The organism is Kutzneria sp. NPDC051319 (assembly GCF_040682195.1).
Lineage (GTDB): Bacteria > Actinomycetota > Actinomycetes > Mycobacteriales > Pseudonocardiaceae > Kutzneria.
On sequence record NZ_JBFBAM010000056.1, the window covers coordinates 1 to 54,534 of the forward strand.

The 54,534-nt window shown below is 70.4% G+C and carries 56 protein-coding genes and 1 riboswitch (1 of these 57 only partly in view); of the genes, 28 read left to right on the plus strand and 28 right to left on the minus strand.

Going from position 1 to position 54,534, the window contains the following annotated elements:
- Positions 1-96: 96 nt before the first annotated feature.
- Entirely contained in the window at positions 97-642 is a 546-nt protein-coding gene (locus tag AB0M73_RS36285; RefSeq protein WP_363900788.1) for a helix-turn-helix domain-containing protein, read from the minus strand.
- A 69-nt stretch (positions 643-711) separates the two neighbouring features.
- Here AB0M73_RS36285 and AB0M73_RS36290 point away from each other — a divergent pair, with 69 nt between their 5' ends.
- Entirely contained in the window at positions 712-1,461 is a 750-nt protein-coding gene (locus AB0M73_RS36290) for an SDR family oxidoreductase (RefSeq protein WP_363900791.1), read from the plus strand.
- Between the two features lies 1 nt (position 1,462).
- Here AB0M73_RS36290 and AB0M73_RS36295 read toward each other — a convergent pair whose 3' ends face one another.
- Positions 1,463-3,340: a Na+/H+ antiporter gene (locus AB0M73_RS36295; RefSeq protein ID WP_363900965.1), complete on the minus strand. Its 1,878-nt coding sequence runs from the start codon at positions 3,338-3,340 to the stop codon at positions 1,463-1,465.
- Positions 3,341-3,480: 140 nt separating this feature from the next.
- Here AB0M73_RS36295 and AB0M73_RS36300 point away from each other — a divergent pair, with 140 nt between their 5' ends.
- Complete coding sequence (locus AB0M73_RS36300; protein WP_363900794.1) at positions 3,481-4,254, plus strand: alpha/beta hydrolase; 774 nt, start codon at positions 3,481-3,483, stop codon at positions 4,252-4,254.
- On the opposite strand, the gene AB0M73_RS36305 is transcribed toward AB0M73_RS36300, so the two are convergent.
- Entirely contained in the window at positions 4,251-4,700 is a 450-nt protein-coding gene (locus tag AB0M73_RS36305) for a cupin domain-containing protein (RefSeq protein WP_363900797.1), read from the minus strand. The genes AB0M73_RS36300 and AB0M73_RS36305 overlap by 4 nt on opposite strands.
- Positions 4,701-4,794: 94 nt before the next feature.
- On the opposite strand from AB0M73_RS36305, the gene AB0M73_RS36310 reads away from it, so the two are divergent.
- Positions 4,795-5,388 carry a TetR/AcrR family transcriptional regulator gene (locus AB0M73_RS36310; protein WP_363900800.1) on the plus strand — a complete coding sequence of 198 codons (594 nt, stop codon included), beginning with the start codon at positions 4,795-4,797 and terminating at the stop codon, positions 5,386-5,388.
- Between the two features lie 317 nt (positions 5,389-5,705).
- The gene (locus AB0M73_RS36315; RefSeq protein WP_363900803.1) at positions 5,706-7,259 is read left to right on the plus strand and encodes a GMC oxidoreductase; all 1,554 of its coding nucleotides are present in this window, start codon (positions 5,706-5,708) and stop codon (positions 7,257-7,259) included.
- A gap of 21 nt (positions 7,260-7,280) precedes the next feature.
- Here AB0M73_RS36315 and AB0M73_RS36320 read toward each other — a convergent pair whose 3' ends face one another.
- Both AB0M73_RS36320 and AB0M73_RS36325 read right to left on the minus strand, forming a co-directional pair.
- Positions 7,281-7,760: a carboxymuconolactone decarboxylase family protein gene (locus AB0M73_RS36320; RefSeq protein ID WP_363900805.1), complete on the minus strand. Its 480-nt coding sequence runs from the start codon at positions 7,758-7,760 to the stop codon at positions 7,281-7,283.
- A 22-nt stretch (positions 7,761-7,782) separates the two neighbouring features.
- The gene (locus tag AB0M73_RS36325) at positions 7,783-8,856 is read right to left on the minus strand and encodes a dihydrodipicolinate reductase (protein WP_363900808.1); all 1,074 of its coding nucleotides are present in this window, start codon (positions 8,854-8,856) and stop codon (positions 7,783-7,785) included.
- 94 nt (positions 8,857-8,950) lie between these two features.
- Between AB0M73_RS36325 and AB0M73_RS36330 the strand changes: the two genes are divergently transcribed.
- A complete protein-coding gene (locus AB0M73_RS36330) occupies positions 8,951-9,838 on the plus strand; it encodes a hypothetical protein (RefSeq protein ID WP_363900811.1) in 888 nt (295 codons plus the stop codon).
- Positions 9,839-9,841: 3 nt separating this feature from the next.
- Here the strand turns inward: AB0M73_RS36330 and AB0M73_RS36335 are convergent, their stop codons facing one another.
- On the minus strand, positions 9,842-11,428 hold the full coding sequence (locus AB0M73_RS36335; RefSeq protein WP_363900814.1) for a cation acetate symporter: 1,587 nt from the start codon (positions 11,426-11,428) through the stop codon (positions 9,842-9,844).
- Complete coding sequence (locus tag AB0M73_RS36340; RefSeq protein WP_052394175.1) at positions 11,425-11,766, minus strand: DUF485 domain-containing protein; 342 nt, start codon at positions 11,764-11,766, stop codon at positions 11,425-11,427. Before AB0M73_RS36340 ends, AB0M73_RS36335 begins: the two co-directional genes overlap by 4 nt.
- Before the next feature lie 360 nt (positions 11,767-12,126).
- Here AB0M73_RS36340 and AB0M73_RS36345 point away from each other — a divergent pair, with 360 nt between their 5' ends.
- The 3 genes from AB0M73_RS36345 to AB0M73_RS36355 are packed head-to-tail and all read left to right on the plus strand — an operon-like array spanning position 12,127 to position 16,060.
- Entirely contained in the window at positions 12,127-15,081 is a 2,955-nt protein-coding gene (locus AB0M73_RS36345; RefSeq protein ID WP_363900817.1) for a nitrate- and nitrite sensing domain-containing protein, read from the plus strand.
- Entirely contained in the window at positions 15,078-15,521 is a 444-nt protein-coding gene (locus AB0M73_RS36350) for a roadblock/LC7 domain-containing protein (RefSeq protein ID WP_363900820.1), read from the plus strand. The genes AB0M73_RS36345 and AB0M73_RS36350 overlap by 4 nt, the downstream gene beginning before the upstream one ends.
- An 8-nt stretch (positions 15,522-15,529) precedes the next feature.
- Positions 15,530-16,060 carry a DUF742 domain-containing protein gene (locus AB0M73_RS36355; RefSeq protein ID WP_363900823.1) on the plus strand — a complete coding sequence of 177 codons (531 nt, stop codon included), beginning with the start codon at positions 15,530-15,532 and terminating at the stop codon, positions 16,058-16,060.
- Here AB0M73_RS36355 and AB0M73_RS36360 read toward each other — a convergent pair.
- Positions 16,038-16,760, minus strand: coding sequence for a siderophore-interacting protein (locus AB0M73_RS36360; RefSeq protein WP_363900826.1), 723 nt, complete (start codon positions 16,758-16,760; stop codon positions 16,038-16,040). The genes AB0M73_RS36355 and AB0M73_RS36360 overlap by 23 nt on opposite strands.
- A 71-nt stretch (positions 16,761-16,831) precedes the next feature.
- On the opposite strand from AB0M73_RS36360, the gene AB0M73_RS36365 reads away from it, so the two are divergent.
- Both AB0M73_RS36365 and AB0M73_RS36370 read left to right on the plus strand, forming a co-directional pair.
- On the plus strand, positions 16,832-17,329 hold the full coding sequence (locus tag AB0M73_RS36365) for a phosphoribosyltransferase (protein WP_363900829.1): 498 nt from the start codon (positions 16,832-16,834) through the stop codon (positions 17,327-17,329).
- A gap of 4 nt (positions 17,330-17,333) precedes the next feature.
- Positions 17,334-17,849, plus strand: coding sequence for an O-acetyl-ADP-ribose deacetylase (locus AB0M73_RS36370; protein WP_363900832.1), 516 nt, complete (start codon positions 17,334-17,336; stop codon positions 17,847-17,849).
- Between the two features lie 70 nt (positions 17,850-17,919).
- Here the strand turns inward: AB0M73_RS36370 and AB0M73_RS36375 are convergent, their stop codons facing one another.
- The gene (locus tag AB0M73_RS36375) at positions 17,920-19,488 is read right to left on the minus strand and encodes a helix-turn-helix domain-containing protein (RefSeq protein ID WP_363900835.1); all 1,569 of its coding nucleotides are present in this window, start codon (positions 19,486-19,488) and stop codon (positions 17,920-17,922) included.
- A gap of 124 nt (positions 19,489-19,612) precedes the next feature.
- Here AB0M73_RS36375 and pruA point away from each other — a divergent pair, with 124 nt between their 5' ends.
- From pruA to AB0M73_RS36395, 4 genes are all read left to right on the plus strand, one after another.
- Positions 19,613-21,238, plus strand: a complete 1,626-nt coding sequence (pruA, locus tag AB0M73_RS36380) for an L-glutamate gamma-semialdehyde dehydrogenase (protein WP_363900838.1) — start codon at positions 19,613-19,615, stop codon at positions 21,236-21,238.
- 25 nt (positions 21,239-21,263) lie between these two features.
- Positions 21,264-22,193 carry a proline dehydrogenase family protein gene (locus AB0M73_RS36385; RefSeq protein WP_363900841.1) on the plus strand — a complete coding sequence of 310 codons (930 nt, stop codon included), beginning with the start codon at positions 21,264-21,266 and terminating at the stop codon, positions 22,191-22,193.
- Positions 22,194-22,436: 243 nt separating this feature from the next.
- A complete protein-coding gene (locus tag AB0M73_RS36390) occupies positions 22,437-22,679 on the plus strand; it encodes a hypothetical protein (protein ID WP_363900844.1) in 243 nt (80 codons plus the stop codon).
- Between the two features lie 6 nt (positions 22,680-22,685).
- The gene (locus AB0M73_RS36395; RefSeq protein WP_363900847.1) at positions 22,686-23,837 is read left to right on the plus strand and encodes a glycosyltransferase family 39 protein; all 1,152 of its coding nucleotides are present in this window, start codon (positions 22,686-22,688) and stop codon (positions 23,835-23,837) included.
- Here the strand turns inward: AB0M73_RS36395 and AB0M73_RS36400 are convergent.
- Positions 23,834-24,289, minus strand: coding sequence for an Lrp/AsnC family transcriptional regulator (locus tag AB0M73_RS36400; RefSeq protein WP_198047055.1), 456 nt, complete (start codon positions 24,287-24,289; stop codon positions 23,834-23,836). The two genes, AB0M73_RS36395 and AB0M73_RS36400, sit on opposite strands and share 4 nt — an antisense overlap.
- A 111-nt stretch (positions 24,290-24,400) precedes the next feature.
- Here AB0M73_RS36400 and AB0M73_RS36405 point away from each other — a divergent pair, with 111 nt between their 5' ends.
- Genes AB0M73_RS36405 through AB0M73_RS36415 form a run of 3 tightly spaced genes read left to right on the plus strand, consistent with a single transcriptional unit; the run spans position 24,401 to position 27,031 of the window.
- Positions 24,401-25,213: a tryptophan 2,3-dioxygenase family protein gene (locus AB0M73_RS36405; protein ID WP_363900851.1), complete on the plus strand. Its 813-nt coding sequence runs from the start codon at positions 24,401-24,403 to the stop codon at positions 25,211-25,213.
- Positions 25,206-26,375 carry a kynureninase gene (gene kynU / locus AB0M73_RS36410; RefSeq protein WP_363900854.1) on the plus strand — a complete coding sequence of 390 codons (1,170 nt, stop codon included), beginning with the start codon at positions 25,206-25,208 and terminating at the stop codon, positions 26,373-26,375. The genes AB0M73_RS36405 and kynU overlap by 8 nt, the downstream gene beginning before the upstream one ends.
- Positions 26,372-27,031: an alpha/beta hydrolase gene (locus AB0M73_RS36415; RefSeq protein ID WP_363900857.1), complete on the plus strand. Its 660-nt coding sequence runs from the start codon at positions 26,372-26,374 to the stop codon at positions 27,029-27,031. The genes kynU and AB0M73_RS36415 overlap by 4 nt, the downstream gene beginning before the upstream one ends.
- On the opposite strand, the gene AB0M73_RS36420 is transcribed toward AB0M73_RS36415, so the two are convergent.
- Positions 27,019-27,873 carry a hypothetical protein gene (locus AB0M73_RS36420; RefSeq protein ID WP_363900860.1) on the minus strand — a complete coding sequence of 285 codons (855 nt, stop codon included), beginning with the start codon at positions 27,871-27,873 and terminating at the stop codon, positions 27,019-27,021. The genes AB0M73_RS36415 and AB0M73_RS36420 overlap by 13 nt on opposite strands.
- Positions 27,874-28,211: 338 nt before the next feature.
- On the opposite strand from AB0M73_RS36420, the gene AB0M73_RS36425 reads away from it, so the two are divergent.
- Positions 28,212-31,055, plus strand: coding sequence for a BTAD domain-containing putative transcriptional regulator (locus AB0M73_RS36425; RefSeq protein ID WP_363900863.1), 2,844 nt, complete (start codon positions 28,212-28,214; stop codon positions 31,053-31,055).
- A gap of 218 nt (positions 31,056-31,273) precedes the next feature.
- Here AB0M73_RS36425 and metH read toward each other — a convergent pair whose 3' ends face one another.
- A complete protein-coding gene (metH, locus tag AB0M73_RS36430) occupies positions 31,274-34,876 on the minus strand; it encodes a methionine synthase (RefSeq protein ID WP_363900866.1) in 3,603 nt (1,200 codons plus the stop codon).
- A 14-nt stretch (positions 34,877-34,890) separates the two neighbouring features.
- Positions 34,891-34,967: riboswitch (S-adenosyl-L-homocysteine riboswitch) on the minus strand.
- A gap of 157 nt (positions 34,968-35,124) precedes the next feature.
- On the minus strand, positions 35,125-35,793 hold the full coding sequence (locus tag AB0M73_RS36435; protein ID WP_363900869.1) for a GntR family transcriptional regulator: 669 nt from the start codon (positions 35,791-35,793) through the stop codon (positions 35,125-35,127).
- Positions 35,794-35,832: 39 nt separating this feature from the next.
- Between AB0M73_RS36435 and AB0M73_RS36440 the strand changes: the two genes are divergently transcribed.
- The 4 genes from AB0M73_RS36440 to AB0M73_RS36455 are packed head-to-tail and all read left to right on the plus strand — an operon-like array spanning position 35,833 to position 38,579.
- Positions 35,833-36,852 (plus strand): LLM class F420-dependent oxidoreductase, encoded by a 1,020-nt coding sequence (locus tag AB0M73_RS36440; protein WP_363900876.1) that lies wholly within the window; start codon positions 35,833-35,835, stop codon positions 36,850-36,852.
- Between the two features lie 3 nt (positions 36,853-36,855).
- Positions 36,856-37,740, plus strand: coding sequence for an oxygenase MpaB family protein (locus tag AB0M73_RS36445; RefSeq protein WP_363900879.1), 885 nt, complete (start codon positions 36,856-36,858; stop codon positions 37,738-37,740).
- A gap of 30 nt (positions 37,741-37,770) precedes the next feature.
- Complete coding sequence (locus tag AB0M73_RS36450; RefSeq protein WP_363900882.1) at positions 37,771-38,163, plus strand: hypothetical protein; 393 nt, start codon at positions 37,771-37,773, stop codon at positions 38,161-38,163.
- A 32-nt stretch (positions 38,164-38,195) separates the two neighbouring features.
- Complete coding sequence (locus AB0M73_RS36455; RefSeq protein WP_363900885.1) at positions 38,196-38,579, plus strand: hypothetical protein; 384 nt, start codon at positions 38,196-38,198, stop codon at positions 38,577-38,579.
- 48 nt (positions 38,580-38,627) lie between these two features.
- Here the strand turns inward: AB0M73_RS36455 and AB0M73_RS36460 are convergent, their stop codons facing one another.
- Positions 38,628-39,230, minus strand: a complete 603-nt coding sequence (locus AB0M73_RS36460; RefSeq protein WP_084579015.1) for an ATP-dependent Clp protease proteolytic subunit — start codon at positions 39,228-39,230, stop codon at positions 38,628-38,630.
- Between the two features lie 228 nt (positions 39,231-39,458).
- Positions 39,459-40,085 carry an SRPBCC family protein gene (locus AB0M73_RS36465; RefSeq protein ID WP_363900889.1) on the minus strand — a complete coding sequence of 209 codons (627 nt, stop codon included), beginning with the start codon at positions 40,083-40,085 and terminating at the stop codon, positions 39,459-39,461.
- Between the two features lie 299 nt (positions 40,086-40,384).
- Between AB0M73_RS36465 and AB0M73_RS36470 the strand changes: the two genes are divergently transcribed.
- Genes AB0M73_RS36470 through AB0M73_RS36480 form a run of 3 tightly spaced genes read left to right on the plus strand, consistent with a single transcriptional unit; the run spans position 40,385 to position 41,730 of the window.
- Complete coding sequence (locus tag AB0M73_RS36470) at positions 40,385-40,693, plus strand: transglycosylase family protein (protein WP_363900892.1); 309 nt, start codon at positions 40,385-40,387, stop codon at positions 40,691-40,693.
- A gap of 60 nt (positions 40,694-40,753) precedes the next feature.
- Positions 40,754-41,122 carry a DoxX family protein gene (locus tag AB0M73_RS36475; protein WP_363900895.1) on the plus strand — a complete coding sequence of 123 codons (369 nt, stop codon included), beginning with the start codon at positions 40,754-40,756 and terminating at the stop codon, positions 41,120-41,122.
- Entirely contained in the window at positions 41,119-41,730 is a 612-nt protein-coding gene (locus AB0M73_RS36480) for a UdgX family uracil-DNA binding protein (RefSeq protein ID WP_363900898.1), read from the plus strand. Before AB0M73_RS36475 ends, AB0M73_RS36480 begins: the two co-directional genes overlap by 4 nt.
- Here the strand turns inward: AB0M73_RS36480 and AB0M73_RS36485 are convergent.
- From AB0M73_RS36485 to AB0M73_RS36520, 8 genes are all read right to left on the minus strand, one after another.
- The gene (locus AB0M73_RS36485; protein ID WP_363900901.1) at positions 41,718-42,689 is read right to left on the minus strand and encodes an aldo/keto reductase; all 972 of its coding nucleotides are present in this window, start codon (positions 42,687-42,689) and stop codon (positions 41,718-41,720) included. The genes AB0M73_RS36480 and AB0M73_RS36485 overlap by 13 nt on opposite strands.
- A 54-nt stretch (positions 42,690-42,743) precedes the next feature.
- Positions 42,744-43,409, minus strand: a complete 666-nt coding sequence (locus tag AB0M73_RS36490; RefSeq protein WP_363900969.1) for a trypsin-like serine protease — start codon at positions 43,407-43,409, stop codon at positions 42,744-42,746.
- A gap of 41 nt (positions 43,410-43,450) precedes the next feature.
- Positions 43,451-44,158, minus strand: a complete 708-nt coding sequence (locus tag AB0M73_RS36495) for a trypsin-like serine protease (RefSeq protein WP_043715920.1) — start codon at positions 44,156-44,158, stop codon at positions 43,451-43,453.
- 108 nt (positions 44,159-44,266) lie between these two features.
- Positions 44,267-44,722, minus strand: a complete 456-nt coding sequence (locus tag AB0M73_RS36500) for a pyridoxamine 5'-phosphate oxidase family protein (RefSeq protein WP_363900905.1) — start codon at positions 44,720-44,722, stop codon at positions 44,267-44,269.
- Positions 44,686-45,774: a nitronate monooxygenase gene (locus AB0M73_RS36505; protein WP_363900909.1), complete on the minus strand. Its 1,089-nt coding sequence runs from the start codon at positions 45,772-45,774 to the stop codon at positions 44,686-44,688. Before AB0M73_RS36505 ends, AB0M73_RS36500 begins: the two co-directional genes overlap by 37 nt.
- Positions 45,761-46,435 carry a CoA-transferase gene (locus tag AB0M73_RS36510; protein ID WP_363900912.1) on the minus strand — a complete coding sequence of 225 codons (675 nt, stop codon included), beginning with the start codon at positions 46,433-46,435 and terminating at the stop codon, positions 45,761-45,763. The genes AB0M73_RS36505 and AB0M73_RS36510 overlap by 14 nt, the downstream gene beginning before the upstream one ends.
- Positions 46,436-46,445: 10 nt before the next feature.
- Positions 46,446-47,288: a CoA-transferase gene (locus AB0M73_RS36515; RefSeq protein ID WP_363900915.1), complete on the minus strand. Its 843-nt coding sequence runs from the start codon at positions 47,286-47,288 to the stop codon at positions 46,446-46,448.
- Position 47,289: 1 nt separating this feature from the next.
- Complete coding sequence (locus AB0M73_RS36520; protein ID WP_363900918.1) at positions 47,290-48,030, minus strand: enoyl-CoA hydratase family protein; 741 nt, start codon at positions 48,028-48,030, stop codon at positions 47,290-47,292.
- A gap of 56 nt (positions 48,031-48,086) precedes the next feature.
- Here AB0M73_RS36520 and AB0M73_RS36525 point away from each other — a divergent pair, with 56 nt between their 5' ends.
- The 3 genes from AB0M73_RS36525 (at position 48,087) to AB0M73_RS36535 (ending at position 50,804) form a co-directional block, all read left to right on the plus strand.
- Positions 48,087-48,842: an SDR family oxidoreductase gene (locus AB0M73_RS36525; protein WP_363900920.1), complete on the plus strand. Its 756-nt coding sequence runs from the start codon at positions 48,087-48,089 to the stop codon at positions 48,840-48,842.
- On the plus strand, positions 48,839-49,693 hold the full coding sequence (locus tag AB0M73_RS36530) for an SDR family oxidoreductase (RefSeq protein ID WP_363900923.1): 855 nt from the start codon (positions 48,839-48,841) through the stop codon (positions 49,691-49,693). The genes AB0M73_RS36525 and AB0M73_RS36530 overlap by 4 nt, the downstream gene beginning before the upstream one ends.
- Before the next feature lie 112 nt (positions 49,694-49,805).
- A complete protein-coding gene (locus AB0M73_RS36535; protein ID WP_363900926.1) occupies positions 49,806-50,804 on the plus strand; it encodes a hypothetical protein in 999 nt (332 codons plus the stop codon).
- On the opposite strand, the gene AB0M73_RS36540 is transcribed toward AB0M73_RS36535, so the two are convergent.
- The 5 genes from AB0M73_RS36540 to AB0M73_RS36560 form a co-directional block, all read right to left on the minus strand.
- A complete protein-coding gene (locus AB0M73_RS36540) occupies positions 50,805-51,650 on the minus strand; it encodes an SDR family oxidoreductase (RefSeq protein WP_363900929.1) in 846 nt (281 codons plus the stop codon).
- A 60-nt stretch (positions 51,651-51,710) separates the two neighbouring features.
- Positions 51,711-52,349: a class I SAM-dependent methyltransferase gene (locus tag AB0M73_RS36545; protein ID WP_363900932.1), complete on the minus strand. Its 639-nt coding sequence runs from the start codon at positions 52,347-52,349 to the stop codon at positions 51,711-51,713.
- 59 nt (positions 52,350-52,408) lie between these two features.
- Positions 52,409-53,353, minus strand: coding sequence for an erythromycin esterase family protein (locus AB0M73_RS36550; protein WP_363900935.1), 945 nt, complete (start codon positions 53,351-53,353; stop codon positions 52,409-52,411).
- Positions 53,354-53,446: 93 nt separating this feature from the next.
- Entirely contained in the window at positions 53,447-54,520 is a 1,074-nt protein-coding gene (locus tag AB0M73_RS36555) for an ABC transporter ATP-binding protein (RefSeq protein WP_363900938.1), read from the minus strand.
- Positions 54,517-54,534, minus strand: the final stretch of a protein-coding gene (locus AB0M73_RS36560) for an ABC transporter permease subunit (RefSeq protein ID WP_363900941.1). 813 nt of this gene lie beyond the right edge of the window; 18 of the gene's 831 nt are visible here — the last part of the coding sequence; its start codon lies off the right edge, out of view; the stop codon is at positions 54,517-54,519. The genes AB0M73_RS36555 and AB0M73_RS36560 overlap by 4 nt, the downstream gene beginning before the upstream one ends.

Below are 54,534 nucleotides of genomic sequence, written 5' to 3' on the forward strand. Positions count from 1 at the left end.
ACGGTGGCTCCACACCTACAATCACCACCGCGGCCACACCGCACTCAACGGCCTACCGCCAGCCAGCCGCGTTCCTAACCTCACGAGTCAGTACAGCTAGACCCGCAGTCCGGCCAGCGCCAGTGCCAGCACCCGCTCGCGTTGCGTGTCGGTCATGAACTGCACTGTGCTGACGGCTGCGATGAGCATCAGCACGTCTTCCATGGACGGGTCGGGGTTGGCGACGCCTGCTTCCTGCGCCCGCACCAGCAGGGGAGTGCCCGCCGCGTAGAGCGCCGCCCGCGACGCCTGGAACCGGTCGCCGGCGCGGTTCAGGCCGTCGGCCAGGGCCTGCTTGGCCACGATGTAGTCGATGAACCGGTGCAGCCAGCGCACCAGCGCGTCCCACGGCGGCAGGTCGTCCAGGCCGTCGGCCGCCCGGCACAGCTGCTCGACCTCCTGGAGGTAGACCTCCTCGACGAGGTCCTCGCGGGTCGGGAAGTTGCGGTACAGCGTCGCGATGCTCGTGCCCGAGCGGCGGGCGATCTCGTCCAGTGAGGCCTGCGCCCCCTGCTCGGCGAACGTCTCCCGCGCCGCCGCCAGCAACGCGTCGAAGTTGCGCCGCGCGTCCGCACGCCGGGGCCGTCGCGAGGTCAGGTCCATCGAGTCTCCTGGACAACCGAAACGTAGAGGGTCTACGGTTAAACCGTAGGAACACTTCGGATTCTACCCATGGAGCTCGTTCGCATGTCCACCACCATCGCCCTGGTCACCGGGGCCAACAAGGGCATCGGCCTGGCCACCGCCCGGCAGCTCGCCGAGCTCGGCATGACCGTCCACCTGGGCAGCCGCGACCTCTCGCGCGGCGTCCGCGCCGCCGAGCAGCTCGCCGCGCAGGGCGTCGTCGTCCATCCCCTCGGCATCGACATCGCCGACGACGCCTCGGTGCGCAAGGCCGCCGACTTCCTCCAGGCCGAGCACGGCCGCCTGGACGTCCTGGTCAACAACGCCGGCACCCTGGCCCGCAAGGCCGCCCTCACCATCACCGCCGACGACCTGCGCCCGGAGTTCGAGACCAACGTCTTCGGCCTCGTCCGGGTCATCCACACGATGCTGCCCCTGCTGCGCCGCTCCGACGCCGCCCGGGTCGTCAACCTCTCCAGCACGTCCGCCGTCTTCACGCACACCGCCGACCCCTCGACGATGTTCGCGCAGTCCGACGACTCGTTCGCCTACGCCGCCAGCAAGGCCGCCGTGACCATGCTGACCCTCAAGTACGCCAACGCCTTCCGTGCCGACCCCGCCCTGGCCCACGCCAAGGTCAACGCCGTCACTCCCGGCTATGTGGCCACCGACCTCAACGCCTTCCAGGGCGTCCGCACCACCGAGGAAGGCGCCCGCGCCTCGGTGCGGCTCGCCACCCTCGGCCCCGACGGCCCGTCCGGCGGCTTCTTCGACGACCAAGGCCCCGTTCCCTGGTGATCTACCCCAGCTGCTTGTCCACGAAGCACCAGCGCCAGCTCTCGCCCGGCTCGTAGCTGCGCATCACCGGATGCCGGGTGTCCCGGAAGTGCTTGTCCGCGTGCTTCCCGACGGACGAGTCACAGCAGGCCACGTTCCCGCACTTGAGGCACATCCGCAGGTGCACCCAGGTGAGCCCCTCCTCGATGCAGGCGGCGCAGGTGTCCTCGCTGCTTGCCGGGACGTCGCGCCAGCCGTGGGCGAGGTGCTTGCACGCCTCGGCGAGGGAGGCGGGCGCGCGGAGTTCGCGGTCGTCCTGGGCTGGTTCCTCCTCGTCGCGGTCGAGCATGGACTCCTCGATGTCGAGGCGCTCCAGGACGCGGCGCAGGACGACGTCGTCGGCGGCGCCGGTGTCGCGGGCCTTGAGGCAGTGCTCGCGCTCGACCTGGAGCAGGTCGAGACGCAGACGGCGGTAGGCGTCACTGGGGGTCTCGTTGAGCGAGCTCTGCCGGCCCAACTGCTCCCAAGCGGCGTCGGTCCGGCCCTGGAGCCGCTCCCGGAGCCGGGCGACGACCTCGGGAGGGTCGTTCTCGGAGCTGATCTCGTCCAGCCGCACGAGGGCGACGCGCACCATGTCGTGCAGCAGGGCGGCTTCCTGCAAGGCGTCCTGGGCCGGATCGGGTCCGGGCAGGCCCATGCGCCGGACCAGCATGGGCAGCGTCGTGCCCTGCAGGACCAGGGTGCCGGCCACGACGACAAAGGCGGCGAGCACCAGCACGACCCGCTCGGGGGTCTGGGCCGGGAGGATGAAGGCGGCGGCGAGGGTGACGACCCCGCGCATGCCGGCCCAGCCGATCACCACGGAGTACCGCCACGGCCAGGCCTTGTGACGTTTGAGGCCCAGCGCCTGCTTGAGGCGTTTTTCGGCGGCGACGCCGAACAGCCACAGCAGCCGCGTGAGGATGGTGGCGGCGAGCACGGCCGCGCAGATCAGGGCCAGCATGGCGACACTGAGGCCGCTGCGGCCGACCTCGGTCAGGATGCGCCGCAGCTGGAGCCCGATGAGCAGGAAGACGGTGTTTTCCAGCAGGTACGCCACGGTCTGCCAGTTGTGCCGGCTGGCCGTCCGGGCCGTGCCGGAGAGCACGCGCGGTGATCGGTGCCCGATCACGAGGCCGGCGATGACGACGGCGAGCACGCCGGAGCCGTGGACGGCCTCGCCGAGCAGGTAGGCGACGAACGGCACCGCGAAGGACAGGGCGGTGTCGGCGACGGTCTCCTGCAGCTTGAGCCGCACGAGCGAGGCGACCCACCCGACGACGAGGCCGGCCACGACGCCGCCGACCGCGGCCCGCGCGAAGTCGAAGCCGGCCTGCCACAGGGAGATCGAGCCGGTGATGGCGGCGATGCTGGTGCTCAGGGCGACCAGGGCCGCGGCGTCGTTGAACAGGCTCTCGCCCTCCAACAGCCGCACCATCTTGCGGGGCATGGCCACCCGTCGAGCCACCGCCGTGGCGGCCACGGCGTCCGGTGGGGCCACGACGGCGCCCAGCGCGAAACCGGCGGCCAGCGACAGGCCGGGAATCACCAGCCACGCCACCAGGCCCACGCCGGCCGTGGTGAACAGCACGAGGCCCACCGACAGCACGGCGATCGGATTGCGCAGCCGGCGGAAGTCGACCAGCGAGGTCTGGATTGCCGTCGAGTACAGCAGCGGCGGCAGCAGGCCGACCAGCACCACCTCGGGATCTAGCTGGTAGTCCGGGACGCCCGGCACGAACGAGGCGGCGACGCCGACCGCGATCAGGCACAGCGGCGCCGACCAGTCCAGCCGCCGCGCGACGGCGGTGACGGCCAGCACCGCCACCACCAGGGCAACTATTTCCGCCGCGATCTCCACGGCGGTGATTTTCACTTGCCGGAGGCCCTCGGAGCCAACCGGCTGGTCGGAGCACCTCGGCGCTTCGTGAGAGTGGACTTGCACGAAGGGACTGGACACTCCTAAACTCGTGAGAGTTCACTCTTACGAAGGAGCTCTTCATGACGCGCGAGTTCGACCTGGGCGACGGCCTGACGGTGGCGGTGGACCAGCGGGACGGCGCCGAACCGGCGGTGCTGGTCCTGCACGGCGGCGCGGGCCCGAGGTCGGTCGCCGGGCTGGCCGGCCTGCTGCCGGGCGACCCGACGGTGCTGACGCCCACGCATCCGGGCTTCGACGGGCAGCCCCGGCCGTCCTGGTTCGACGGCGTCGCGGACCTGGCCGTGGCCTATCTGGACCTGCTGGACGTGCTGGAACTCGACCGGGTGCTGGTGGTCGGCAGCTCGATCGGCGGCTGGATCGCGGCCGAGATGGCCACCCGCGACACCAGGCACCGCATCGGGGGAGTGGTGCTGCTCAACGCCGTGGGCATCGACCCCGCGCAGGGCGAGCTGACCGACACCCGCAAGCTGAACCCGGCCCAGCTGGGCGAGCTGGCCTTCGTCAACCCGGCCTTACGCCTGGATCCCTCGACGCTGACCGACGAGCAGCGGGCGGCCGCCCTCGCCAACCAGCAGACGCTGGCGGTGTACGCGGGGGAGCCGTTCATGTACGACCCCAAGCTGCGTCGCCGGCTGCGCCGCGTCGACGCGCCGGCGCTGGTCGTGTGGGGCGAGCGCGACGGCATCGCGACCGTCGACTACGGACGGTCGTACGCACAGGCCTTTCCCAAGGGGCGCTTCGTGTTGGCGCCGGAGGCCGGTCACTTCCCGCACATCGAGGCGGCCGCGCTGACGGCCGCCTCGATCGAGGAGTTCGTGCGACAGGAGCTCTAGGTGGCCGGGGTGGTGGCGTACCTCGCCATCACCTCGATCGTCGCCGCCGGCGTCAGCTCGCCGTCGGCGGCGATGGTGTCGCGCAGGTCCCGGAAGTACTGCACGTACAGGTCCGGGGTGAAGGTGTTGAGCATGACCGCCGGTTCGTCGCCGGGGTTGGCGAACGTGTGCGGCACGCCCGGCGGCACCATGACCAGGGTGCCCTTGGGCGCCTCGTGGTCGCGGTCGCCGACGGTGAACCGCACGTGCCCGGACACCACGTAGAACCCCTCGTCGTGCTCGGCGTGCCGGTGCTGCGGCGGCCCGCCGCTGTGGGGCGCGAGGGTGATCTCGCCGATGCCCAGCCGGTGCTGGGTGACGCTGCCGTCCTCCATGATGCGCATCCGGGCCGGCCCCAGTTCGATGATCTCGCCGCCGTCCGGGCCGGTGATCGAGACGTCGTCCACGATCATCTCCTTCGTGAGAATTGACTCTCACGAGGCTAGGCGGCTCACACTCCACTGTGCAAGTGCTCTCTCAGGAATGGGGTAGACTGTGCCCATGCAGACCGCCTCCGGCCGGGTCAACCAGAAGACCCGCACCCGCACCGCCATCGTGCGGGCGGCCGCCGAGCTCAGCCGCACCGGCCGCGAGGTGACGATGCCCGAGGTGGCCAAGGCCGCCCTGGTCTCGGAGGCCACCGCCTACCGCTACTTCCCGGACCTGGCCACCCTGCTGCGGGAGGCCATCGCCGACCAGATTCCCAGTCCCGAGGAGGCGCTGGCCGGCGTCGCGGACTCGGTCGACCCGGTGGAGCGGGTGGCCGCCGCGACCGAGTTCATGCTTCGGCACGTGCTGGGCCGCCAGGGTGTGGTGCGCGCGATGATCGCCGCCACGATCGTCCGCCCGGATCGGCCCAACGTGCGGCCCGCCATGCGCTTCGGCCTGATCGACTACGCGCTGGCCCCGCTGGCCGGCACGCTCGGCGGCCGCGACCCGCAGGCGTTGGCCCAGCTCAAGAACGACCTGGCCGTGGTGGTCAGCGCCGAGGCGCTGTTCTCGCTGACCGATCTGCGGGCAATGGCCCCGGAGGCCGCGATCGCCAGCCTGGTGCACACCGCGACCACGCTCACCCGCGCCGCCCTCGCTGAGTGAATGGCCAAACGTTTCTGTAAGCGCTTGGTGACATTTCCCGGCGCGCCCGACCGTCCATTGTGCACGCGAGCGCGGAGCCGTTGTCCGGTGCGGACAACGGCCCGCTTGGTTTGACCATCCTTTGTGGACAGGACATTGACCCGACCGGAAGTTACTCACTGGTAAGTAGTGACGGGGAGCGGAACGGAAAGTATAACTTGTTCTAATCCCTCAACGGTGAGGAAGATCACATGGACAAAGATTCTGTGTGTAACAAGCCTTCCGGCCACTTCTCCCGACGTTCGTTCATCGCTGGAACAGGTTCTATCTTGGGGGCGATGGCCCTCGGCGGACCGGCGCTGGCCTCGACGACCACCGCCCGGGCCGCCGGCCCCATCCAGTCCGGCGCGCACGTGCCGGTGCTGGTCATCGGCACCGGCTACGGCGGCTGCGTCACCGCGCTGCGGCTGGCCCAGGCCGGCGTCGACGTGCAGATGGTCGAGATGGGCATGGCCTGGGACACCCCGGGCTCCGACGGCAAGATCTTCGCCAACACCACCACACCCGACAACCGCTCGTACTGGTTGCGCACCAAGACGAAGCAGCCGCTCAGCAACTTCCTCGGCTTCCCCATCGACAAGGACATCCCGCGCTACACCGGGATCCTGGACGCCGAGGAGTTCGCCGGCATCATCGTGTACCAGGGCCGCGGCCTGGGCGGCGGCTCGCTGGTCAACGGCGGCATGGCGGTCACGCCCAAGCGGGAGAACTTCGGCGCCATCCTGCCGACGGTCAATCCCGACGAGATGTACAACACCTACTACCCCCGGGCCAACTCCGAGCTCGGCGTCGGCCTGGTCGACCCGGCCTGGTTCGACACCGTGGACTGCTACCAGTTCGCCCGGGTCGGCCGCAAACAGGCGCAGCGGTCGGGTTTCCCCTTCGTGTTCGTGCCCGACGTGTACGACTGGGACTACATGAAGCAGGAGGCCGCCGGCACCGTGCCGAAGTCGGCGGTGGCCGGGGAGATCCTGTACGGCAACAACTACGGCAAGAAGTCCCTGCAGAAGACCTACATCCCGAAGATCATGGCCACGGGGCGCGTCACGATCTCCACGCTGCACAAGGTGACCTCGGTGACGCCGGCCTCCGGCGGCGGCTACACCGTGCTCATCGACCAGCTCAACACCAACGGCGACGCCACGACCACCAAGTCCGTGGTGGCCGACCGGGTGTTCTTCGCGGCCGGCAGCGTCGGCACCAGCAAGCTGCTGACCATGTTGAAGGCCACCGGAAAGCTGCCCAACCTCAGCTCCGAGATCGGCAGGGGCTGGGGTGACAACGGCAACGTGATGGTCGGCCGGGCCAACTGGTGGTGGGACGCGACCGGCGCCGTGCAGGCCTCGATCCCCTGCGGCGGCATCGACAACTGGGACGCCGGCGGCGCGTTCGCCGAGGTGGCCCCGCTGCCGACCGGTATCGAGACCTACGCGTCGTTCTACCTGTCCATCACCAAGAACCCCAACCGCGCGGAGTTCACCTGGAACCCCACGACGAGCAAGGTGGACCTGTCCTGGCAGACGGCGTGGAAGCAGCCGTCCATCGACATGGCCAAGTCCATCTTCGACAAGATCAACGCCAAGGAGGCCACGATCTACCGCTCGGATCTGTTCGGTGTCAACAAGATCTGGGGCGACCATCTCACCTACCACCCGCTCGGCGGGGCCGTGCTCACCAAGGCCACCGACAACTACGGGCGGCTCAACGGCTATCCGGGCCTCTACGCCATCGACGGATCGCTGATTCCCGGCAACACCAGCGTGAACCCGTTCGTCACCATCACCGCGCTGGCCGAACGCAACATCGAGAAGATCATCGCCACCGATCTGTAGCGGCGGCTGCCGGGGTCGGCGTCAGTGCCCCGGCAGCACGCACACCGCGTCGATGCCGAGAACGTGGTTGAGCCGCCCGAACGCCAGCCACGCGCCGATGCTCATGCTCAGCTCCACGATCTCCCGCTGGCTGTAGTGCTCCGACATCCGGGCCCAGAACGCCTCGTCGATGTTGTGGTGGTCCACGGCGTAGCGCTCGGCGTACTCGGCGGCCAGCCGGGCCCGCTCGTCGAACGCGTCGGTGGTGCGCCAGTTGGTCACCGCGTCGGCGAACTCCTCCTCGACCTTGACGCCGTCCCGCTCGGTCCGCCAGTCCAGGCAGAACAGGCAGCCGTTGATCTGGGCGATGCGCAGCCGCGCGGCCTCGAACTCCCGCAGCCCCAACGTGGTGTGCTGGTAGACCGCCAGCGAGAAGGCCGCCGCGGCGGTGCCGATGCCCGGCACCATCTCGCCCCACACGTAGCCGATCGCGTCCTTGCCGGCCGGGATGTCGATGTTCATGGCGATTGTCCTTCCGGGACAGTCAGCGGCGGCCCAGCTTCCCGATCGCCGGCCGCAGCGGGACGTCGAGCGCGTCGTACAGTCCGGGCTTCTCCTGCGCCAACCAGTCGATGGCGTTCACCAGACGGCCCACCGCGGTGGCGTTGCCGCCGGCCGAGCGGTTCTCGCTCTCGTCGGTCGCCTCGACGGTGACCTCGATGCGCGGGCGGCCCTCGATGATCACGCGGTGCGCGCCGTCGCCGCTGGGCGGCATCGGCCAGTCCGGGGCGCAGGAGGGGTGGATGCGGGTGACGTGCTCGATGACGATGCGGGCCTCGCCGTCGACGATGCCCTGCACCTCGAACCGCACCGCGCCCTGGGTGCCCGCTTCGAACTCGCCCATGGTCCGGGTGGTCACGGTCGTGTCCAGCGCGCGGCGGTCCATGGTCTCCCGGATCTCGTCCAGCTCCACGCCGAGCTCGCGGGCCATCATCCGGACCTGGCCGCCCCACACCATCGTCGGCACCGTCGCGATCAGCATCGGCGCCTGGTAGTCCATGGGCTGGCCCATGCCGACCAGGTAGCGGACCGAGTCCGGCTGCTCGTACGTGGAGTAGTCGAAGATCTCCTGGCAGCGGATGGCGTCGATGGTGCTGCCGAGGCCGCTGATCAGCAGCGGCAGCACGTCGTTGCCCCAGCCCGGGTCCACGCCGGAGACGAACAGCGAGCCGCCGCCCGACTCCACCGCCGCCAGCACCGGGTCCCGCAGTTCCGCCGGGGCGTTGCGGTGGTCGTAGAGCGGATACAGGGACGGGCTGACCACTACGGCCCCGGATTCCACCGCTCGCACCAGGTCGGCCAGCGCCTCCAGCCCGCGGATGTCGCCCGAGGCCGCGTAGACCACGGCCCGCGGCTTCGCCGCCAGCACCGCCTCGATGTCGTCGGTCGCCCGCACACCCAGCTCGACGTCCAGCCCGGCCAGCTCGCCCGCGTCCCGGCCGACCTTGGCCGGGTCGTGCACCAGCACCGCCGTCAGCTCCAACGCCGGGTGGGCCTGCACGGCCCGGATCGCCGCGCGGCCGACGTTGCCTGTGCCCCAGACAACCGTGGCTATCATGCGGAGAAACCTAGCAAACGCTTGGTTGACTCTCGAGGGGCCAATGGAGTGAGGACCGGGCGTCCCACGGGGGCGGTGGCCCTAGCCTGACCGGATGGCGGCAGACGTCGAACCGGTCCCCCTGGTCGCACCGACGACGATGCCGTGGTTCTTCGGCCGGTATCCGCAGGTGGACCCGGACACCCTGCGCGCGCGGCTGGAGCTGTTCGGCGTCTCGGAGCAGGATTTCTCGCTCACGTGGCAGCTCGCCGAGTACCGCTCGCTCCGCCAGCGGCAGTCGGCGGAAAGAGCGTCCGTGGCGGCGGCCGTTCTCGTGTTCGGTGTCGTGCCGATCGCCGTCGACGTCGCGGTGAGCGGCATCCAGCCCACGGTCGCGGAGTTCCTGGCCGGGAGTTGGCTCTGGTGGCTGCCGGTCATCGCGGTGGTCGGTTACCTGGTGAGCAGTCACCTGCGCACCAGGGTGAAGTCGCCGGGGTTGTCGCATGCGCTCCGAGGCCGGGATCGGGTGGCCCGCCATCGGTTCTTCCGCGCGGCCGGGCTGGCCTTCGCGTCCGGGCACCAGGTGGTGGTGACCCAGAACATCATCGGACTGGCGGCTCGCGCGCTGTTCCTGTCGCTCCAGCGGCGCCGATGGACCTGGGTGTCCCCGCCGGCCGTGGCCGACCGCGCGCTGCGGCTGGCCCGGCCCCTGCTCGACATCGAGGTGGAGGAGCGGGCCGGCGGAGAGGCCCTGTTCAGCTTCCTCTACGACGTCGTGGTCGTGGTCATCGCGCGGCGCGAGGACCTGATCCCCGAAGTCCGCGCGAGATACGGCATGATCCCCCGCCGATCGGACACGGCGGGGGATCGCGACGTGCTCTACCTCGACCCGATGCGCAACCGCGGCCGCTGGGAGGTCGTCAAGGACTTCGTGCTGCCGCTGGCTTCCTGGATCAGCCTGCTGGTCTCCGTCGTCGCCCTGGTGGTGGCGGTCAGCCGCTGAGTGTCAGGTGCGGGCGCCGATGCCGGTCAGCGCCCGGACCTCCATCTCGGCCTGCTTGTTGGGATCGCCCTTGCGGCCGCCGATGAAGGTGCCGATCACGCCGCACAGGAACGAGAACGGGATCGACACGATGCCGGGGTTGCTCAGCGGGAACCAGTGGAAGTCGGTGGAGGTGATCAGCGAGGTCGGCGCCCCGGACATGACGGGGGAGAAGGCGATCAGCACCAGGCACGAGCCGAGGCCGCCGTAGATGCTGAACAGGGTGCCGGTGGTGTTGAACCGCTTCCAGAACAGGGCGAACAGGATCGTCGACAGGTTGGCCGATGCGGCCAGGGCCAGCGCCAGCGCCACCAGGAAGGCGACGTTCTGCCCGTTGGCGGCGATGCCGCCGATGATGGCCAGCGCCCCGACGGCGACGGCGGTCCGCCGGGCGACCTGGACCTCGCGGCGGGGATCGGCCTTGCCGTGCTTGATGATGTTGGCGTAGACGTCGTGGGCGAACGAGGCGGAGGCCGCCAGGGTGAGCCCGGCGACGACGGCCAGGATGGTGGCGAAGGCGACCGCGGACACCACGCCCAGCAGCACGGCCCCGCCGACGCGGAAGGCCAGCAGCGGCGCGGCGGAGTTCTCGCCGCCGGGCGCGTGCAGGATGGCGTCGGAGCCGACCAGCGCGGCCGAGCCGTAGCCGACGACCAGCGTGCACAGGTAGAACACGAACATCGTCCAGATCGCCCACACCACCGAGCGGCGGGCCTGCTTGGCGTCCGGCACGGTGTAGAAGCGCATCAACACGTGCGGCAGGCTGCAGATGCCCAGGACCAGCGCGAGCGCCAGGGACACGAAGTCCAGCTCGTTCTTGCCGTACTGAGCGCCCGGCCCGAGGATCGCGGCGCCCAGCTTGTTGTTCTGGGTGGCCTTGTCCAGGATGGCCGAGAAGTCGAAGCCGAACTTGCCCAGCATGAAGATGCTGATCAGGGTTACGCACAGCAGCAGGAGCACGGCCTTGATGATCTGCACCCAGGTGGTGCCCTTCATGCCGCCGACCAGCACGTAGAAGATCATGATCGCGCCGACGACCACGATCACCAGCGACTGCCCGGCCCGGTCGGTCACGTTGAGCAGCAACGCCACCAGGCCGCCGGCCCCGGCCATCTGGGCCAGCATGTAGAAGAACGAGATGACCAGCGTGGAGATGGCGGCCGCGGCGCGCACCGGGCGCTGCCGCATCCGGTAGGCCACCACGTCGCCCATGGTGAAGCGGCCGGTGTTGCGCAGCATCTCGCCGATCAGCAGCAGGCCGACCAGCCAGGCCACCACCCAGCCCACCGAGTACAGGAAGCCGTCGTAGCCGTGGATGGCGATGCCGCCCGCGATGCCCAGGAACGACGCGGCGGACAGGAAGTCGCCGGACAGCGCGATCCCGTTCTGCGCGCCGGTGAACGCGCCGCCGGCCGCGTAGTAGTCCGAGGTCGAGGCGTTGCCGTTGCTGACCCGGTAGACGATGTAGAGCGTGACCGCCGCGAACACGACGAACACACTCAGGTTGATCAGCGGGTTACCGGTCGCGGTCCCGTCGGCGAGAATCCTCACTTGGTCTCGACTCCAGCCTGCGAGCGGATGAGGGCGACCTGTGGATCGATGCGCTTTCGGGCGAACCGGTTGTAGGCCAATGTGATCAACACTGTGGACACGAATTGACCGAGTCCCAGCAGTAGTCCGACATTCACCAACCCGAACACCGGGGTGGCCATGAACTGGTGGGCATAGGCCGACAAGAGCACATACGTCAGGTACCAGACCAGGAACAGGCCCGTCATCGGGAAGATGAACCGACGCAGCCGGTGGCGCAGCTCGGCGAACTCCGGGCTGTCCTGGATGGCGTCGAAGTCCGGACGCTGCGGACCGGTCGACGGCCGCCCGCCGAACACCGATCCATCCGATTCGACCGCTGCGTGCCGACCCGTCGTCGACGCTGTGGTCACCAGTCCTCCAGGACGAGCCGACGCGTGTAAGGGGAGTGAGACCGGCCAACTGTAACGGGGGTGTGACCGGAGTCAACCGCAGGCCGGCCCGGCCCGGCGACCATGCGTGCCCGGCCCATTCCTGTGCGCGGTAATGCCTCCCGCTGACGTGTCGGCCTTGACAGCGGAATTCACGCTGGAGTACACCCCAGCAGCGGCCAGAAGTCCGTAACGCGTTTCCCGTCTCGGCAGACAACCGAACAAAAGGGAAGCGGGACGAACCCGGTGCGACTGCCGCGCCCCCGTACAACCGAGGAAGGAAGCATCGTGGTTCAGCCAAGCCCGGGTCCGTGGTGGCACACGGTCGCCCGGTGGCGCAACTGGCCGGTGCTGGTCAAGTTGGCCGCGGTGCTGGTGGTTCCGGTCGTGGTCGCCGTGACCCTCGGCTTCCTCCAGGTTCGCAGCGAGATCCGCCAGGCCGACACGTACACCACGATCCAGCGGGTCATCGCGCTGCGTGACTCCATCACGCCGCTGACCGCGCAGCTCCAGCGTGAGCGCACGCTGGCCGCCCAGGTGTCGACCCAGGGCGTGACCGCGTACCACCAGCAGGCCAAGTCCGTCGACGACGCCGCGAGCAAGCTGGCCGACACCGCGCACCGCACGCCCGGCCTGTCGTCGGCGGCCTCGGCGTGGTTCAACGACCTCGAACTGTCACTGGGCCAGTTGCCGGCCATCCGCCGCCCGGTGGAGCAGTCCCAGGACAATGACACGGACGCCGTGTCGGCCTACACCCAGATCATCAGCACCGCGCTGAACTTCGACCAGGCGCTGGTGGTGCAGCTCGGCGACCCGTCGCTGTCCAGCCCGGCCACCGCGCTGCTGGACCTGGAGGGCGCGCAGGAGCAGATCCGGCTGGAGCAGGCCGTCGTGCTCGTCGGCATCGCCCGCGGCCACCTGGTGGACGCCGAGGCCAAGATGCTGGCCGCCTCCGAGACCCGCTACGACGTGAACGTGGCCAACTTCCAGGCGGTGGCCGCGCCCGAGTGGCAGCAGACCTTCCAGCAGACGGTGGCCGGCGTCGACGTCGGCACCCGGCGCCAGCTCCTCGACTTCGCCGCCACCCAGCCGATCGGCCAGGCCGCCCCGACGCAGAACGTGGCCAAGAAGACCACCGGCGTGCACCAGGCGCCCCCGGCCGGCGGGCTGACCATCCCGCAGGAGGAGTGGAACCGGACCTCCGACGCCACGGTGGCGCTGGTCGACAAGGTCACCAGGAGCATCGCCGACCAGGTCCGCGGCACGGCCAACGACCTCCAGGAGGCCAGCAGCGACCGGGCCGGCCTCGAATCGGTCGTGCTGGTCGTGACCATCCTGCTGGCCGGCGGCATCGGCCTGATCGTCGGCCGCTACCTGCTCGGCTCGCTCGGCGTGCTGCGCCGCACGGCCCTCGACGTCGCCGCCCGTCGGCTGCCGGAGGCCGTCGCCAAGATTCGCGAGGGTCGCGGCGAGGACGTGCGGATAGATCCTGTGCCGGTGTACACCACCGAGGAGTTCGGGCAGGTGGCCCGGGCTTTCGACGAGGTGCACGGGCAGGCCGTCAAGTCCGCGGCCGAGCAGGCCAGCCTGCGCAGCAACCTCGGCAACATCTTCGTCAACCTGTCCCGCCGGAGCCAGGGCCTGGTGGAACGGCAGCTGCGCCTGATGGAGCAGCTGGAGCGGCACGAGGAGAACCCCGAGCAGCTGGCCAACCTGTTCAAGCTGGACCACCTCGCGACGCGCATGCGCCGCAACAACGAGAACCTGATGGTGCTGTCCGGCCTGGACCTGTCCCGCCGCTTCACCAAGCCGCTGCCGCTGGGCGACGTGCTGCGCGCGGCCGTCTCCGAGATCGAGCACTACCAGCGCGCGGTCGTCCGCTCCGCCCCGACCGCCACCATCGTCGGCTACGCGGCCGGCGACCTCGTGCGCCTCATCGCCGAGCTGCTGGACAACGCGACGGCCTTCTCCCGGCCGGACACCCAGGTCACCGTGGACAGCCACCGCGAACCCGGCGGCGACATCGTGATCCAGGTCGTCGACCAGGGCATCGGCATGGGGGAGACGGAACTCGGCGCGGCCAACGAGCGCGTCACCGCCGGCGCCGCGGTCGAGGTCCCGGTGTCCCGGCAGATGGGTCTGTTCGTGGTCGGCCGGCTGGCCAGCCGGCACTCCTTCAACGTCAGGTTCGAGCCGCGCCCCGGCAACGGCGACGGCCTGTCCGCCATCGTGACCGTGCCGGCCGAGCTGGTGGTCCGCGGCAGCGGCGCCCGCGAGCGCCCGCTGACCTCCCCGGGCGTGCCGATGGAGCCGGGGCTCAACACCAACGCCCCCGCGCCGCGGCTCGCGCCCGATGACACCACGCGCATCCGGCGCATCGAGGACGACGTCGTCTGGCCCAGCGACAGCGTCGAGGACGAGCCGTGGGATCCGCCGCAGCGCAACGCCCCGCTCGTGCCCGACACGCCGCCGCCGAACGTCGTGAAGGCGTTCGACCCGTCGCCGACGCCGCTGCCCAGCCGCCGCGGCACGCGCCGTCCCGCCGAGCCCGTGGAGCCGCCGACGCTCCAGACCGGCTCCACGCCGGCGCCGGCCGGCGACCTGCCGCGCCGGACGTTCACGCCGCCGCCCACCGTGCAGCCGCCGACCCCCGCCTCGGCGGCCGGCTGGTTCGCCGCCAACACGCCGCCCGGCGCCGCCGACCCGATCGGGCCATCGGCCGCCAACGGGGCAGCGCCCGCCAACGCCGGCGGGGCAGTGCCCGCCGACACGGCGGGCGCCAGGCCCGCCAACGCGAATCCGCCGTCGCGTCAGGACAACGAATCCGTCCTACGACCGGAGGTCTCGCTGGAACCGACCAGCTACGCTTGGTTCGAGCACATGTCTGGGGGACCGGAAAACGGGTCGCCCGTTCAGGTGAACCCCTCGGACGCCACCGCGTCCGATCCGGCCCCGGAGCAGTCGCCGGAGCCGGCCTGGCCGACCGAGCAGCCGGTGGCGCAACCCGCGCCGCCGCCGCGTCCCCAGGGCACCCAGAACGGGCTCGGCCTGCCCAAACGCGTGCCGAAGGCGGGACTGTTCCCGTCGACGGGCGCGCCGGCGGCCGGTCCCGCGAACGGTGCCTCGCACCGCGATCCGAACCGGACACGCGGGTTCCTTGCCAGTTACCAGTCTGGTATCCGTCAGGACCACACTGGTGCAGCAGCGTCGAATGAGAACGAACGGGGGCAGGAGAGCCCATGACCGCACCCCAGTCGCGGCAGGTGAACCAGTTCGGGTGGTTGGTCAACAACTTCGCCGAGCATGTGCCGGGAGTCGCGCACGCGGTCGTCGTCTCGGTGGACGGGGTGTTGCTCACCGCGTCCACGCGACTGCCCGCCGAACGGGCCGAGCAGGTCGCGGCCATCGCCGCCGGCGCGGTGAGCCTGACCCAGGGCGCCTCCCGCTGTTTCGACGGCGGACCGGTGCGCCGCACCGTCGTGGAGATGCAGGGTGGCATCATGCTGCTCATGACGATCATGGACGGGTCGTGCCTCGCGGTGCTGGCCGCGCCCAACTGCGACGTGGGCCAGGTGGCCTACGAGATGACCGTCCTCGTCGACCAGGTCGGCCCGCTGCTCACACCGGAGCTGCGGTCCGAGTTGCGGGTCGCCAAGCAGGCCATGGACAGCCAGCCCGTCTGAGGGTGGAGATGAGCACCGAAGACTGGGGCGAAGACCCCGCGGAGAGCACGTTCGCGGACGTGCTCAACGGTTTCACACTCAACGGCGGCAGCCGGGGCCGTCGCGGCCGTGGCGAGCGCGACGGCCGGCACGTCGAGCCGGAGCAGGCGGCGCCCGAGCCGGCGCCGCTGCCGCCGTCGGCCGTCGACCCGGACGAGTCGTCGGCCGCCATCGTGCGCGCCTACGCGTGGACCGGCGGCCGGACCCGGTCCGAGGTGCCGCTGCAGATCGAGACCCTGGTCTCGACCAGCGAGCTCGGCGGCGCCGCGGCCGAGCCGATGCAGGCCGAGTACCGGGCCATCGCCGACCTCTGCGTGCAGACCCGGTCGGTGGCCGAGATCGCCGCGCTGCTGTCGATCCCGCTCGGCGTGTCCAAGGTCCTGGTCGGCGACATGGCCGGCCTGGGGCTGGTTTTCGTGCACGCCGCCGACACCGCGGGCGACGGCGTGCCCAACCTGGGGCTGATGGAGCGGGTGCTCAGCGGGCTGCGGCGGCTGTAGTGCGCTTCTCCGCCTGGAACGCGTCCTCGTGCAGGCCGCGCCGCCAGTAGCCGGAGATCGACAGCTGCTCGCGGCTCAGGCCGCGGTCGCCGGCAAGGTGGTCGCGGAGCTGCTTGACCAGGCCCGCCTCGCCGTGCACAAAGGCGTGCACGCGACCGGCCGGCCAGTCGAGCTGCTTCACCGTGTCCACGAGGTCGGCCGGGTCGACCCAGGTGACGTTGTGCGGCAGGTCCTGCGGCTCCACGCTGCCCACGATCGCTCGGACGGTGGCGTCGGCCGGCAGCTCGTCGAGGGCCGCGCCGATCGCCGGCAGCGCGGCCTCGTCGCCGATCAGCAGGTGCCAGTCCGCCGTCGGGTCCGGGGCGTAGCCGCCGCCCGGGCCGACGAAGTACAGCTCGTCGCCCGGCTTGGCGTTGGCCGCCCAGGGGCCGGCCAGTCCGCTGTCGCCGTGGTGCACGAAGTCGATCGTCACCTCGTCGGCCGTGGCCGCGCGGATCGTGTACGTGCGGCGGGGCGGCATCTGGTCGCGGGGGAGCGCGTCGAGGTCGGGCGGGAAGCCGCCGTCGATCGGGAACATCAGCTTCACGTAGCGGTCGGTGAAGCCGTTGTCCACGGCGAGGTTGTCGCCGTCGAAGGTCACGCGGACCATGTGCGGCGTGATCCGCTCCGTGCGGCGGACCTGGATGCGAGTCGGTGGCATTGCTTCAGCTTAGCCTAACCTAACTCATAGTTGTAACTATATAACTGACCCCGGTGGATAGGGTAGCTCCCATGAACGATCAGCGCGAGGTGCTGACCTGGGAGCTCTTCGGCTCCGCGAGCCGCGAGCTGGCCGAGACCGTCGCCGCGGACGGCTTCGAACCGGATCTGCTGCTCTCCATCGCCCGCGGCGGCCTCTTCGTCGCCGGCGCCCTCGGCTACGCGCTGGACGTCAAGAACCTGCACGTGATGAACGTCGAGTTCTACACCGGCGTCGACCAGCGCCTCGACCTGCCCGTCATGCTGCCCCCGGTCCCCAACGCCGTCGACCTGCACGGCGCCAAGGTCCTCGTCTGCGACGACGTCGCCGACACCGGGGCGACCCTCAAGCTCGTCCGCGACTTCTGCGAGGACAAGGTCGCCGACGTCCGCTGCGCCGTCGTCTACGAGAAGCCCCACTCCACCGTCAAGTGCGAGTACGTGTGGCGGCACGCCGACCGCTGGATCAACTTCCCCTGGTCCACCCTGCCCCCGGTCGTCCAGCGCCGCGGCCAGGTCCTGGAGGCCTGACCCGGTGGCCATCGAGATCGTCGAAGGCGACATCACCGCGCAGCAGGTGGACGTCATCGTCAACGCCGCCAACTCTTCCCTGCTCGGCGGCGGCGGTGTCGACGGCGCCATCCACCGCCGTGGCGGGCCCGAGATCCTCGCCGAGTGCCGCAAGCTCCGCGCCGGCCACTACAGCCGCGGGCTTCGCGTCGGCCAGGCCGTCGCCACCACCGCCGGCCGCCTTCCCGCCCGCTGGGTCGTGCACACCGTCGGCCCCGTGTGGTCCGCCACCGAGGACCGCTCCTCGCTGTTGGCCGACTGCCACCGCAACTCCCTGCGGGTGGCCGCCTCCCTCGGCGCCTCCACCGTCGCCTTCCCGGCCATCTCCACCGGCATCTACCGCTGGCCCCTGGAGTCCGCCGCCGAGATCGCCCTGTCGACCGTGACCGAGGAACTGGCGTCGGACACATCGGTGACCCTGGTCCGCTTCGTGCTCTTCGGCCAGGCCGCCTACGACATCTTCCGCTCCCGCCTCCCGTAGCACCCGGTTTTTCGCCACATGCGCTTCCCGCTTGGCGTCAGCTGCCACATGAGAAGCGCAGGTGGCAGCCCTACCTGGTCAGCCGGAGCTGGAGCTGGGCGACGAGGCGTTGGTCGGGGTCGGACAGGTCGAGGCCGCTGAGCTCGCAGGCGCGGCGGACGCGGTAGCGCAGGGTGTTGGGGTGGACGTGCAGGCCGGCGGCGGCGGAGCGGACGTCGCCGAAGGCGTCGAGGTAGGCCAGCAGGGAACGGCCGATGTCGGTGCCGGCCAAGGGATCGAGCCGCGGATCACGGATGCGGGGGTTGTCGGCGAGCAGGGTGAGGGTCTCGCTGAGCAGGACCTGGGTCCGCACGTCGGCGAGGGCGGCGACCTCGACCTCGGGGCGGCCGGCGATGGCGTCGAGGACCCGGTCGGCCTCCTGCCGTGACACGGGAACGTCCTCCAGCCCGGCGACGACGGAGCCGATGCCGGCCTGCACGGAGGCGCCGAGGTGCCGCCGGGTGGCGGCGACGGCGTCGCGGGTCATGGCGGTGACGGTGGCGGCGTCGGTGACCTCGGGCAGCAGCACGTACACCCGGCCGGCGATGGGCGTGACGAGGGCGGAGCGCCGGTACGAGGCGGCGTGCACCGAGATGACGCTGATCATCTCGGCCCGGTGCAGCTCCACCTCGCTGCGGGTGCGATCGGTGCTGCGCAACAGAAAGGCGATGACGGCGGCCGGCTTGCGGGGATCGGCGCCGATCTGGGTGGCGACGGAGGCGCCGGTGATGCGGCCGTCGAGGACGCCGGCGAGGAGGTTCTCACGCAGGCGAAGCCCGGCGCTGGCGGCGTTGCGGTGCTGGACGAGGTGCAGGGCGGTGATCCGGGCGGCGCCGAGCAGGGCGCGGTCGGCGTGCTCGGTGAGGGGATGGCTGCCCTCCTGCACCCAGACGGTGCCGAGCGGCTGGGAGCCGGCGTGGATGCCGACGGCGATGCGGCGCTTGATGCCGAGCTCGGGCCGCGCGTCGATGTGCACGACATCCTCGCCGGAACGAAGCCGCTGGTAGACGCCCCATTCCCGGAGCATCTTCAGGTACGGCTCCGGCCCCTGCCGGCCGAGGATGGACAGCCGCCGCAGCTCGTCGACCTCGTCCGAGGACCGCGAGTAGGCCAGCACGCGGTTGGCCGTGTCCTCGATGCTGACGCTGCCGCCGGTCAGCGCGGCGATGGTCTGGGCCAACGAGAACAGGTCGCCGAGCACCTCGCCGGCGTCGGCGTCCGCCGTCCCTCGGGCGGCGCTGACCACGTTGCGCGCCAACGATTCCAGCTGTTCCCAGCGGACCTCGCCGCGGACGTCCAGCAAGGCGACACCGGCGTCGGCGGCGGTCTGCCGCAGCGGTTCGGCATCCTTGACGGCGACGGCCGTCGCCCCGCGCTTGCCGGCCGCCCGCACGTGCGCGGCGGCGGACTTGCCGCGGGCGCCGATCACCAGCACCAGGTCGCCGGGGCGGGAGTCGGGGGCGTCGTCGGGGTCGAGGATGACGACGTCGCGCACCTCGGCGTCGAGGCCGTCGGGGGCGGTCAGGACCTCGACGAACGGCTCGCCCAGCGCGAGCAGCAGCTGCTGAATGCTCGAACCGGCGATGGCGGCATCCTCCAAAGCGGACGTGATCCTTTGTCCGTCCCCACAAACCGACACCCACAAGCTTAGCCGTTCGTACAACACGGCGCCGGCCGCCGGTGCATAGCCTTCTGCCATCGACGACGTCGCCGAAGGAGTGCCAGTGGATGCCGTGACGCAGGTCCCGACCCCCGTGAACGAGCCGGTGCTGCAGTACGCGCCGGGCAGCCCGGAGCGGACCGAGCTCGAGGCGAAGCTGGTCGAGCTGGCCAAGGAGCAGGTCGAGCTGCCGCTGACCATCGGCGGGCAGCGGCGCATGGGCGGCGGCGAGCGCGTCGACGTCGTGCGGCCGCACAACCACCGCCACGTGCTGGGCACCTTCGCCGGCGCCACCCAGGCCGACACCCGCGACGCCATCGCCGCCGCCAAGGCCGCCGCCCCGGCGTGGCGCGCGATGCCGTTCGACGAGCGGGCCGCGATCCTGCTGCGCGCCGCCGACCTGCTGTCCGGCCCGTGGCGCTCGACGCTGAACGCGGCGACCATGCTCGGCCAGTCCAAGACCGCCATCCAGGCCGAGATCGACGCCGCCTGCGAGCTGGCCGACTTCTGGCGCTTCAACGTGGCCTTCGCCCGCGAGTTGCAGGCCAAGCAGCCGGAGAGCTCGAAGGGCGTGTGGAACCGCACCGACCACCGCCCGCTGGAGGGCTTCGTCTACGCGATCACGCCGTTCAACTTCACGGCCATCGCCGGCAACCTGCCGACCGCGCCGGCGCTGCTGGGCAACGTCGTGCTGTGGAAGCCGTCGCCGACGCAGACCTTCTCCGCGCACCTGACCATGCAGCTGCTGGAGCAGGCCGGCATGCCCCCGGGCGTGATCAACCTGCTGACCGGCGACGGCATCGCCGTGTCCGAGGTGGCGCTGGCCGACCCCGACCTGGCCGGCATCCACTTCACCGGCTCCACCCGGACCTTCCAGCACCTGTGGGCCACCGTCGGCGCCAACATCGCCAACTACCGCAGCTACCCGCGGCTGGTCGGCGAGACCGGCGGCAAGGACTTCGTGCTGGCGCACCCGTCGGCCAACCTCGACGTGCTGCGGACCTCGCTCGTGCGCGGCGCCTTCGAGTACCAGGGCCAGAAGTGCTCCGCCGCCTCCCGCGCCTACATCCCGCGGTCGTTGTGGGCACGGCTGCGTGACGACCTCGTCGCCGAGACCGAGGCGCTGAGCATGGGCGACGTCACCGACCTCAGCAACTTCATGGGCGCGGTGATCGACCGCCGCTCGTACGACAAGCTGGCCGGCGTGCTGGACCGGGCCCGTTCCGACAGCAAGCTGGACGTCATCGCCGGCGGCACCGCCAACGACTCCGACGGCTACTTCGTGCGGCCCACCGTTGTCGTCGGCGAGGACCCCTCGCACGACGTGTTCACCACCGAGTTCTTCGGCCCGGTGCTGGCCGTGCACGTCTACGAGGACAACAACTTCGACTCGGTGCTGTCCACTGTGGACTCCGCGTCGCCGTATGCGCTGACCGGCTCGATCATCGCCGACGACCGCTCCGCGGTGCTCAAGGCCTCCGACGCGCTGCGCTTCACCGCCGGCAACTTCTACGTCAACGACAAGCCCACCGGCGCCGTCGTCGGCCAGCAGCCGTTCGGCGGCGGCCGGGCGTCCGGCACCAACGACAAGGCCGGCTCCGTGCACAACCTGCTGCGCTGGGTCAGCCCGCGGTCGATCAAGGAGACCTTCGTCGCCCCGACCACCGTCCGCCACCCCCACCAGGGCTGATCTTTTCACGAGGAGGAGGAGTCCCATGCTGCGCACCGCGTTGCTGGCCGCCGCCCGCTCGCCGCTGGCCCGCCGGACCGTCGAGCGCACCCCACTGGCCAAGCCGGTGGTGCGCAGGTTCGTGGCCGGCTCCTCGCTCCGTGAGGCCGTCGACGTGACCTCGTCGCTCATCGCCGACGGCCGCAAGGTCACGCTCGACCACCTCGGCGAGGACACCACCGACTCCGCCCAGGCCGCCGCCACCGTGCACGCGTACGAGCGGCTCCTGGCGGAGTTGGGTTCCGCCGGCCTGTCCGGCGGGGCCGAGGTCTCCGTCAAGCTGTCGGCCGTCGGCCAGTCGCTGCCCAAGGACGGCGAGAAGATCGCCCTGGACAACGCCCGGCTCATCTGCGAGGCCGCCGCGGCCGTCGGCACCACGGTGACCCTCGACATGGAGGACCACACCACCACGGACTCCACCCTCGGCATCCTCGGCGACCTCCGGGTCGACTTCCCGTCCACCGGCGCCGTGCTCCAGGCCTACCTGCGCCGCACCGAGCAGGACTGCCGCGACCTCTCCGGCGCCGGCTCCCGCGTCCGCCTGTGCAAGGGCGCCTACAAGGAGCCGGAAACCGTTGCCTACCAGGACAAGGCCGACGTCGACCTGTCCTACGTGCGCTGCCTCAAGATCCTCATGGCCGGCTCCGGCTACCCGATGATCGCCTCGCACGACCCCCGTCTGGTCGCCATCGCCGCCGACGTCGCCGAGGCCGCCGGCCGCACCCCCGACACCTACGAGCACCAGATGCTCTACGGCGTCCGCCCCGACGCCCAGCGCGAGATCGCCGCCGCCGGCAAGACCCTGCGCGTCTACGTCCCCTACGGCGACCAGTGGTACGGCTACTTCATGCGCCGCCTCGCCGAGCGCCCCGCCAACGTCGCCTTCTTCCTCCGCTCCCTAGCCACCACCAGCTGAACCCCCGCGAGTCCCGCTCTCCGGCACACCGAAACACGCTTTCGAGCACACCGGTCACGCCACATGCGCTTCCCCTGTGTCACCTGGACGCAAATGGGAAGCGCATGTGGCGTTTCGGGGCGGCTCGTGCTGCGCTGGCGGATCCACTCCGGCCGGTAGCCGTCGACGTCGAAGGGGCAGGACACGGGACTCCTTTCGCAAAGCCGTGGTCGATTCTGCCGGAGCGGGGGAGGATCGGCGGCCATGGGCAGAGTGGCGTGGCGTCCGGTGCTGATCGTCGCGGCGGTGGCCGCCGTCGTGCACCTGGCGGTGGCCTTGCGGTACGGCTGGCATCGGGACGAGTTCTACTTCGTGACGGCGGGGCAGCATCCGGCCTTCGGCTACGTCGACCAGCCGCCGCTGGCGCCGCTGTTGGCGGCGCTGGCCGGGAACCTGCCGGTGCTGCGGGTGCTGGCGATCGTGGCGCAGGTGGGGTGCATCGTGTAGACGGCGATGCTGGCGCAGGAGCTGGGCGGGGACCGGAAGGCCCAGACGCTGGCGGCGGCGTGCATCGCGGCGAGTCCGATATTCGTGGGGGCCTCGCTGCTGTTCGGCCCGACGGTGCTGGACCAGGTGGTGTGGATTGGCGTCTTCCTGACGACGGCCAGGGCGCTGCGGATCGGCACGGTGCGGAGTTGGCTGTGGCCGGGCGTGATCGCGGGCATCGGCCTGGAGAACAAGGACACGGTGGCGGTGCTGTTGGCCGGCCTCGGCGTCGGGCTGCTGGTGTGTCGCCGGGACGTGCTCCGCACGTGGGGACCGTGGTTGGCGGCGGGAGTGGCGTTGCTGATCGCGTTGCCGAACATCATCTGGCAGTTCGCCCACGGCTGGCCGCAGTTCGGCATGGCCGCCGTGCTGTCGGACCGGACGGGCGGCACGCTGGGCTCCCTGATCCAGTTGGTGCTGCTGGCGATCCTCCAGGCCGGCCCGCCGCTGGTGGCGATCTGGGTGCTCGGCGCGCGCCGACTGGCCACAGTGGACTTCCGCTGGCTGCTGATCCTCGTGGTGGTCGTGGCGGTCGTGTTCACGCTGGCGGGCGGCAAGTCCTACTACACGGCGCCGGTGCTGGCGGCGCTGTTCGCGGCCGGGGCGATCAGGCTCCGGTCGAAGGCCTGGGTGCCGTTCATCGTGCTTTCCGGTGTGGTGGCGGTGTTCCTGACGCTGCCGATGCTGCCGCCGTCGGTGCAGACCCACCTGAACGCCATCGACCCCGAGCCGCTCGCGACCTACGGCTGGCCGGAGTTCGTGGACCAGGTCAAGCGGGCCGAGGCCACCATGCCGCCGGGCACGCCCATCCTCACCAGCAACTACGGCGAGGCCGGCGCTCTGACCATTCTGGGCGGCCTCGACAACGTCTACAGTGGACACAACTCCTACGCCGACTGGGGGTCGCCGCCGGGAACCTCGCCGACGGTGCTGTGCGTCGGTGAGTTCAAGGCCGCTCAGCTCCAGCTGGGCTGGCGGGTGGTGCGGCCGATCGCCGAGATCACGCTGCCCGACGGCGCGCAGAACGAGGAGACCCTCAACCACGCCACCATCTTCCGTTGCGAGCAACCCCGCGGCACGTGGGCCCAGCTGTGGCCCAGGCTGCGGCACCTGAGCTAGGAACCCAACGCCGCCCGGGTCACCGGCCGCGACGGCACCGGCCACGACAGGATCATGGCGCTGGAGGTCTCGCCGTAGCCCCACAGCCGCTCCAGCACGGCGGTCAGCTGCCGCACGTCGGTGGCGGCGATGTGCACGACGGAGCAGACGTCGCCGGTGAGGCGCACGATGGAGAGGATCTCGGCGAAGTCGGCGACGCGCTCAGGTTGCAGGGTGATGCACCGCGGCCCGTAGCAGCGCATGGAGACCAGGGCCTGCACGCCGAGGCCGACGGCGGAGACGTCGACGGTGGCGCGGTAGCCGGTGATCACGCCGGCCTCCTCCAGCCGCCGCACCCGCTGGGCGATGGTGGGGGAGGAGGCGCCGAGCCGCCGGGCCAGCTCGTTGAACGAGGTCCGGGCGTCGGCCTGGAGCTCGTTGAGCAGGCCCCAGTCGAGGTTGTCCAGCTCCATCTCACGAGTGTAAACCGCAAACGCTCACGACTTTATGATCGGCAATGAAACAGGCGTCAACACGAAGCGACGCCCATTCCACGGGTCACCCGATCGAGCGACGATGGAGGCGTGAAGACCGAGCCGAAGCTGGAGTTCGCCGAGCCGAGCCCGTACGACCGGTACGTGCACGCCTCGACGCTCACGTCCCTGCAGCAGCCCTGGTCGGACGACCCGGCCGAGATGGCGTTCCTGATCACCACCCAGGTCATGGAGCTGTGGTTCACGCTGCTCGTGCACGAGTGGCGCACGGCCCGTGACGCGCTGCGCCAGGACCGGCTGGGCGATGCGCTGGCGGCGCTGCGGCGCAGCCAGCCGCAGCTGAAGGCGCTCAACGCCTCCTGGCAGCCGATCGCCTCGCTGACGCCGGGCCAGTTCAACTCCTACCGCTCGGCCCTGGGCGAGGGCTCGGGCTTCCAGTCGGCGATGTTCCGCCAGCTGGAGTTCGTGTTGGGCGACAAGAGCGCCAGCCTGCTCCAGCCGCACAAGGCGGTGCCGCAGGTGCACCGCGAGCTGGAGAAGGCGCTGCACGAGCCCAGCCTGTACGACGAGGTGCTGAGCTACCTGCACCGCCGGGGATTCGCCATCCCGCAGGAGGTTCTGGACCGGGACGTCTCGCAGAAATACCAGGAGCACCCGGGCGTCGAGGCGGCGTGGGCTGAGATCTACCAGGATCCGCGCCATGATGATCTCGTGACACTGGGAGAGGCACTGACGGACGTGGCCGAGCTCGTGGGCCGCTGGCGCACCGATCACCTGCTGGCGACCCGCCGCGCGATGGGGGCCAAGCCGGGCACCGGCGGCTCGGCCGGCGTGGCCTGGCTGGAGAAGCGGGCCAACAAGGTCGTGTTCCCCGAGCTCTGGACGGCGCGCAGCCATGTCTGACCTCACGGAGCGGGCGGCGAAACTGGACGCCGACGACCCGTTGGCCGGCCGGCGGGACCTGTTCGACCTCGACGACGGCGTGATCTACCTCGACGGCAACTCGCTGGGCGCGCTGCCCCGGCACGTGCCGGCCAAGGTCGCGGACGTGCTGACCCAGCAGTGGGGCCGGATGCGCATCCGATCATGGACCGAAGGCGGCTGGTGGGAGGCTCCGGAACGCATCGGCGACCGCATCGCCCCGCTGGTCGGCGCGGCGCCGGGCCATGTCGTGGTTGGCGATTCGACCAGCGTCAACGTGTTCCGCGCAGTGATCTCCGCCCTGCGCATGACGCCCGGCCGCACCGAGATCCTGGTCGACGCAACGACTTTCCCCACCGACGGCTACATCGCGGCCTCGGCCGCCCGGCTGGCCGGCGCCACGGTCCGCGCCGTCCACCCGGCCGAAGTGCCCACGGCGCTGGGCGACAACACGGCCGTGGTGCTGCTCAACCACGTGGACTACCGCTCGGGCCGCTTGCACGACATGGATTCCCTCACTGCCGCCGTGCACAACGCCGGCGCTCGCGTGATCTGGGACCTGTCGCACAGCGCCGGCGCCCTGCCGGTCGACCTGAAGACAAGCAAAGTGGACTTCGCCGTCGGCTGCACGTACAAGTACCTCAACGGCGGTCCCGGCGCGCCGGCCTTCTTCGCCGTCCGGCCGGATCTGTTGCCCCAGCTCGATCAACCGCTCGGCGGCTGGTGCTCGCACCGTGAACCGTTCGCCATGGACTCGGAATACGTCGCGGCGGAAGGCATCGCCAAGGCCCGGGCCGGCACGCCCGAGATCGTGTCCCTGCTGACCCTCGACGCCGCGCTGGACGTCTGGGACGGCGTCGACCTGCACCAGCTGCGGCAGAAGAGCCTGGCCCTGACCGGGTTCTTCGAGGACTGCGTGGCCGAGCTGGCCCCGGCGGCGCGCAGCGTCACGCCGGAGATCCGCGGCAGCCAGGTCTCGCTGTCCTGTGTGGACGCCGAGCGGGTCATGGGGGAGCTGATCGCCCGGGGAGTGGTGGGCGACCACCGCCCGCCGGACCTGCTCCGCTTCGGCTTCACGCCGCTGTACACCCGCTTCGTCGATGCCTTGCGGGCGGCGGAGATCCTCGGTGAGATCCTCGCATGAGAACCGTCAGCTACGGCGATCACGCCGACAACCTCGTCGACGCCTGGGACAACAGCGACGCCGACACGGTCGCGGTGCTAGTGCACGGCGGCTACTGGCGGGTGGCCTATGACCGCTCGTACATGGCGCCGTTCGCCGAATACCTCCTGGCCCAAGGCATCGCGGTGGCCTCGCTGGAGTACCGGCGGATCGGCAACGGCGGCGAGTGGCCGGTGATCCTCCAGGACGTCGCCGCCGGCGTGGACAAGGTCGTGGAACTGTTCCCCGGCAAGCGGATCGTGCTCGTCGGCCACTCGGCCGGCGGGCACCTCGCGCTGCTGGCGGCCGACCGTCCGGGCGTGACCAGGGTGGTGGCCGTCGGAGGCCTGTGCGACCTGGCCCGGGCGCACGAGCTGGGGTTGAGCAACAACGCCGTGACTGAACTGCTGGGCGGCGACATCGGTCATCTGGCAGAGGCGGACCCGATGAACCGAATGCCGCCGCCCGTGCCCGTGACCCTGATCCACGGCGACGCCGACACTCACGTGCCGCTGGAGCTTTCCCAGCGGTACCAGGCGAAAAGCGGCGCCGAGCTGGTCGTGCTACCCGGGGCCGACCATTTCGAGGCGGTCGAGCCCGGGGCAGCGGTCACGGTGCAGGCGATTCAGCGGCGATAGGTGTACACGGTGATGTCGGTGTTGCACGGCGCCGGCGGCAGCACCTCGACCCGCAGGTTGCCGGTGGCGGCGTCGTAGTCGACGCCCTCGGCGGTGTACGCGCCGACGCAGGTGCTGGCCAGCGGCAGCTGCCCCAGCGAGGTGACGTGCGCCTTGACGTCCTTGCCCCGCAGTTCGTGCTGGAGATCGATCTGCAGCAGCGGCTTGCTGGTGGGGTAGAGGTCGTTGTTGGAGTCGTCGGACGCGCAGATCAGCCGGGTCGAGGTGACGAAGTCACAGCCCTGGAGATTGCGGACCGGCTTGTCCAGCAGCACCTTGGCCGCCAGCGGCAGGGTGCCGCCGCCGGCCGGCAGCGCCTTGTTCAGCACCGGCGCCGGCCACACCAGCAGCCGGTCGATCTGGGCCAGCTCGCTGGACACCAGCCACTGCCCGTCCGGCGTGACGGTGGTGTACGCGTTGGAGTTGGCCACCACCTCGTCCCCGCCCAGCGTGTGCGCGTACTCGTACTTCTCGCCGGTCGGCGTGGTCACCAGCATCATCTTCTGCGTGATGGTGGCGGTGGTCTGCTGGTAGGGGTCGAAGACGTAGCCGTGCAGCGAGTCGGAGTCGCCGATGTGGCCCCAGCCCTCGGCCTTCAGGTTGGCCGGGATGGTGTTGCCGGCGGTGTAGTACACCTGCACGGGCTGCCCCGGCAGTCTGACCGTCGCGACGCCTTCGCCGCCGACGGCCGCGGCCACGGTGGTCTTGTCGACCACGTGCCAGGAGTCGTGGTGTGCCTCGTTCGCCAGTGCCGCCGGGGCGGCGAAGGCGGTCAGCATGGCCGCGAACAACACGGCTGTCACGCCACGGATCATCGAGCTGCCTCCTCAAGCAGGAATCCGAACAAGGAAAGCTAGAAGGAGCGTCTGCGCACGTCAATGGGCCATTTCCGAGTTCACATCGGTGAACAGGACGGGCCCGTCTTCTTGTTCCACGATGACGTCAGTGCCGACTGAAGTTCGTATATGTGAAATGAATAGACCGGAATTACGGCCTCGAATGGGAAAAGGTGAACGGCGGATGACCGCCGACCGACGGTGACAACACGATGACCGCCCGCGAGTGGTTAATGCTGTTCACTCACCCGTTCGGGTATAGCGTGAGGATCGCCGGTACCGCTCTCACGCACGGAGTTTTGGCGTTGACGATCACCGAGGAGACCGCCCGACCCGATCTGGGGCGCCTGCGCATCGGCCTGCTCGGACCGGTCCGCGCGTGGCTGGACGACGCCGAGGTGGCGGTCGGCCCGCCGCGCCAGCAGGCGCTGCTCGCGGTGCTGGCCACCAACGCCAACCAGGTGATCTCCCGCTCGGAGCTGATCGACGCCATCTGGGGCACCGAGCCGCCGGCCAGCGCCGTCGGCAGCGTGCACACCTACGTCGCCGGCCTGCGCCGCGCCCTGGAGCCGGCCCGCAAGTCGTTCCAGGTGCTGGTCAGCGCCGGTTCCGGCTACAGCCTGCGGCTCGGGCCGGAAGGCGTCGACGCGGAGCGCTTCACCCGGTACCGGCAGACCGCGCGGCGGCTGGTGGCCGACGGCGACGCCGAGGCGGCGCTGGCCGAGTTCGAGCAGGCCCTGGCCCTGTGGGCCGGCACCCCGCTGGGCGGCATCGGCGGCCCGTTCGCGGACATCGAACGTCAGCGGCTGGCCGAGCTGCGCCTGGACGTCCTGGAGGAGCGGGCCGAACTGCTGCTGACCCTGCGCCGGCCGGCCCAGGTCGTCGCCGCGCTCAAGGACGTGCTGGTCGACCACCCGCTGCGCGAGTCGACGCGGACGCTGCTGATCACCGCCCTGCACCAGCAGGGCCGGGTCAGCGAGGCCAAGTCGATCTACCAGGACGGCGCCCGGCTGCTGGACGACCGGCTGGGCGTGCAGCCCGGGCCGGCGCTGCGCCGCGCGTACGAGACGCTGATCGACGCCGGCAAGCCCGTCGAGGACGTGCTGCCGCGGGTCGTGCCGTCGCAGCTGCCGCACGACACCCGGCGTTTCACCGGCCGGGGCGACGAGCTGCGGCGGCTGGACGCCCTGCTGCCGGTGGCCGGGGCCGTCGGCGGCGGTAGCACGGTCGTCATCACGACCATCGAGGGCACCGCCGGAATCGGCAAGACCTCGCTGGCCGTGCATTGGTCGCACAGGGTCCGCGACCTGTTTCCCGACGGGCAGGTCTATTTGAATCTTCGCGGATTCGACGTTACGGACAAACCGGTCCAGCCCCATGACGCCCTGTACACGTTGCTGTCGGCTTTCCGCGTGCCGTCGGAGAAGATTCCGCAGGGCACCCAGGAGCGCAGCGCGATGCTGCGGGCCGTGGTCGCCGGCCGCCGCATGCTGATGGTGCTGGACAACGCCGTGTCGACCGACCAGGTCACGCCGCTGCTGCCGGCCAACCAGAGCTGCGTGGTGCTGGTGACCAGCCGAAACCGGCTGGACGGGCTGGTCGCCACCGGTGACGGCCGACAGGTCACGCTCGGCCTGTTCGACGAGGTCGACTCGTCGGCGCTGCTGTCCAGCTACCTCAGCCCGGAGCGGGTCTCCGACGAGCGAGAGGCTTTCGACGAGCTGCTGGCCCTGTGCGCGGGGCTGCCGCTGGCGCTGAGCATCGTCGGCGCGCGGGCCTGGTGCAGCCCGAACCTGCCGCTCGCGCAGTTCGTCGACGAGCTGCGGGACGCCCACTTCCGGCTCGACGCCCTGGACACCGGCGACGACGCCGCCTCCAGCGTGCGGGCCGTGTTCTCCTGGTCGTTCGACGCCCTGACCCCGGCCGCCAAGCGCATGTTCGGGCTGCTCGGCCTGCACGCCGGGCCCGACGTCAGCCGGCACGCTGCCGGCGCGCTCGCCGACGTGACCGAGGACGCGGCGCGGGCCCAGCTGGACGAGCTGGTCCGAGCGCACCTGCTGGAGCTGCGGGCCGACGGCCGCTACCAGTTCCACGACCTGCTGCGGGTCTACGCGCTGGAGCGGGCCACCAGCGACGAGTCCGAGGCCGAGCGCGACGCCGCCGCGCGCCGGGCCGTGCGGTGGTACATGCACGCCGCCAACCAGGCCGACCGCGTCATGCTGACGTTCAAGCCCGTGCACAACATCATCGACCCGCCGCCGCACTGGAGCTTTCCCGCGCAGGCCGATGCCGACGAGGCCAAGACGTGGTTCATGGCCGAGGAGACCAACCTCGTCGAGGCCATCCGGCGGGCCGTGGAGATCGGCGAGCACGCCGTCGCGTGGCGGCTGCCGCAGACCATGTCCAGCTTCTGGTACGTCTACAACAAGCGCTGGGAGCTGTGGAACGAGATGCTCCACATCTCGCTGGAGCACGCCGTCCTCGACGGCAACGTCAACGGCGAGGCCTCCGCCCACTCCTCCCTCGGCATCGTCGCCAACGACCTCAAGCGCTACGACGTGGCCGTCGACCACTACCTGCGGGCCATCGAGCTGTTCCCGCAGACCGACGAGAAGTGGTTGGTGGGCATCACCTACAACTCCCTCGGCCACACCTACGTCGCCATGGGCCGGTTCCCCGAGGCGATGGCCGCCCTGCGCACCGCCGCCGAGGCGTACGAGGAGAGCGGCAACATCTGGGGCCGGGCGTGGGCCCTTCAGGGCACCGCCTCGGCCTACAACGCCATGGGGGACCACGAGAAGGCGTTGGAGTACGGGCGGATGACCCTCGCCGCCTGGCACGACGTCGACTACAAGCACGGCATCGGCTCGGGCCTGAACCTGCTCGGCGAGATCCACCTCGCTGCCGGCGACTACACCTCGGCCATCGACTACTACGACCAGGCCGTGCAGGCCCGGCAGGCCATCAACGACCGCTTCGGCATCGCCAACGCCCTGCGCGGCAAGGCCTTGGCCGAGTGGCGGGCCGGCCTCGTCGACGACGCCCGCGAGTCGTACCGCCGGGCCCTGCCCATCCTCACGGCCCTCGAGTCCCCGGAGCTCTCCGCCGTCGAGGAGCAGCTCGCCCAGCTCGACGCCGAGAACCCCTGAGATTTTTCGCTACGTGAGTGGCTCATTTTCGCTCTGGGCCCACCTGAGCCACTCAGGTAGCCCCCAATGCGAAGTGAGCCACTCAGGTGGCCCTCAATGCGAAGTGAGCCACTCGGGTGGCCCTCAATGCGAAGTGAGCCACTCGGGTGGCCCTCAATGCGAAGTGAGCCACTCAGGTGGCCCCCAATGCGAAGTGAGCCACTCACGTAGCGGGGGGATCAGGCGGGGTCGTAGGCGAGGTTGGGGCGGAGCCAGCGCTCGACCTCGGCGACCGGCATGTCGCGGCGGCGGGCGTAGTCCTCGATCTGGTCCCGGCCGAGGCGGCCGACGGTGAAGTACTTGGCCTCGGGGTGGGCGAAGATGATGCCGCTGACGCTGGCGGCCGGGGTCATGGCGTAGGACTCGGTCAGCGCCATGCCGAACTCGCCTGCGCCGAGCATGTCGAACAGGCCGGCCTTCTCGCTGTGGTCGGGGCTGGCCGGGTAGCCCAGCGCCGGCCGGATGCCACGGAACCGCTCGGCGTGCAGGTCGGCCAGCTCGGGCTGGGCGTCCGGCTCGAACCAGTCGCGCCGGGCCTGGAGGTGGATGTACTCGGCGAAGGCCTCGGCCAGACGGTCGGCCAGGGCCTTGACCATGATGGCCCGGTAGTCGTCGTTGGCGGCCTCGTACTTGGCGGCGAGCTCCTCGGCGCCGAGGATCGTCACCGCGAAGCCGCCGAGGTGGTCGCCGGCCGGCGCGATGTAGTCGGCCAGCGAGCGGTTGGGGCGGCCGTCGGGCTTCTTGGTCTGCTGGCGCAGCATCGGGAAGTCGGGCGCGCCGTCGAGGAGGATGTCGTCGCCGTCGGAGTGCGCCGGCCAGAAGCCGTACACGCCCTCGGCCCGCAGCGAGCCGTCGGCGATGATCTGGTCCAGCAGCGTGTTGGCGTCGTCGAACAGCTCCCGCGCCACCGGGTTCTCCAGGATCGCCGGGTACTTGCCCTTGACCTCCCAGGCCAGGAACAGGAACGTCCAGTCGACCATCTCCCGCAGCGTGGTCAGGTCCGGGCTGACCCGCCGGGTGCCGGTGAACGGCGGCGTCGGCAGGTCGTCGAAGGACACGACCTCGCGGTTGGCCTTGGCCTGCTCCAGCGTGAGCAGCGGCTGCTGCTGACGGTTGGCGTGCTGCACGCGCAGCCGCTCCTGCTCGACGGAGTTGTTCTCCGCCAACACTTCGGCCCGCTCCGGGTCCATCAGGTCGGAGACGACGCCGACGACCCGGGACGCGTCCAGCACGTGCACGGTCGTCGACTCGTAGGCCGGCGCGATGCGGACGGCGGTGTGCTGGCGGGAGGTGGTCGCGCCGCCGATCAGCAGCGGCAGCTTGAGCCCGCGCCGCTGCATCTCCGCGGCCACCGACACCATCTCGTCCAGCGACGGCGTGATCAGGCCGGACAGCCCGATCGCGTCCGCGCCCTCGGCCACGGCGGTGTCCAGGATCTTCGCGGCCGGCACCATCACGCCGAGGTCGATCACGTCGTAGCTGTTGCAGCCCAGCACCACGCCGACGATGTTCTTGCCGATGTCGTGCACGTCGCCCTTGACCGTGGCCAGCACGACCTTGCCGTTGCCGCGCGAGGCCTCGACCACGCCGGCCAGCCGCAGCTGCTCCTTCTCCTCCTCCATGAACGGCTCCAGGTAGGCCACCGCGCGCTTCATCACCCGCGCGCTCTTGACCACCTGCGGCAGGAACATCTTGCCGGAGCCGAACAGGTCGCCGACGATCTTCATGCCGTCCATCAGCGGACCCTCGATGACCTCCAGCGGCCGCTTGGCCTGCTGTCGGGCCTCCTCGGTGTCGTCCTCGATGAAGTCCACGATGCCGTGCACGAGCGCGTGCGACAGGCGCTCCCGCACCGGGGCCTCGCGCCAGGACAGGTCGACGACCCGCTTGGTGCCCTTGCCGTTGACCGTCTCGGCGAACGTGACGAGCCGGTCGGTGGCGTCCTCGCGCCGGTCGAAGATCACGTCCTCGACCAGCTCCAGCAGGTCGGCCGGGATGTCCTGGTACACGGCCAGCTGGCCGGCGTTGACGATGCCCATGTCCAGCCCGGCGGTCACCGCGTAGTACAGGAACGCCGAGTGCATGGCCTCACGCACGACGTCGTTGCCACGGAAGGAGAACGACAGGTTCGAGATGCCGCCGGAGGTGCGCGCGCCGGGACAGCGCTGCTTGATCAGCGGCAGCGCGTCGATGAAGGCCTTGGCGTAGCCGTTGTGCTCGCTGATGCCGGTGGCCACGGCCAACACGTTGGGGTCGAAGATGATGTCGGTGGCCGGGAACCCCACCTTCTGCGTGAGCAGGTCGTAGGCCCGGCCGCAGATGTCGACCTTGCGCTGGGTGGTGTCGGCCTGGCCCTGCTCGTCGAAGGCCATCACGACCACGCCCGCGCCGTACTCGCGGATCCTGCGGGCCTGGGCCAGGAACGGCTCCTCGCCCTCCTTCAGCGAGATCGAGTTGACCACGCCCTTGCCCTGCACGCAGCGCAGGCCGGCCTCCAGCACGCTCCACCGCGAGCTGTCGATCATGATCGGGATCTTGGCCACCTCGGGCTCGGTGGCGATCAGGTTCAGGAACGTGGTCATCGCCTGCTCGCTGTCCAGCAGGTCGGCGTCCATGTTGACGTCCAACAGGTTGGCGCCGCCGCGCACCTGCTCCAGGGCCACGTCCACGGCGGCCTGGTGGTTGTCGGACTCGATGAGCCGGCGGAACTTGGCCGAGCCGGTGACGTTGGTCCGCTCGCCGATCATCACGAAGCCGGTGTCGGCGCCGATCGCGAACGGCTCCAGGCCGCTGAACCGGGTGGCCGGCTCGACGGTCGCCAGCGTGCGGGGCTTGAGGCCCTTGACCTTCTCGGCGATCGCGGCGATGTGCGCGGGCGTGGTGCCGCAGCAGCCGCCGGCGATGTTGAGCAGACCGGACTCGGCGAACTCGCCGACCAGCGCGCTGGTCTCGGCCGGCGTCTCGTCGTAGCCGCCGAAGGCGTTGGGCAGGCCGGCGTTGGGGTGGGCGGCCACGTGCGTGTCGGCCAGCCGGGCCAGGTCGACGATGTGCGGGCGCATCTCGGTCGCGCCCAGCGAGCAGTTCACGCCCACGACCAGCGGCTTGGCGTGCTCGACGGAGCGCCAGAACGCCTCGACGGTCTGCCCGGACAGCGTGCGGCCGGACAGGTCGACGATGGTCACCGAGATCCACAGCGGCAGGTGCGGGGCCACCTCCTGCGCGGCGGCGATGGCGGCCTTGCAGTTGAGGGTGTCGAAGATGGTCTCGATGAGCAGCAGGTCGACGCCGCCCTCGGCCAGCGCGGAGATCTGCTCGGCGTACGAGTCGCGCACCTGGTTGAAGGTGACCGCGCGGTAGGCCGGGTCCTCGACGCGCGGGGACAGCGACAGGGTGACGTTGAGCGGGCCGATCGAGCCGGCCACGAAACGGCCGCCGAACTCGTCGGCGGCCTGCCGGGCCAGGCCGGCGGCCTCGACGTTCATGTCGCGGACCAGGTGCTGCAGGTCGTAGTCGGCCTGGCCGATGCTGGTCGCGGTGAACGTGTTGGTGGTGGTGATGTCCGCGCCCGCGGCCAGGTACTGGCGGTGCACGTCGAGCACGACGTCCGGGCGGGTCAGGTTGAGCAGGTCCGGGTCGCCGGTGACGTCCTTGCTGTGGTCCGCGAACCGGCCGGCGATGTAGTCCTCGGGACCCAGTCCCGCGTTCTGGAACATGGTGCCCCAGGCGCCGTCGAGCACGACGATCCGCTGTCCGAGCAGTTCCTTCAGCGCGTCTGCGCCCACAGCTGGCCTCCCTGTTGTGGGAGGCGCCCTTGTTCACGGTGACTCGGCCGAGCGTGGCGGGCCCGAGCCCGTTGCAGCGCCTCTCGACCTCAAGAAAGATTACCGGAGCCGCCGCGGGCGCAGGCAGAAACCCGCACAGGTGTCCCCGCGTACCTCTTCCACCTGCTGGAACAACGCTTGGTGGTGCTGGAAAAGTCCCAGCTCCCAGCATGTGGAACGCGGCCGGCGCCGAGGACGGCTCGGCACTGTCACCCGGTCGGTGACGTCCACATGCCGACCGCGTCGAGGTGCCGCAGCAGCCGCCACTCGCCGTCCTTGACGTGCCGGAACACGGCCTCGCGGGCGGCGTTGGCGTCCCGTGCCCTTAGCGCGGCGACGATGGCGGCGTGGTCGGCGACCACCCGCACCCGCCACTCCGGGTCGCCGGTGTAGACCCGGGCCGGTGTGTAGCGGCTGGCCATGTCCAGGAACCGGGCCAGTTTCCGGGAGGCGGCGGCCTTGTTGACCAGCCGGTGGAACTCGTACTCCAGGGTGGACAGCTCGTGGTGCCCCTCGGCCCGGGCCAGCTCGTCGGCGATCTGCTGCACGTGGTCGAGCTGCTGGTCGCCGATCAGCGTGGCGGCCCGGCCGACCAGCCGGGCGGCGAGATCGGCCTGGAGGTCGAACATGTCCTTGACGTCCTGGCGCGACAGCGGGCTGACCACGAAGCCGCGGCGGGGCTCCAGCTCCACCATGTCCTCGCCGCGCAGGGCCAGCAGCGCCTCACGGACCGGGGTGACGCTCACGCCCAGGTCGGCGGCGACCGCGTCGAGACGCACGAACTGCCCGGGTCGCAGCGTGCCGGACATGATCGCCTCGCGGAGATGCGCGGCGACCTCGTCGGACAGCTGCGGGCGGGACGACAGGGGCCTGGCCATAAGATATATTATATGTGCGATCCTATGAGGAGGTCGGACATGCGGCTCAGCGTGCCCCTTCAGTACGCCGGCGACGCGATCCAGCTCATGGAGCAGGTGGTCGCCCTGGAGCGGGCCGGCCTCGACGCGGTGTGGGTGGCCGAGGCGTACGGCTTCGACTCGCCGACCCTCATGGGATACCTGGCCGCGCGCACCGAGCGGCTGCTCATCGGCTCCGCGATCCTGCCGATCTACTCCCGCACCCCGGCTCTGATCGCCCAGACCGCCGCCGGTCTCGACGCCGTGTCCGGCGGCCGGGCGCTGCTCGGCCTCGGCGCGTCCGGGCCGCAGGTGATCGAGGGCTGGCACGGCGTCCGCTACGACAAGCCGCTCGGCCGCACGCGTGAGGTCGTCGACCTGTGCCGGCGCATCTGGCGCCGCGAGGTGATCACCAACGACGGCCTCTACCCGCTGCCGCTGCCCGGCGGCACCGGCCTCGGCAAGCCGCTGAAGATCCTCACCAAGCCCCTGCGGGACTCGATCCCCGTGTACCTGGCGTCGCTCGGCGACAAGAACGTGGAGCTCACCGCCGAGATCGCCGACGGCTGGCTGCCCACCCTGTTCCTGCCGGAGAAGGCTTCTTCGGTGTGGGGCAAGGCATTGGCGGCCGGTCAGGCCAAGCGGACCCTGACCACGCCGCTGGATGTGGTCGCCGGCGGCCTGCTGGCCATCGGCGACGACGTGGCCCCGCTGCGGGAACTGGCCCGGCCGACCATCGCCCTGTACGTCGGCGGCATGGGCGCACGGGACCGCAACTTCTACAACGACCTCATGCGCCGGTACGGCTACGAGGCCGAGGCGCGCACCATTCAGGACCTGTACCTCGCCGGCCGCAAGGACGAGGCCGCCGCCGCGGTGCCGGCCGAGTTCCTGGAGCTCAGCTCCCTGATCGGGCCGGCCGGGCACGTCAAGGAGCGGGTCGAGGCGTACCGGGAGGCCGGCGTGACCATGCTCAACGTCAACCCCGTCGGGCCCGATCCGATCGGCGACGTGCGCACCCTGCGCGAGTGGCTGGGCTGACTCGTGGGCCGCTGGGACAACCTCAGACACATCCTGTCGCTGGATCCCGAGCGTGACCACCAGGAGATCTACCGGCTGTCGGCGGGTTTCGAGTTCCCGTGGGACTTCCAGCGGTCGCTGGAGTTCGCCCTGTTCCGCACCTACTCCGTGCCGTCCATCTCCGCGCTGCTCGCCGCCACCCGCGAGTTCGAGCTGCGGCCCCAGCGCCGGTACGACGACACCGCGCTGCTCATGGCCGAGATGATGGAGCACGGCTACGACTCGCCGCGCGGCAAGGCCGCCCTGAAGTCGGTCAATCGAGCCCACGGCCGGTACCGCATCAGCAACGACGACATGCTGTACGTGTTGTCCACCTTCGTGTTCGAGCCCATCCGCTGGCTCGACCGCTTCGGCTGGCGGCGCCTGTCCGACCACGAGCGCCTGGCCGGGTTCCACTTCTACCGCGCCGTCGGCGCCCGCATGGGCGTCCGCTTGATTCCTAGCAGCTACGCGGAGTTCGAGCAGTTCAATGTGGACTACGAGCGGACGAACTTCGTCTACACCGACACCAATGCCGCCGTCGGCCGCTACACCCTGGAGCTCTTCTGCTCCTGGTATCCCTCCTTTTCGCGGCCTTTGATCCGCCCTGCCCTGCGCTCCCTCATGGACCGCCCCCTGTTGGACGCCTTCGGGTTCGCGCCCGCCCCGCCCTGGCTCACCCGCCTGTCCGAGGCCGGCGTCCGGTTGCGGTCAGCTGTGGTGCGGGAACTGCCGCCCCGCCGGCATTCCAAGCTCGCCAACGACCCCGGCAACCGGACATATCCCGGCTATCCCACCGGTTACGACCCCGCCGACCTCGGCGCCGGCGAGCCGCCAAAAGACATCGACCCGTCGCTGCTGCGCCGGTAGAGTCGGCCGGCATGATCGTCCGAAGGGACCATGCCGCGTAGACGGCCCCATGAGCTGCGGGTTCGCCGCAGCGATGCCAAGAAGGAGCCCGGGCTACCCCGTGGCTCCGCCCGTCTGGTGAGCGCTTTGGCTCGCCTGGAGCGCAACGGGATCGCCTCCGTCGCTGCCGCGCTGCGGACCTGGCGGGCCGAAGCCCAAAGCCGAGTGGACGATCGTTGCCCATGCGGCTGCAACGACATGTATTTCGGGCACGATGCGCGGTCGGAGTTGGAGTCCGCGATGCGGGCGCTGCCGCCGCGGCTGGCCCGTGAGTTGCGGTCGATGGTGGTCCCGCTCGATGAGCTCTACTGGGCCAGTACGGTGCCCGACCCGTTTGCCAGCCCCTCTGCCTCGTGGTGGAGGCGGCGCATGGCGTCGTCGTAGAGTGGCGGGCATGACGATCTTCCGAAAGGGCCATGCCGCGTAGGCGCCCCCATGCGCTGCGGGCGGTCCACATCCCCCGCAGACCGACACCTCGGGTGCGCGGCCTGCCGCGCGCTTCCGCCCGGTTGACCGGAGCCGTTCGCCGCTGGGAGCAGCATCCCGGCCAGATCGCCTGGGCCTTGAAGGTGTGGACCGACGCCGTTCGCGACCCACATCACCGCTACTACCGCGACCGGTCCTGGGAATTCCCGTTCGAGGTGCGCGAGACGCTGGAGTCGGCGCTGCGTGGCCTGCCTCGGCACGCGGCCCGTGAGCTGTTCGACCTGGTCCGCCCGCTCGACGAGACGTACCTGGCCAACACCGCCAACAACCCGTTCGCGGCCCGCGGCGACCCGTGGTGGCACAAGCGCCTGTAGGAAAAAGGGCCTTCCCCGGAGGGAAGGCCCTTTCCGCACAACCTCACATCAGATCTGGTCGGCGGACCGCTCGATGACGTGGTCGATGAAGCCGTAGGTCAGCGCGTCCTTGGCGGTGAACCAGCGGTCGCGGTCGCCGTCGCGGATGATGGCCTCGACGGGCTGGCCGGTCTGGCGCGCGGTGATCTCGGCCAGCTCCTTCTTCCACAGGGCGTAGACCTCGGCGCGGATCTTGATGTCCGAGGCGGTGCCGCCGACGCCGCCCGACGGCTGGTGCATCATGATCCGGGCGTAGGGCAGCGCGTAGCGCTTGCCGGGGGCGCCGGAGGAGAGCAGGAACTGCCCCATCGACGCGGCCAGGCCCATGGCGTAGGTCTGCACGTCGGGCTGCACGAACTGCATCGTGTCGTAGATCGCGAAGCCCGCGGTCACGGAGCCGCCGGGGGAGTTGATGTAGAGCTTGATGTCCTCTTCGGGGTTCTCCGCGGTCAGCAGCAGCAGCTGAGCGACGATCCGGTTCGCCACGTCGTCGTCGACCTCAGAGCCGAGCACGATGATCCGGTCGCGCAGCAGGCGCTCGTAGACCGAGTCGGTGAGGTTCATCCCGGACGCGGCGCGCGCCACGAGGTCCGCGTTGGCGTGGTGTTCCACTTCTGTCCGCCTCTTCTTGAAAGCCAGGACTTCCTGATTCCTGACCGTCACTCTAGCCGAGCGGATCGCGGCGGAGTCGGCCGGTGCGACCGTGTTCGCCCACAGCAGTACAAGGAGCCCGCTACCCGGCCCTGACCTGCGACAACGGCCGCCGACTCCGGTCAAGCGGCGTGTCGCGGGCCATTAAACGTTCGCGTTCGGCGGAATTGTTTTTCGCCACGGAAATCGTCAGGCCGCACCGGTGTAGAAGCCGATGGTGCGCTCGCCGACCTCCGTCGCCTTGGCCGGGTCGGCGCCGGACGCGATGTCGGCCTCGATCCACTGCCGGCCGCTGGCCGTGTAGAACTCCTTGGCCTCGGGGGAGGTCATCCACTCGGCGGCGGCCTCGGGCGTCATGCCGGCCCCGGTGGCCAGGTACATGGCCAGGCCGAGCACCGCCCCGTCCCACCCGATGCCGACCGCGCCGGGGCCGTAGGTGTCCCAGTGCTCGCCGACCACGGCGATGTGGTGCAGCTCGAACAGCGTGCCGCCGTCGACGGCGCTCAGGCGCACCTCGATCCAGCTGACCTGGTCGCCCATCTCCCACGTGGCGTCGAAGGCCCGGGGCGCCTCGCACGCGGTGACGGTGCCGCCGGCGTTGCCCTGGAGCTGGTAGTGCCCGCCGAGCTTGAGCTCGCCGGCGACGGGCAGGAACCAGCGGGCGATGCGCTCGGCCGTGGTCACGGCCTCCCACAGGTCGTCGAGGTCGGTGTCGTACGTCTGGCTGACGGTGACGGTGCGGGCCTCGCCCGCCTCCAGCGTCCGGCTGCCGACCCGACGGCTCACGGCGTTGATCTGCTGCTTCACGTCGAACATGGCTGGCAAAGTATCAGTACGGGCTTATATAAGCAACGGATGCCGTTGCCGTTCGGGTGAAAGTTGGCCGCGGCGGCGGCCCGCCTCCGTCCGGCGGCCGCGCGGCCGTTCTGATAGTGCGGCAAGGGATCCCGGAAATGCGGTCGGACCGCAAGACGATCTTCGGCGGGCGTCGGCCGCGGGCGTCCCGTCGGTAGCTGGACCGAGTGATCACATTCTGTGACCGCCTTGACGACCGGTGGTGGCCGCCACGGGGGTCTGCTTACGTCCGGCCCATGGCACCAGGACGAAGTTCCAGGATGGCTGTGCTGGCGGCGGCGGTGAGCGGGCTCTTGCTGCTCGCCGCGTCGCCGGCGTCGGCCGATCCCAGCACGAGCGACTGGCTGAAGCTGCGCCGCTGCGAGTCCGGCAACCGCTACGACCTGAACACCGGCAACGGCGAGTACGGCGCCTACCAGTTCACCCTCCGCACGTGGCAGGGCCTCGGCGGCACCGGTTACCCGCACCGCGCCGCCGCGGCCACGCAGGACGCCAAGGCCTTGGCGCTGTGGCGGCAGCGCGGCTGGCAGCCCTGGACCAACTGCGCACGGAAGTGCGGTCTGCGCTGAGACGAGTTTGTCGGGTCGCCGGCGGGTACTCCCACCGGTGACCCGACAAGGAGACCGACGATGCTGAAAGTGCTGGCCCGGCCCATGCTGTCGGCGGTGTTCATGACGAGCGCATGGGAGACCCTGAAGGACCCGGCCCCGCTGGCCAAACACGCGGAGCCGATGATCGAGCGCTACCGCAAGGTGCTGCCGGAGTGGGTGCCCACGGACGCGATGACCCTGGTTCGGGTCGACGCGTGCCTGAAGCTCGGCGCCGGCCTGCTGCTCGCGGCCGGCCGGATGCCCAAGGTCGCGGCGTTCGTGCTGGCGGCCGACCTGGTGCCGACCACGCTGGTCGGCCACCGGGTCTGGGAGTCCGGCGACCCCGAGGAGCGAGCCCACTTCCTCAAGAACGTCGCCGTGCTCGGCGGCCTGCTGGCCTCGATATGACGGCAGTGGACTACGTTCCGCACCGCGGCGGCCTGGCGGCTCTGCGCCGGGCCGCCGCGGACTGCCACGGCTGCGAGCTGTACAAGGACGCCACGCAGACGGTGTTCGGCGAAGGACCGGCCGACGCCAGGCTGTTCCTGGTCGGCGAGCAACCGGGCGACCGGGAGGACGTCGAAGGCGCGCCATTCGTCGGCCCAGCCGGAAAACTGCTGGACCGCGCGCTGGTCGACGCCGGCATCGACCGGGCCGAGGTCTATCTGACCAACGCCGTCAAGCACTTCAAGTTCACGCTGCCGGAACGCGGCAAGCGCCGCATCCACAAGAAGCCCGGCCAGGGCGAGGTCTCGGCCTGCCGGCCGTGGCTGCTGGCCGAGCTGGACCGGGTCGAGCCGGAACTGGTCGTGCTGCTCGGGGCGACGGCGGCATCGGCCCTGCTGGGCAGCGGGTTTCGGCTCACCCGGCACCGCGGCGAGATTGTCGAGCTGGAGCAGGGCGTTCCCGCGGTGGCGACGGTGCATCCGTCGGCGGTGCTGCGGGCGCCCGACCGCGAGGCGGCGTACCAGGGACTGGTCGCCGACCTCACGGTCGCGGCCCGTCACCAGGCGTAGTGCTCCGGGGCCGTCTTGTAGGCCGGGAAGATCTCGTCGATCGCCGCCAGGTCCTCGGCGGACAGCGTGATCTCCAACGACTTCAGGGCTCCGGCGAACTGCTCGGCGGTGCGCGGGCCGATGATCGGGGCGGTCACCGCCGGCTGGTGCAGCAGCCACGCCAGGGCCAGGTCGCCCGGCTCGTGGCCCAGCTTCTCGGCGAAGTCCTCCCACTGGCCGAGCTGCTCACGGCGCTTCTCCAGGGTCTTGGCCAGGAAGTCGCTGTAGCGGCGCTTGCCCTCGCGCTGCCCGCGGACGGCGCCGCCCAGCAGCCCGGAAGCCAACGGGCTCCACGGGATCACGCCGATGCCGTGGGCCTGGGCCGACGGCAGCACCTCCAGCTCGACCTCACGGGTGAGCAGGTTGTAGTGCGACTGCTCGGCGACCAGCCCGAGGAAGTTGCGCCTGGCCGCCTCGGCCTGCGCCACGGCCAGATGCCAGCCGGCGAAGTTGGACGACCCGAAGTAGAGCACCTTGCCTTGCGCGACAAGGGTTTCGCAGGCCTGCCACAGCTCCTCCCACGGCGTGGCCCGGTCGACGTGGTGGAACTGGTACAGATCGACGTAGTCGGTCTGCAGCCGGCGCAGCGACGCGTCGATCGCGCGGCGGACGTTGAGCGCCGACAGCTTGCCCTCGTTGGGCCAGTCGCCGGTGGCGCCGTAGAGCTTGGTGGCCAGCACGGTCCGCTCGCGGCGGTTGCCGCCGGAGGCGAACCAGTCGCCGATGATCTCCTCGGTCCGGCCCTTGCCGGCGGCGCCGCCGTACACGTTGGCCGTGTCGAAGAAGTTGATGCCCTTGTCCAGTGCCTCGTCCATGATGCCGTGGCTGGTGGCCTCGTCGGTCTGGGAGCCGAAGTTCATGGTGCCCAGGCACAGGCGCGAGACGGACAGCCCGGTCCTGCCGAGGTTCGTGTACTCCATGCCTTCCATCTAAGTACGTGACGGGGCCGCGCGCAGGCGGCCCCGTCGACGTTCTCACACTCCGGTCGTCGACCGGATCCAACTGCGGCTGGACGCGATGGAGGCGTAGTTCTGCGTGCCGTGGGTGTTCGACCCGCTGTTGCCCGCCGTCGACGCGACGCCGACCTCGGCCCCGTTGTAGACCTCGGGGCCGCCGGAGTCACCGTGCCAGGCCGCGCCGTTCACGCCCTGGCTGGCGATGGCCCGCCCGCCGTAGGCGTCGGTGCTGCGCCCGGTGACCCGGACGTTCGCCGTGCGCAGCACCGAAGCCGGTGGGCTCTGGTTCAGCGTCCGGCCCCAGCCGTAGATCTGGTTGGTCGACCCGGTGGGCGGGTCGGCCGACGCCAGCGGCATGTACGACGTCTGCACGGCGGTGGCCAGGTGCAGCAGCGCGATATCGCCGTTGGGCGAGGTGTACTGCCGGTCCACGGCCACGTTCGTGCCCTGGTCGAAGTTCACGTTGCCGATCTTCACGTGCATGCCGGAACTGCTCTGGCAGTGGTGCGCGGTGACCACCCACTGCGCCGCGATGATCGTGCCGGAGCATTCGAATCCGTCGAATTCGCTGCCCCCGCTGTTCCAGTAGATCTGCGCGCCCCACGGGGCCGAACTCACCTGCGTGCCGCCGATGATGTTCGGGCTCGCCGACGCCGCCGAGGCCGCCGCCGGCGCGACCGTCATGGCCACGCCGACGAGTGCGGCCGCCACCGCACTGCCGCGCATCAGACCCCCGCGGTGCTGCGGATGAAGGAGCGGCTGGTGGCCACGCTGGCGTAGTTCTGCGTGCCCTGCGGGTTGGAGCCGCTGTTGTTGCCGGTCGAGCAGACGCCGACCTGCTGGCCGTTGTAGACCTCGGGGCCGCCGGAGTCGCCGTGCCAGGCCGCGCCGTTGATGCCGGTGCTGGCGATGGCCCGGCCGCCGAACGCGTCGGTGCTGTGGCCGGTCACCCGCACGTTGGCCGTCTTCAGCACGGGGGAGGGCGGGTTGCTGCCCTGGGTGCGGCCCCAGCCGTAGATCTGGTTGGTGGTCCCGGTCGCCGGGTCGGCGCTGGCCAGCTTGCTGAACGTGGTGTTGATGGCGGTGCTCAGGTGCACCAGCAGGATGTCGCCGTTGGGCGAGGGGACCTGGCGGTCGACGGTGGCGCGCGTGCCCTGGCCCAGGTTCAGGCTGCCGACCAGGACGTACATGCCGGGGTTGTTCTGGCAGTGCTGCGCGGTCAGCACCCACTGCGGCGCGATGATCGTGCCGGAGCACTCGAAACCGTTGCCGGAGCCGGCGTTGGTCCAGTAGATCTGGGCGCCGTAGGGGATGTTGCTGGCCGCTCCGCCACCGATGATGTTCGGGCTGACGTCGGCCTGGGCCGGGGCCGCGACCAGGCCGGCCGCGAGGGCGGCACCGGCGATCGTGGCTGCGACAAGTGACTTGCGCATGGGAAATACACCTTTCGGCGACTGGCAGGGACAGTCGTGCGTAACCGAAAGCTAGCCCTGTGTGCGCAACGGGAACACCCGACGATCGTCGGTACCTTTTCCGCCGTTTTACCCCAGTTTGCGGAAGTCCCAGGAGACTACGGTGTGCGGCCGCAGCCGCATCCACCCGTGCCGCCCGTCGTGGAACATCTGCTCGCCGCCGAAGTACTTGCGGGCGAACAACTTCTCCGGTTCGACCAGCTCAGCCACCGGTTCGCCGGTACGCGGCGCCTCGCCGACGAACTCGACCTCGCCGCGCAGCTCCACCCCGCGCAGCTCGCCGTATTCCCGGCCGGCGTCGACCAGAACCGCCACCTTCGGATCCCGTTTCAGCTGGGCCCACCGCTTGGCCCGCGTGATCGAGGTGAGCCAGAGGGTCTTGTCGTGCCACAGAAACCACAGCGCCGTCAGGTGCGGGCCGTCCGGGCCGGCCGTCGCCACCCGACAGGTGCGTTCCGCGCCGAGAAACTCGTCGAGTTCCGCGTCGCTCAGGGCGATGCGTCGGCCACGCCGCTGTTGTGCCATCGTCGACCTCCGGCCAGTCCGTCGATCACCGCGGTCGCCTGCGCGACGATGCCGGTGATCAGTTCCTCGCAGCTTGGCAGATCACTCAGCACGCCGACCACCTGTCCGGCGGCCAGCACGCCGGCGTCGGTGTTGCCCTGCACCAGCCCGGACCGCAGCAGCATCGGCGTGTTGGCCGCCATGATCACCTGAGACCAGCTCAGCTCGCGGCCGTGCTTCATGCGCAGGCCGTCGCCGATCATGGTCCTGAGGCTCATGCCGGTCAGCGCCTTGAACTTGCGGGCATTGGCCAGCGCGCCGAGCAGCGACCGGAACCGGCCGGACCGTTCCAGCTGGTTGACGAGGTCGGTGCGCAGCACCCGGTGCGGCATGCCGTCGACCTTTGTCGTGACGACCGTGCCGTCCAGACCTCCTGCCAGGTAGAGGCGTTTGACTTCCTCCGGCACCGGGCTGTCGCTGGTCAGCAGAAACCTTGTGCCCATGGCGATACCGGCCGCGCCGTAGGCCAGCGCCGCCGCCAGGCCGCGGCCGTCGTAGAAGCCGCCGGCCGCCACGACCGGGATGTCCACGGCGTCGACCACGCTCGGTAGCAGCAGTGTCGTCGCCACCGCGCCGGTGTGGCCGCCGCCCTCGCCGCCCTGCACGACGACGGCGTCGACGCCCCACGCGGCGACCTTCTCGGCATGGCGGACCGCGCCGATCGACGGCATCACCACGATGCTGTGGTCCTTCAGCTTCGTGATCAGGTCCTTCTTGGGGGCCAACGCGAAGGAGGCCACCTTGACGCCGTGTCTGATCAGCAGATCCACCCGGTCGGTCGCGTCGGAGGCGTCCGAGCGGAGGTTGACGCCGAACGGATTCTCCGTTCGCCGCCGGGTTTCCGTGATCGCGTGGTCGAGCTCTTCGAGGGTCATCGTGGCCGAGGCGATGATGCCGAGGCCGCCCGCGTTCGCCGTGGCCGACACCAGGCGTGGGCCGGCGACCCAGCCCATGCCCGTCTGCACCACCGGATGCCGCACGCCCGTGAGGCGCGTGAGCTCAGTCTCGAGCATGATCCGGATCCAGCTTGTCGATCAGCTCCAGCTCCTGCGGCGACGGCTCGCGGGTCGTGCCGACCTGGTCGGTTTGCAGCGGGAAGCCGGTGTTGTCCAGGACTTCTTCGACGGTCACGCCGGGATGCGTCGACACCAGCCGCATCGAGCCGTCCGGAGTGGCGAAGTCCAGCACGCACAGGTTGGTGACGACCCGGTGCACGTGGTGGAAGCCTCGGTCATGGCCGACGCCGCTGACCACGTCCACCTGCGGCACGAAGATTCGCTTGCTGTGCTTGGGAACCCAGTAGCTGGTGCGGTGGTTGACCGTGTTGCCGGGCGCGCCGCGGAAGCCCAGCAGCTGACGGGTCGGCTTGTCGTGGTCGCCGATGCACGAGATGTTCTGGTTGCCGAAGCGGTCCAGCTGGTTCGCGCCCATCACCACGTGCCGGCGACCGCCCGCGACCACGTCGAACACCTTGCGGTAGGGCAGCCAGCCCTCGATCCCGTTCTGCCCCAACAGGTATGCTTCGCCGTCGGACATCAGCAGGTCCGGCTCGGCCGTGAGGCGGGCCAGCTTCGCGCCCAGCTGGGGGATCAACCCCATGGGGCTGGCCAGGATCTCGCCGGCGCCGAGGAAGAGATCGGCGCAGGCGGCCACGCACACGTCGATGCGGCTCATGACAACCCCCTCACGACAAGCCCTGCACGGCGAGTTGGTATCCGGTCTCGCCTCTCGACAGGAACTGGTCCACAAAGGACGGCCAGAGTTCCTCGTCGGCGGCGGATTTCGCGTAGTGGCGCTGGAACTTCTCGTCCCGGCCATAGTCGGGGACGCAGGAGGTGAAGTGCGCGCCGTTGGGCGTCTCCACCACGCCGTCGACCATCATCCGGTTGGTCAGCAGCGACTGCGGCGGCCCGTCCAGCTCCGAGGTGTCCACGATCCGTTCGCACGACAGGAAACGGCGCTTGGCCGCCAGGCAGAACAGGTCGTCGAAGTACGGGTCGGGGCCGAGGTACTGGCCGTTGCCGTGCCGGTCGGCCCGGTTGAGGTGGACCAGCGCCACGTCGAGGTTCAGCGCCGGCATGGCGACCAGTTCCTCGTCGTCGTAAGGGGATCGCACGGTCTTCAGCTCGGGGTTGACCCGCATGACGTCCGAGCCGAGGCCGGCGCGGATGGGCAGGAACGGCAGCCGGTGGGACGCGGCGAGCAGTCCGCTGTAGAACATGCCCTCGTCGTACTCGCTGACCTCGATGCCGCCCTGCTGGCGCACCCGCTGGAACCACGGGTCGTAGGCGATGCTGTCCAGGGAGACGAAACCGAACACCAGGCGGCGGACCTTGCCGGCGGCGCACAACAGGCCGACGTCCGGGCCGCCGTAGGAGACCACGGTCAGGTCGCGCACCGGCGAGTCGAGAACGGCCCGCACCAGGGCCATCGGTTTGCGCCGCGAGCCCCAGCCGCCGATGCCGACGGTCATTCCGTCGGACAGCTCGGCGGCCACCTCGGCCGCGCTCATCCGCTTGTCCCGCATGTCATCCCTCCAGGAAGGCCCGACGCGCCTCGTCGGAAACACCGGACAGGTTCAACTCGAAGGTGAAGCCCTGCTCGTAGCGGTAGCTGCGGTGCACGTGCTGCGGGTCGATGCCGTTGAGCGCCTCCTTGGCGCAGCGGATCACCCGGGTGTCCTTGGCGGCGATCTCCTCGGCCAGCGCCATTGCCGCCGCGTCGAGCTTGTCCGGCGACACCACCTCGTACACGGAACCGTGGTGGTGCAGCTGTTCGGCCGAGATTCGCCTTGCCGTGTAGTACAGGGTCCGCATCAGGTGTGGCGGCACCAGCCGGGCCAGGTGGGTGGCCGCGCCCAGCGCCCCTCTGTCCACTTCGGGCAGTCCGAACGTGGCATCCGTTGCGGCGACGACGATGTCCGCGTTGCCGACCAGTCCGACGCCGCCGCCGAGGCAGAAGCCGTTGACCGCGGCGATGACCGGCACCTCGCAGTCGTAGACCGCGGAGAACGCCGCCGCGCAGCCGCGGTTGGCGCCGATCAGCGCGTCGAAGCCCTCGGTGGCCTGGATCTCCTTGATGTCCACGCCCGCGTTGAAGCCGCGGCCCTCGGCTCGCAGCACCACGACGTGGGTTTCCGGCCGTCGTCCGGCGGCGACCAGCTGGTCGGCCAGGTCGAACCAGCCCTTCACCGGGACGGCGTTCACCGGGGGATAGTCGATCGTGATCACCGTGACGCCGGATCCGGTGTGGCTGCTGGAGATGCCCATCGGCACTCCTTCCCAACCTAGCGGTTGCTTGGTACGTTAACAGGCATCCGCTGACCTTGGAAGTGCCGATGAGACTGAGCGAACGTGTGGCTCTCGTGACCGGCGGCACCAGGGGAGTAGGGGCCGGGATCACGCGGGTTTTCCGTGACGCCGGCGCCACCGTAGTCACCTGCGCCCGCCGCCCGCCGGAGGTTCCCGATCCGGACTTCGTGGCCTGTGACGTGCGCGAACCGGCCGAGGTGGCGGCCCTCGTCGCCGGCATCGTCGATCGGTACGGGCGACTGGACGTCCTGGTCAACAACGCCGGCGGGGCGCCGTCGGTGCCGGTCTCCGAGGCGTCGCCGCGCTTCCATGCCAAGGTCGTCGAGCTCAACCTGCTGGCGCCGCTGCTGGTCTCGCAGGAGGTCAACCGGGTGATGCAGGAGCAGCCCGGCGGCGGCGCGATCGTCATGGTCAGCAGCGTCAGCGGGCGGCGGCCGTCGCCCGGCACCGCCGGATACGGGGCGGCCAAGGCGGGGCTGGACAGCCTGACCGGCAGCCTCGCCGTGGAGTGGGCGCCCAAGGTGCGGGTCAACGCGCTGGCGGTGGGGCCCGTGCGCACCGAGCTGTCCGACCTGCACTTCCCGGACCTGGCGGCGGTGGCCAAGACCGTGCCGCTGGGGCGGTTGGCCGAGCCCGAGGACGTCGGCCACTGCGCGCTGTTCCTCGCGTCGCCGCTCGCTTCGTACGTGTCGGGCGCGACGCTGCTCGTGCACGGCGGCGGGGAATGGCCCGCCTTCTATACGGCCCAATCGGATCAGGGAGCACGATGAGTCGCGTAGCCATCGTCACCGGCGCCGGGCGTGGCCTGGGCCGCGCCCACGCCCTCGCCTTCGCCGCCGCCGGCTACTCCGTGGTCGTCAACGACCTCGATGACGCCGCCTCCGCCGTCGTGACCGAGATCGGCGCGCAGGCCGTGGCCAACCGGGACGACGTCGCCGACTGGGACGGCGCCGCCCGCCTGGTCGACACCGCCCTGGACACCTTCGGGCGCTTGGACGTGTTGGTCAACAACGCCGGTTTCGTCCGGGACCGCATGCTGGTCAACCTCGGCGAGTCCGAATGGGACGATGTGGTCCGGGTGCACATGAAGGGCCACTTCGCGCCGCTGCGGCATGCCTCGGCCTATTGGCGTCAGCAGCACAAGGCCGGGCATCCGGTAACGGCACGCGTGATCAACACGACGTCAGGGGCAGGACTGCTCGGCAGTGTCGGCCAAGGCAACTACTCGGCCGCCAAGGCCGGCATCCTCGGCCTGACCTTCGTCGCCGCGGCCGAGCTCGATCGCTACGGCGTCACCGTCAACGCGATTGCCCCCGCGGCACGGACTCGCATGACCGCCGACACCTTCGCCGCCCAGATGGCCGCGCCGGTCGACGGTTTCGACGCCATGGCCCCGGAGAACGTGTCGCCTTTGGTGGTGTGGCTGGGAAGCGAGGACGCCGGCGACGTCACCGGCCGCGTCTTCGAGGTCGACGGCGGCCGCATCTGCCTGGCCGACGGCTGGCGTCGTGGGCCCACCGTGGAACGTGAAGAACGTTGGCCTGTCGACGAAGTCGGCCCCGCCGTGCGAGCACTGCTCGACAAGTCCGTGCCACCCGAGCCCGTCTACGGTGCGGGCTGAGTCGGTCACGCACCGGCATTCGGCCTAACGAAGCGGCAACGAAACCGTCCATTGTGGTCGCAGCGGCGCATTCTCCGAGTGGAACTCCACTTCGCCGCCGCTGGAGGCTGTCATGGCCAAGTCGGTCATCCGCTTCTCACTCGCCGCCGCGCTGATCGCGGGCGGTGTGGCCCTGTCCTTCGCCGGGGCCGCCTTCGGCGCGCCCCCGACGCCGCCCCAGTCCGGCGACTCGCGTGCCGTCGTGCACGCCGGGAACGTCACCACCTGCGCCGCCGCCGGCCTCGCCGGCGGGCCCATCAGCGTGACCGCCACCGTCGTCTCCAACACCTACATCACCATCACCGCCCTGCCCGCCGGCACCACCGTCACCGGCGTCGTCGTCAAGGGCGCACCGGCCTACAACGTGTACCTGCCCGGCTCGCTCGGAACGCTGCCGTGGACCGCCCTGCACCCGCCCCTGGCCGGCAACAGCGGCATGCCCGCGACGATCAGCCACTGGTTCGTGTGCGGCACCAAGACCACGACCACCCCGCCGCCGCCGACGACCACCACGACGGTCCCGACCACCACCACGACCACCACCGTGCCGGCGACGACCACGACCACGACGACCACCACGGTGCCGATCACGACCACGACGGTCCCGACCACCACCACGACCACGACCGTGCCGACGACGACCACGACTACCACTGTGCCGACCACGACCACCACGACCGTGCCGACAACGACCACTACCACCACCGTGCCGCCGAGCACGACCACCACCACCGCGCCGCCGAGCACGACCACCACGACCAAGAAGCCGCCGGTCACCACCACGACCACGACCCCGTGCCCGACCACGACCGTGTCGACCACGACCACGGTGCCGATGACCACCACCGGGACCACCACGACCACGATGGTTCCCACCGGCACGACGACGCTGCCGCCCACCACGACCGCCGCCCCGGTCGTGCCGGTCGACGTCCCGCCGATCGACACCGGCGGCCAGGCGCTGGCCTACACGGGCTTCAACGGCGGCTGGCTGATCGTCCTGGCCCTGGTCCTGATGCTCGCCGGACTGTCGCTGCTGACGATCCCGAGCCTGCTGGTCCGGCGGCGCTGATCAGCCGATCTGGGCCGACAGCGGCGGCGTCGCGCCGTCCACGTCGGTGAACCCGTAGCGCACGGCCAGTCCGGCGGTCGTCTCGATGCCGCCGGACCGGTCGAGCCGGGTCGGATCGGTGGCCAGGCCGACGATGCCGCGGCCGATGAAACGCGGCGTCTCGGCCTGCCCCACCTCGAACATCCGGCCGTCCGGGAAGTCCAGCACCGTGCGGCCGTCGGCGGTGGTGCGGGCGGCGGCGAGCAGGAACTCGGTGCGGACCAGGCCCGGCCAGATCGAGAACACCGACACGCCACGGTCCTTCAGCTCGACGGCCATGTCCGAGGACATCTTGTCGGTGGCGGCCTTGCCCACGCCGTAGGCCACGTTGTTCTGGTACACGGCCGCGCCCGGCGACGACAGGTTGGCGATCATGCTGCCGGCCGGCATCAGCGGCACGGCGTGCACCGCCGCCACGTAGTGCGCGCGGGTGCCGAGTCCGACGATCTGGTCCCACACGCCGACCGGCAGGTCCCAGAACGAGTGGCCCATCGTCGGCGCCATGTCCGGCGCCGAGAACACGTTGTTGACCAGGATGTCCAGCCCCGACTGCTCGTCGGCGACCCGGGCGAACAGGGCCGCGATCTGCTCGTCGTCCCGGTGGTCGCAGGCCACCGCGATGCCGGTGCCGCCCGCCTGCGTCACCTCGTCGGCCGTGTCGCCGATCGTGCCCGGCAGCCGGCCCGGCTTGGTGCTGCGGCCCGTCACGTACACCGTCGCGCCGGCCGCGCCCAGCTCGATGGCGATGCCCTTGCCCACGCCCCGGCTCGCGCCGGTGACCACGGCGACCAGGCCTTTGAGATCCATCCCGCCACGCTACCCCGATCGGTGCGGACGATGCGGACGACGCTGTCCACAAGGGAAAGCTCACTTGCGCGCCCGCACCGAGAACGTGATCGGGGCCGCCTCGTCGCCCTCGCCGAAGCGCTCCATCCGCAACCCCGCGTCCGTCACCGCGTTCAGGAGCTCGTGCAGCGGATAATGCTTCGCCCCCACCCGGTTGCGCACCCCCTTGTCGGTCCACGACTTCTTCGTCCAGCTGCCGTCGTGATAACCCGGCGTGATCACGATGTTGTCCGGATCCGACCGGTCGGCGAAGTGCCCGCAGAAACAGGGATGCACCCCGACGTGGACAAAAACCCCACCCGGCCGCAGAACCCGGTGCACCTCCCGCAGCACCTTCGGATAGGCCGGCATGTCCGTGTGCACCATGACCGAGACCACCGCCGGCACCGAGTCGTCCGCGAACGGCAGGCGCTCGGCATTCGCCCTCGCCACCGGCAGCCGCTCGATGGCGTACCCCAGCATGCCGGTCGACAGGTCGATGCCGACCGGCGTCCAGCCGAGACCCCTCACCGTCTCCGCATGCGCCCCGGTCCCGCAGCCCACCTCAAGGCACACGCCGTCACCCGCCCCCAGCAGTTGCCCAAGCTGCCGGTACAACCCGGGCAGCGGCTCGAAGTCCTGCTCGTACCAGTCGGCGATCTCGTCGTAGGCAGCTTCCACCCCGCCCACGCTGGCGTGAACGGGGTGCGGCGGCAAGCCTGTTCGCTACCGGATGACCATCACCGGTAGCGGGCGGGCGTGACCTCCCGCCAGTGCACGATGACGTCGAACCACTCGGCGAGCGAGTCACCGGACAGGTGGTAGGCGGCGTTGTCGTCGGGGTCGTAGCTCGGACCGATCAGCCGGGTCATGGTCGGGCGGTCGAGCCAGGTTCGGACCTCGGCCGGGTCCGGGTCACGCAGATCCAGCAGAAAGGCGTCCGGGCCGGCGGCGTCGAGCGTGGCCTCGGCGAACTCGGCCGGTGGCGCGGGAATGTCGTACGACGTAGAGCCGTGGTGGAAGGTCAGGCCGACGGAGAGGTGACCGGATCCGAAGGATTCCCGGAGATAGCTGCCGGCGCTTCGATGGACGGCCGGCGGCGTCGACGGTGAGATGGTGCGGGTAAGGCTGTTGGCGGTATGCCCGATGCCGCCCCAGTAGACGATCTTGTGCCCGGTCTGCCCGTGCCACCGGATGACGTTCTCCGCCAGCAGCCGCTCGATGTCCGCAAGACTGTCCTGTGTGGACACCGCGCGCCCGCCGGCCGGGTGGACGATGCGGACCGCGTCGGCCGGATGCCCCTGATTGTGTCCACGCACCCAGTCGACGGCATCGAGCAGTTCCCAGGTCCGCAAGAACGGCCGCGCGTTCGCCAGCAACGCTCCTGGATCACCGGTCCCCGTGACCACGTACTCGTCGAGCAGGGTGCTCGTCGCGTCGTCGCCTTCGATCGCCAGCGAACGGAAGCCCAGCTCCTCGACGAGAAACCTCAGTATCCGATGGGAGACGCCCGCGAGCTCATGCGTGTCACGGAGCGAGACACCCAGGACGACCAGGCGGGCGTCACCCACCATGTGCCGCAACGGCGACAGATCGGTGAGCGCGCTGTCGGGATCGGCGGTGGTCAGCGGGTGGGCGTGGTCGTTGATCCACTGTGTCAGGGTGTCGGTGGTCGAGGCGGGCATGTGATCACTCTCGCGCCTCCACCTTGCTAGAGGTCAAGCGAATATGCCGGCACCCCGTCCACGCCGGCGTGGACGGGGGCGCGGCGTGCAGCGCTACCGGATGACCATCACCGGCTCGGGGGCGAAGCGGATGTCGGCGAGGGTGCCGGGGCGGAGGTCGACGGCGGCGGAGCTGGGCAGGTCGCTGTCCACCTCGGTGCCGTCGGGGAGTTCCACGGTGACCCGGGTGACGGGTCCGCGGAAGCTGCTGCGGGCCACGCGGACGGTGCCGGCGACGGCGGGGGAGAGCAGCACGGACTCGGGGCGCACCAGGGCGGTGACCTTGGCACCGGCCGGGACCTCGGGCGGCTGGGTGACCGACAGGCGCTGGCCGAGGATCTCGACCTCGGCGCCGGAGGCGATGCCGCCGATGCGGTTCATGGCGCCGACGAAGGCGGCCACGAAAGGCGTGGCGGGGCGGGTGTAGACCTCGTCGGGGCTGGCGCACTGCTCCAGGCGGCCGTCGTTCATCACGGCGACGCGGTCGGACATGCTGAGCGCCTCCTCCTGGTCGTGCGTGACGAACAGGGTGGTGATGCCCAGACGCTGTTGCAGGCCACGGATCTCGTCCCGCAGCTGCACCCGTACCTTGGCGTCCAAAGCGGACAGTGGCTCGTCCAGCAGCAGCACCTTGGGCTCGATGGCCAGGGCCCGGGCCAGGGCCACGCGCTGCTGCTGACCGCCGGACATCTGGGTGGCGTAACGGTCGTAGTGCTGGGTGAGGCCGACCAGCTCCAGCAGCTCGCCGGACCGCTTGCGCCGCTCGGCGGGGGAGACGCCCCGCAGGCGGAGGCCGAAGGCGACGTTCTCGCCGGCGGTGAGGTTCGGGAACAGGCTGTAGGACTGGAAAACCATGGCCATGTCCCGCTTGTTGGCCGGCACCTTGGTGATGTCCTGGCCGTCCACGAACACCGCGCCGGCGTCGCTGTGCTCCAGCCCGGCGACGATGCGCAGCGCGGTGGTCTTGCCGCAGCCGGACGGCCCGAGCAGGCTGACCAGCTCGCCGGGCGCGATGTCCAGGTCGAGGCCGTCCAGCGCGGTCACCTGGCCGTAGCCGCGGCGCAGCCCGGCCAGCCGGACGGGACTGCCGGGCCGGGCTTCGGTGCTGGTGTCGATGGTCGCGGTCATGAGGACCTCCCGGT

What these genes read in the sequence shown, in the direction of transcription:
- AB0M73_RS36285 (WP_363900788.1), bottom strand. Translation starts at nt 642, where the DNA reads ATGGACCTGACCTCGCGACGGCCCCGGCGTGCGGACGCGCGGCGCAAC.
- AB0M73_RS36290 (WP_363900791.1), top strand. Translation starts at nt 712, where the DNA reads ATGGAGCTCGTTCGCATGTCCACCACCATCGCCCTGGTCACCGGGGCC.
- AB0M73_RS36300 (WP_363900794.1), top strand. Translation starts at nt 3,481, where the DNA reads ATGACGCGCGAGTTCGACCTGGGCGACGGCCTGACGGTGGCGGTGGAC.
- AB0M73_RS36310 (WP_363900800.1), top strand. Translation starts at nt 4,795, where the DNA reads ATGCAGACCGCCTCCGGCCGGGTCAACCAGAAGACCCGCACCCGCACC.
- AB0M73_RS36315 (WP_363900803.1), top strand. Translation starts at nt 5,706, where the DNA reads ATGGCCCTCGGCGGACCGGCGCTGGCCTCGACGACCACCGCCCGGGCC.
- AB0M73_RS36320 (WP_363900805.1), bottom strand. Translation starts at nt 7,760, where the DNA reads ATGAACATCGACATCCCGGCCGGCAAGGACGCGATCGGCTACGTGTGG.
- AB0M73_RS36325 (WP_363900808.1), bottom strand. Translation starts at nt 8,856, where the DNA reads ATGATAGCCACGGTTGTCTGGGGCACAGGCAACGTCGGCCGCGCGGCG.
- AB0M73_RS36330 (WP_363900811.1), top strand. Translation starts at nt 8,951, where the DNA reads ATGGCGGCAGACGTCGAACCGGTCCCCCTGGTCGCACCGACGACGATG.
- AB0M73_RS36350 (WP_363900820.1), top strand. Translation starts at nt 15,078, where the DNA reads ATGACCGCACCCCAGTCGCGGCAGGTGAACCAGTTCGGGTGGTTGGTC.
- AB0M73_RS36355 (WP_363900823.1), top strand. Translation starts at nt 15,530, where the DNA reads ATGAGCACCGAAGACTGGGGCGAAGACCCCGCGGAGAGCACGTTCGCG.
- AB0M73_RS36360 (WP_363900826.1), bottom strand. Translation starts at nt 16,760, where the DNA reads ATGCCACCGACTCGCATCCAGGTCCGCCGCACGGAGCGGATCACGCCG.
- AB0M73_RS36365 (WP_363900829.1), top strand. Translation starts at nt 16,832, where the DNA reads ATGAACGATCAGCGCGAGGTGCTGACCTGGGAGCTCTTCGGCTCCGCG.
- AB0M73_RS36385 (WP_363900841.1), top strand. Translation starts at nt 21,264, where the DNA reads ATGCTGCGCACCGCGTTGCTGGCCGCCGCCCGCTCGCCGCTGGCCCGC.
- AB0M73_RS36390 (WP_363900844.1), top strand. Translation starts at nt 22,437, where the DNA reads ATGGGCAGAGTGGCGTGGCGTCCGGTGCTGATCGTCGCGGCGGTGGCC.
- AB0M73_RS36395 (WP_363900847.1), top strand. Translation starts at nt 22,686, where the DNA reads ATGCTGGCGCAGGAGCTGGGCGGGGACCGGAAGGCCCAGACGCTGGCG.
- AB0M73_RS36400 (WP_198047055.1), bottom strand. Translation starts at nt 24,289, where the DNA reads ATGGAGCTGGACAACCTCGACTGGGGCCTGCTCAACGAGCTCCAGGCC.
- kynU (WP_363900854.1), top strand. Translation starts at nt 25,206, where the DNA reads ATGTCTGACCTCACGGAGCGGGCGGCGAAACTGGACGCCGACGACCCG.
- AB0M73_RS36415 (WP_363900857.1), top strand. Translation starts at nt 26,372, where the DNA reads ATGAGAACCGTCAGCTACGGCGATCACGCCGACAACCTCGTCGACGCC.
- AB0M73_RS36435 (WP_363900869.1), bottom strand. Translation starts at nt 35,793, where the DNA reads ATGGCCAGGCCCCTGTCGTCCCGCCCGCAGCTGTCCGACGAGGTCGCC.
- AB0M73_RS36440 (WP_363900876.1), top strand. Translation starts at nt 35,833, where the DNA reads ATGCGGCTCAGCGTGCCCCTTCAGTACGCCGGCGACGCGATCCAGCTC.
- AB0M73_RS36450 (WP_363900882.1), top strand. Translation starts at nt 37,771, where the DNA reads ATGCCGCGTAGACGGCCCCATGAGCTGCGGGTTCGCCGCAGCGATGCC.
- AB0M73_RS36455 (WP_363900885.1), top strand. Translation starts at nt 38,196, where the DNA reads ATGCCGCGTAGGCGCCCCCATGCGCTGCGGGCGGTCCACATCCCCCGC.
- AB0M73_RS36465 (WP_363900889.1), bottom strand. Translation starts at nt 40,085, where the DNA reads ATGTTCGACGTGAAGCAGCAGATCAACGCCGTGAGCCGTCGGGTCGGC.
- AB0M73_RS36470 (WP_363900892.1), top strand. Translation starts at nt 40,385, where the DNA reads ATGGCTGTGCTGGCGGCGGCGGTGAGCGGGCTCTTGCTGCTCGCCGCG.
- AB0M73_RS36475 (WP_363900895.1), top strand. Translation starts at nt 40,754, where the DNA reads ATGCTGAAAGTGCTGGCCCGGCCCATGCTGTCGGCGGTGTTCATGACG.
- AB0M73_RS36480 (WP_363900898.1), top strand. Translation starts at nt 41,119, where the DNA reads ATGACGGCAGTGGACTACGTTCCGCACCGCGGCGGCCTGGCGGCTCTG.
- AB0M73_RS36485 (WP_363900901.1), bottom strand. Translation starts at nt 42,689, where the DNA reads ATGGAGTACACGAACCTCGGCAGGACCGGGCTGTCCGTCTCGCGCCTG.
- AB0M73_RS36490 (WP_363900969.1), bottom strand. Translation starts at nt 43,409, where the DNA reads ATGACGGTCGCGCCGGCGGCGGCCTCGGCGGCGTCGGCGAGCCCGAAC.
- AB0M73_RS36495 (WP_043715920.1), bottom strand. Translation starts at nt 44,158, where the DNA reads ATGCGCAAGTCACTTGTCGCAGCCACGATCGCCGGTGCCGCCCTCGCG.
- AB0M73_RS36500 (WP_363900905.1), bottom strand. Translation starts at nt 44,722, where the DNA reads ATGGCACAACAGCGGCGTGGCCGACGCATCGCCCTGAGCGACGCGGAA.
- AB0M73_RS36505 (WP_363900909.1), bottom strand. Translation starts at nt 45,774, where the DNA reads ATGCTCGAGACTGAGCTCACGCGCCTCACGGGCGTGCGGCATCCGGTG.
- AB0M73_RS36510 (WP_363900912.1), bottom strand. Translation starts at nt 46,435, where the DNA reads ATGAGCCGCATCGACGTGTGCGTGGCCGCCTGCGCCGATCTCTTCCTC.
- AB0M73_RS36515 (WP_363900915.1), bottom strand. Translation starts at nt 47,288, where the DNA reads ATGCGGGACAAGCGGATGAGCGCGGCCGAGGTGGCCGCCGAGCTGTCC.
- AB0M73_RS36520 (WP_363900918.1), bottom strand. Translation starts at nt 48,030, where the DNA reads ATGGGCATCTCCAGCAGCCACACCGGATCCGGCGTCACGGTGATCACG.
- AB0M73_RS36530 (WP_363900923.1), top strand. Translation starts at nt 48,839, where the DNA reads ATGAGTCGCGTAGCCATCGTCACCGGCGCCGGGCGTGGCCTGGGCCGC.
- AB0M73_RS36535 (WP_363900926.1), top strand. Translation starts at nt 49,806, where the DNA reads ATGGCCAAGTCGGTCATCCGCTTCTCACTCGCCGCCGCGCTGATCGCG.
- AB0M73_RS36540 (WP_363900929.1), bottom strand. Translation starts at nt 51,650, where the DNA reads ATGGATCTCAAAGGCCTGGTCGCCGTGGTCACCGGCGCGAGCCGGGGC.
- AB0M73_RS36550 (WP_363900935.1), bottom strand. Translation starts at nt 53,353, where the DNA reads ATGCCCGCCTCGACCACCGACACCCTGACACAGTGGATCAACGACCAC.
- AB0M73_RS36555 (WP_363900938.1), bottom strand. Translation starts at nt 54,520, where the DNA reads ATGACCGCGACCATCGACACCAGCACCGAAGCCCGGCCCGGCAGTCCC.